Here is a 57671-nt window from a genome sequence, read left to right as displayed (position 1 = left end):
CCCACCGCCTGCTGCTCATCTTTGTGTTTCAGACTGCCGCCCGTACGGCTGAAGTAACGCAGTGCGGTCAACGACATGTTCTCTTTCACCGACATGCCCAGCACTAAGCCGTCGCGTTTGCGGTCTTCAGAAATATAGACGATGCCGTTGGCCAGCCCATCCTGTTCAGAACGCGTAACCACTTCATGCCCGTCAAGCGTGACGTAACCACTGGTGCGCGGCAGCGCGCCGTATAGCACTTTCATCAATTCAGTACGTCCGGCACCCATCAGACCCGACACGCCAAGGATCTCACCTTTACGCAGCGTGAATGACACATCATGCACTCCAGGGCCGCACAAGTTATCGACCTTCAGGCGCACATCGCCAGGCGCTTTATCCAGCCGCGGGTACTGATCTTCCAGCTTACGTCCCACCATCATTTCAATGAGTGAATCTTCGGTCAGTGAGGCCACTTCACGTTCGGCAATAAACTGCCCATCGCGGAACACCGTCACATCATCACAAATTTCGAAAATCTCTTTCATGCGGTGAGAAATATAGACAATGCCGCGTCCCTGAGATTTCAGTTCACGGATCACGCGGAACAGGGATTCGGTTTCGGTATCCGTCAACGCATCCGTCGGTTCATCCATAATGATGACCCGGGATTCAAAGCTCAGCACTTTGGCGATTTCAACCATCTGCTGATCGCCAATCGATAGCTCACCGACCAGCTTGTCGCTTTTAAAACGCAGATTAAGTTTAGCCAGCAACTGGTCTGCTTCGGCATACATCTTCTTCCAATCGATTTTGCCAAAGCGATTCACAAACTCACGGCCGAGGAAAATGTTCTCGGCGATGGTGAGTTGCGGGATCAGGTTCAGTTCCTGGTGAATGATGCCGATCCCTGCTTCCTGAGAGGATTTAGGACCGTTAAAGGTGGTTTCTTTCCCCAGCCACAATAACGAACCGGCATCACGAGTGTAGATACCAGTCAGGACTTTCATCATGGTGGATTTGCCCGCGCCGTTTTCGCCCACCAGCGCCATAACGCGGCCGGAGTAAACATTCAACGCGGCGCCGGATAGCGCTTTAACGCCCGGGAACGCTTTATCGATCCCTTTGAGTTGCAGTAGTGCGTTCATGATGGCCTCAGAACGTGACGCCAGCACAAAGAATGATATTCGCATACGGAGAACATTCTCCGCTGCGAATTACCGCCTGACTGTCTGCGGTTTGTTTTTTGAATTGTTCATGCGTGGTGTAACGAATTTCTATGGTATTTCCCTGGTGTTGTTGCAGTTGCTCAATGTGGCTGAGCAACGTTTCGTGGAGTTGCGGATTATGTTGTTTGATTTCCGTCGCGAGAATGGCCGACTCGACCTGCATTTCACGCGTGACCACGTCCAGTACCTGCATAAAAGAAGGTACGCCCTGGGTTAATGCCATATCGATACGCGTAGTACTATTTGGGATGGGTAAACCCGCATCACACACCACCAGCGTATCGGTATGCCCCAGACGGGAGATCACCGATGAAATTTCAGAGTTGAGTACCGTGCCTTTCTTCATTTTCTTTCCCCACTAGCGAAACGTTTCGCTGGTGATAAGTTTAGTCTGAAGAATGCACATAAAACCACCATGACGTTACGAAAATGTGATCGTCATCGAAACGTTTCGCAAGCCGTATCATCAGAAGAAAGGAAAATGTGAGGGGGAAAACAAAACGCCCCCTTTCATGAAGAAAGAGGGCGTCGGTAACGTTAAATCTCGACCTGCGTCCCGAGCTCAATCACCCGGTTAGGTGGGATCTCAAACTGGTCCGGTGCACGTAGCGCATTGCGCTGCAACAGCAGATACAATTTGCCGCGCAGGCGTAAATACCACGGACGTTTGCCGACAATCAGCGACTCGTGCGACATGAAGAACGAGGTTTCCATCATCCGACAGCTTAGGCCTTCCAGCCCGCAGCGATGGAACACTTCCTCTACGTTTGGTGTTTCGCGCCAGCCGTAGCTGGCCACCACGCGCCAGAAGGTCGGCGACAGCTGCTCAATTTGCACCCTACGCACATTATGAACATACGGCGCATCTTCTGTACGCAGCGTCAGCAGGATCACGCGTTCATGCAGCACCTTGTTATGTTTGAGGTTATGCATAAGCGCAAACGGGATGACATTCATGGCACGGGACATATACACCGCTGTGCCAGGCACGCGTACCGGCGGCGATTTCTCCAGAGATGCAATCATCGCCTCCAGAGAATTACCGTGTTCATGCATACGACGCAGCAGACGGAAGCGCTCGCTTTTCCAGGTGGTCATGATGGTGAACATCACCAGACCCAGCGTCAGCGGCAGCCAACCACCAGAAATCAGCTTATCAAGGTTCGCGGAGAACAGCGGAATATCAATGCACAGGAAGGCCACCAGAATCAGGAACACAAAGTATTTATTCCAGTGCCAGTTTTTACGCGCCACGGTTGTCGACAGAATAGACGTCAGCACCATCGTCCCCGTCACCGCAATACCGTACGCGGCGGCCAGGTTACTGGAGTGCTCAAAGCTGACAATCACAATCACCACGGCGATGTACAGCATCCAGTTGACGAACGGAATATAGATTTGCCCTGACTCCATCTCTGAAGTATGGATGATACGCATCGGCGACAGATATCCCAGACGTACCGCCTGCCGCGTCAATGAGAATACGCCAGAGATCACCGCCTGCGAGGCAATAACCGTGGCCAGCGCGGCAAGGATCAACAGGGGAATCAACGCCCAGTCCGGTGCCAGCAGGAAGAACGGGTTTTTGATCGCTTCCGGATGTTTTAACAGCAATGCACCCTGGCCAAAATAGTTCAGCACCAGCGAAGGTAACACTACTGAGAACCACGCCAGGCGAATGGGGAACTTACCAAAGTGGCCCATATCCGCGTACAGCGCTTCAACGCCGGTGATCGACAACACCACCGCGCCCAGCGCAATAAACGACAGCGTTTTATATTCGAGGAAGAAATGCACCGCCCACATTGGGTTTAACGCCTGCAGCACTTCCGGGTTAGCAATAATGCTACGTACGCCCAACACCGCCAACACCAGGAACCAAACCAGCATAATAGGTGCAAAAAGCTTACCCACGGTACCAGTACCGTGCTTTTGAATCATAAACAGCAGTGTCAGGACAATAATAGAGAGCGGAACAATCCAGGTATCCAGTTGCGGTGCCACGATCTCCAGACCTTCGATCGCCGACATCACCGAAATAGCCGGCGTAATCACCACCTCACCATAGAAGAAGCTGCCGCCTATCAACCCCATAATGACCAGCATTGAGGTCGTTCGCGCCGACGTATTACGCCCGGCCAGTGACATTAGCGTCAGGATCCCGCCTTCTCCGGCGTTATCCGCACGCATGACAAACGTCAGGTACTTGATGGAGACAACAAAGATCAGCAGCCAGAAAATCAGCGAAAGAAAACCAAACACGGCATCACGTTCAACGCCAAAACCGAACTGCCCAGACAAACATTCACGGAGTGTATAAAGTGGGCTGGTACCAATATCACCGTAGACAACCCCAATAGCTGCAAGGGTAATCGCAGACAATGATTGCTTATTATCAGTGCTCATAGACTCGTCTTTCGTTTATACACGTCATTCTTCAGGCCGCTTCCATTGGCTTCACTCGTTATTCCGCCCATCCCAGGAGATAACTCATTTACCGTCTTCGTGCAGCTTGATTGATTTGGTGTATATATAAGAAATGTGTGCGTAGTCCCTTGGCCCACAAAAAGGCGCACAGTATGCACGATTAATCGCAAAATCGTACCCCTAAATGAGACCAGATTAATCTGGCTCAAAGAAAAATAAGCGCACCTTCAGTCTATTACTGCACTGGTGTGAAGCATCTATACTCGCAGTTTACGCAGTACATTTGGCGAAAGGACGCCACTTCATTATGGCTCACCCACATTTATTAGCGGAAAGAATTTCCCGTCTGAGCAATGCGCTGGAAAAGGGACTCTATGAACGTAGCCACGCCATTCGTCTGTGCCTGCTGGCGGCGCTTAGCGGTGAGAGTGTGTTCTTACTCGGCCCGCCAGGGATCGCAAAAAGCTTAATTGCACGTCGGCTGAAGTTTGCGTTTAAAAATGCGCGCGCTTTCGAATATTTGATGACGCGCTTCTCCACGCCAGAAGAAGTCTTCGGCCCGCTATCTATTCAGGCCCTGAAAGATGAAGGGCGCTATGAGCGCTTAACGGCGGGTTATCTTCCCGAAGCTGAAATCGTTTTTCTGGATGAAATCTGGAAGGCGGGCCCGGCCATCCTCAACACCCTGCTAACAGCCATTAACGAACGCCACTTCCGCAACGGCGCGTTTGAGGAAAAAATCCCGATGCGTCTGCTGGTGGCGGCCTCCAACGAACTGCCTGAAGCAGACAGCAGCCTGGAAGCACTGTACGACCGTATGCTAATTCGCCTGTGGCTGGACAAGGTGCAGGACAAGGCCAACTTCCGCTCCATGTTGTTAAGCCAGCAGGATGAAAGCGACAACCCTGTTCCGGCAACGTTACAGGTGACCGATGAAGAGTATTACCAGTGGCAAAAAGATATCGGCACCATCACGCTTCCCGATCGCGTCTTTGAGTTGGTCTATACGCTGCGCCAGCAGTTGGATGCACTACCGAACGCTCCTTACGTCTCTGACCGTCGCTGGAAAAAAGCGATCCGCCTGTTGCAGGCCAGCGCCTTCTTTAGCGGACGCGATGCGGTTGCGCCTATCGATCTTATCCTGTTGAAAGACTGCCTGTGGTACGACGCACAAAGCCTGAATCTGATGCAGCAGCAGATTGAAATATTGATGACCGGACACGCCTGGCAGCAGCAATCAATGCTAACGCGCCTCGGCGCGATTGTGCAGCGCCGCCTCCAGTTACAGCAGCAACAGAGCGATAAAACCGCCTTTACCGTTATTCGCCAGGGTGGGATGTTCAGCCGTCGTCCACATTATGATTTACCTGCAGACGTTAATACGGCGGTAGTGACGTTGCTGCTACAAAAGCCTTTAAAACTGCATGATATGGACGTTATTCATATTGCGTTTGAGCGTAGCGCGCTGGAGCAGTGGCTGACCAAAGGCAGTGAGATCCGCGGCAAGCTAAACGGCATAGGCTTTGCCCAGATGCTGAATATGGAAGTCGACAGCGACCAGCACCTGGTCGTGCGCGACGTCAGCTTACAAGGCTCCCGCCTGGCACTTCCGGGTTCATCGAAAGAGAATATGCCCAGCGAGATAAAAGAGCAGCTTGAGGCGCTCGATACCGAGTGGCACCAGCAGCACCGCGGGTTTAGCGAACAGCAAAAATGTCTGTTTATCCATAGCGACTGGTTAGGCCGGATTGAAGCCAGCCTGCAAGACGTTGGCGAGCAGATCCGCCAGGCACAGCAATGCTGACGCTTGATACGCTGAATATCATGTTGGCGGTAAGCGAAGAGGGGATGATCGAAGAGATGATCCTCGCGCTGCTGGCCTCCCCACAGCTGGCGGTTTTTTTTGAAAAATTCCCCCGGCTAAAGAAGGCGATAGCCAACGATCTTCCCCGCTGGCGCGAGGCATTACGCAACCGTCTGAAAGATACCCGCGTACCGCCGGAACTGACGGAAGAAGTGATGTGCTACCAGCAAAGTCAGCTCCTTTCCACCCCGCAGTTTATCGTCCAGTTACCGCAAATATTAACGCTACTGCACCGGTTACATTCCCCCTATGCCGGGCAAGCCCAACAATTGGTTGATGGCAACAGTACATTCACTCCCGCGCTGCACACGCTGTTTTTACAACGCTGGCGTTTAAGCCTGGTGATTCAAACCACCACGCTGAATCACCAGTTGCTGGAAGAAGAACGCGAACAGTTGCTCAGTGAAGTTCAGGAACGTATGACGCTGAGCGGACAGCTGGATCCGGTGCTGGCGGAAAACGACACCGCCGCAGGCCGTTTATGGGACATGAGCGCAGGTCAAATCAAGCGCGGCGATTACCAGTTGATCGTGAAGTACGGTGATTTCCTGACGCAGCAGCCCGAACTCCAACGCTTAGCCGAACAGTTGGGACGCTCCCGGGAAGCCAAATCGGTTCCGCGGAAAGATGCGCCAATGGAAACCTTTCGCACGCTGGTACGCGAACCCGCCACCGTCCCGGAGCAGGTTGATGGCATCCAACAAAGCGACGATATTCTGCGTTTACTCCCTCCGGAGCTGGCGACCCTTGGCATCACCGAACTGGAATATGAGTTCTATCGGCGGCTAGTGGAAAAACAGCTGCTGACATACCGCCTGCATGGCGAAGCCTGGCGTGAAAAAGTCACCGAGCGCCCGGTCGTGCATCAGGATTTTGACGAGCAGCCTCGCGGGCCATTTATTGTCTGCGTGGATACGTCGGGTTCAATGGGAGGATTTAATGAGCAGTGCGCGAAAGCCTTTTGTCTGGCGCTAATGCGCGTGGCCCTTGCCGATAACCGCCGCTGCTACATCATGTTATTTTCGACTGAAGTTGTGCGCTACGAACTGTCTGGTCCACAGGGCATTGAGCAGGCGATCCGTTTCTTAAGCCAGCGTTTTCGCGGCGGTACGGATATTGCCAGCTGTTTTCGCGCCATTATTGAAAGGATGCAGGGACGGGAGTGGTTTGATGCTGACGCGGTCGTGATTTCGGATTTTATCGCTCAGCGATTGCCTGATGAAGTAGTGAGTAAAGTTGGGGAGTTACAGCGGGTGCATCAACACCGTTTTCATGCGGTTGCGATGTCAGCCCATGGCAAACCCGGCATCATGCGCATTTTCGATCATATCTGGCGCTTTGATACCGGGATGCGAAGCCGCCTGCTCAGACGCTGGCAGCGTTAATACTTACAGCAGGGAGTCGACGCTTTCACGGACCTGCGCCGGCCATACGCCGCACTGTACCTGACCAATATGCGGCAACTGCAGCAACAACATGGTCAAACGTGACTGACCAATACCGCCGCCAATGGTCTGCGGCATTTCGCCACGCAGCAGCGCCTGGTGCCATTCCAGACTCAGGCGATCTTCGTCGCCCGTCAGGGAAAGCTGGTGTTTCAACGCATCGGCATCCACACGGATCCCCATGGAAGACAGTTCAAACGCATCTTCAAGAACCGGGTTCCAGACCAGAATATCGCCGTTCAGACCGGCGTAACCCAGCTCGGAAGCCGAACTCCAGTCATCATAATCCGGCGCACGTACGTCATGACGATGACCATCGCTGAGCTTGCCGCCGATCCCCACCAGGAATACCGCACCCAGATCTTTCGCGATGGCACGTTCACGCCCTTTGGCATCAAGATCCGGATAACGCGCTAACAACTCCTGGCTGTGAACAAAATGGATCTGCTCTGGCAGGAACGGTGCCAGACCAAATTCTTTGCTTACCGCCTCTTCGGTCGCCTTAATTCCCGCCCAGATAGCCTCTACCGTGCTTTTCAGGGTGGAGAATTGACGCTCACCATCGCCCATAACGCGCTCCCAGTCCCACTGGTCCACATAGACCGAGTGAAGCGGAGAGAGACGGTCTTCATCCGGGCGCAGGGCTTTCATGTGCGTGTACAGCCCCTCACCCGCGCTGAAGTCGTGTCGTCCCAGCGTTTGACGCTTCCACTTCGCCAGTGAATGCACCACTTCGAACTGGGCGTTTGGCAAAGCTTTCACTTTCACCTGCACCGCTTTTTCACAGCCCGACAAGTTATCCTGCGTGCCATCTCCTACACGGCTCAGGATCGGTGCCTGGACTTCAATCAGCCCCAGACGCTCTTCCAGTTGGCGAGAAAAGTGAGATTTCACGAAGCTAATTTGACGTTGTTTGGCAATGTAAGCGGTTTTCATTATGTTTACTCCTGTGTCCTGTTGCCTATGATTAAGCAACAGAATGCGGTCAATATTCAATAATCAACAAACAAAAAGCCTCATTAGATTTTAATTCGTTAAAATAAACCGCTAAAATAGAGCGAATCATCAATCTACATAAGAAAAACCTATGGAAAATTATCAGATCGACAATCTGGACCGCGGCATTCTCGACGCCCTAATGGAAAATGCCCGTACAGCCTACGCTGAACTGGCTAAACAGTTTGGTGTCAGCCCGGGGACGATCCACGTGCGCGTAGAGAAGATGAAACAGGCTGGGATCATTACCGGGGCGCGCATTGACGTCAGCCCCAAACAGTTGGGCTATGACGTTGGCTGTTTTATCGGCATCATCCTGAAAAGCGCGAAAGACTATCCGTCCGCACTGGCCAGACTGGAAAGCCTTGATGAAGTAACCGAAGCGTATTACACCACCGGGCACTACAGCATCTTTATTAAGGTCATGTGCCGATCCATCGACGCCTTACAGCAGGTACTTATCAACAAGATCCAAACAATCGATGAAATTCAGTCCACTGAAACCTTGATCGTCCTGCAGAACCCGATTATGCGTACTATTCGTCCATAATCGTTTTTTTTAATCCCCTATTTTTCCACAGGTAGATCCCAGCTCGCTCACAGCGTACAATACGCACTCTTTATAGAGGTGGGCGAGCATGGCAGACATTACTCTTATCAGCGGCAGTACCCTTGGCGGTGCTGAATACGTTGCAGAACATCTGGCTGAAAAGCTGGAGGATGCAGGTTTTTCAACCGAAACCTTGCACGGCCCGCAGGTCGAGGAGCTTTCAAGCTGTGGCATTTGGCTGGTGATCAGCTCAACTCACGGTGCGGGAGACATTCCGGACAACCTGCTTCCCTTCTATAACGATCTTCAGTCTCAGAAACCCGACCTTTCGCAGGTTCGTTTTGGTGCAATTGGCATTGGCAGTCGCGAATATGACACCTTCTGTGGCGCGATCGATAAATTACAGACTGAACTGACCGCGTCTGGTGCAAAACAGATAGGCGAAACACTCAAGATCAACGTCCTCGAACACGACATTCCGGAAGATCCAGCAGAAGTTTGGCTCGGATCCTGGATTAATTTACTCAAAAACGTGTAAAGATCGTGCGATCGAGTGTGGATAACTCTGGTAGTAAGCTTGGATTAACCGGTAGTTATCCAAAGAACAACCGTTGTTCAGTTTTTGAGTTGTGTATAACCCTTCATTTTGATCCCAGCTTATACGGACCAGGATCACCGATCATTCACAGTTAATGATCCTCAGCAACGTGTTGATCTTATTCAGAGGATCGCCCTTATCCACAGAACATCGCGATCCTAATAAGAGATCACAATAAAACAGATCTCTAAATAAAAAGATCTTCTTTTTAATACCCAGGATCCAAGGTCTTTCTCGATCGACTAAAGTTGAGTAGAATCCACGGCCCGGGCTTCAATCCATTTTCACACCGCGTTATGCGAGGCAATTACCATGTTTTATCAGGATCCTTTTGACGTCATCATCATTGGCGGGGGTCATGCAGGCACCGAGGCCGCGATGGCCGCGGCGCGAATGGGTCAACAGACCCTGCTGTTGACACACAATATCGACACTCTGGGACAGATGAGCTGCAACCCGGCGATCGGCGGTATTGGGAAAGGACACCTGGTAAAAGAAGTGGATGCGCTCGGTGGGCTGATGGCCAAAGCGATCGACCATGCAGGCATTCAGTTTAGGATACTAAACGCGAGCAAAGGACCGGCGGTGCGCGCCACCCGTGCTCAGGCAGACCGCGTGCTGTATCGCCAGGCAGTTCGTACTGCTCTGGAGAATCAGCCAAACCTGATGATCTTCCAGCAGGCGGTTGAAGATCTGATTGTGGAAAACGATCGTGTTGTCGGGGCAGTGACCCAAATGGGACTGAAGTTCCGTGCCAAAGCCGTAGTCTTAACGGTCGGAACCTTCCTCGACGGTAAAATTCATATCGGTCTGGACAACTACAGCGGTGGCCGTGCAGGCGATCCGCCGTCTATTCCGCTGTCACGCCGCCTGCGCGAACTGCCGCTACGCGTCAGCCGCCTGAAAACAGGTACACCACCGCGAATTGATGCGCGTACTATCGATTTCAGCGTGCTGGGTCAGCAGAACAGCGATAACCCCATGCCGGTCTTCTCGTTCCTTGGCGACGTCTCTCAACACCCGCGCCAGATGCCGTGTTATATCACGTATACCAACGAGAAAACCCATGACGTGATCCGCAATAACCTCGATCGTAGCCCGATGTATGCTGGCGTGATCGAAGGGATCGGCCCACGCTACTGCCCGTCGATCGAAGACAAAGTGATGCGCTTTGCCGACAGGAACCAGCATCAGATTTTCCTCGAGCCGGAAGGACTGACGTCCAACGAAATTTACCCGAACGGTATCTCCACCAGCCTACCGTTTGATGTGCAGATGCAAATTGTGCGCTCAATGCAGGGGATGGAAAACGCCCGAATCGTCCGCCCTGGCTACGCGATTGAGTATGATTTCTTCGATCCGCGCGACCTAAAACCGACTCTGGAAAGCAAATTTATTCAGGGCCTGTTCTTTGCCGGACAAATCAACGGTACAACGGGTTACGAAGAAGCCGCTGCGCAAGGTTTACTTGCGGGCCTCAACGCTGCTCGCCTGTCAGCCGACAAAGAAGGCTGGGCGCCTGCGCGTTCTCAGGCCTATCTCGGCGTGCTGGTGGACGATCTCTGCACGCTGGGTACCAAAGAACCGTACCGCATGTTTACCTCACGAGCGGAATACCGTTTGATGCTGCGTGAGGACAATGCCGATCTCCGTCTGACCGAAAAAGGACGCGAGCTGGGTCTGGTGGATGATGCACGCTGGGCCCGCTTCAATGAAAAACTGGAGCGCATTGAACAAGAACGTCAGCGTCTGAAATCGACCTGGGTGAACCCATTAGCCGATACTGCTGCAGAAGTGAACGCTTACCTGGCTACCCCGTTGTCACGTGAGGCCAGCGGTGAAGATCTCCTGCGTCGCCCGGACGTGACCTACGTGCAACTGACGTCGTTGTCAGCGTTTGCACCAGGCCTTGACGATGCTCAGGCCGCTGAACAGGTTGAGATTCAAGTTAAGTACGAAGGCTATATCGCTCGCCAGCAGGACGAGATCGAAAGACACCAGCGTAATGAAAACACCCTGTTGCCTGCGACCCTGGATTATCGCCAGGTATCCGGCTTGTCGAATGAAGTCATTGCCAAGCTGAACGATCACAAACCGGTGTCTATCGGTCAGGCATCGCGCATATCTGGCGTTACGCCTGCCGCCATCTCCATTTTGCTGGTATGGCTGAAAAAACAAGGTATGCTGCGCCGCAGCGCTTAATGACACACTATTTTGGCGGGGGCGCTTTGCTTGCCCGCCCTACAAATTTGTAGGCCCGGTCAGCGTTAGTGCCATCGGGCAAATTATCATCAACAGGTAACGACCGTGCTCAACAAACTCTCTCGTCTGCTGGCCGATGCCGGTATATCTCTTACCGATCACCAGAAAAATCAGCTGATAGCGTATGTCGATATGCTGCATAAATGGAACAAAGCGTACAACCTGACGTCGGTGCGTGATCCCAACGACATGCTGGTACGTCATATTCTGGACAGCATTGTCGTTGCGCCACATCTGCAGGGAGAACGTTTTATTGACGTTGGTACGGGTCCTGGGCTGCCGGGTATTCCGCTCTCCATTGTACGTCCAGATGCGCATTTCACTCTGTTAGACAGTTTGGGGAAACGCGTACGCTTCTTGCGTCAGGTGCAGCATGAACTCAAGCTGGAAAACATCACCCCGGTACAAAGTCGGGTTGAGGATTTTCCTTCGGAACCACCTTTTGATGGCGTGATCAGCCGTGCTTTCGCCTCGCTGAACGATATGGTGACCTGGTGCCATCATTTACCGGGTCAAAACGGACGCTTTTACGCGTTGAAGGGGCAGTTGCCTGAGGATGAAATTGCCTCTTTGCCTGCTGAGTCCAGCGTCGAGTCGGTTGAAAAATTACGCGTTCCACAACTGGATGGCGAACGTCATCTGGTGGTGATTAAGCCAAACAAAATTTAATATTTGTCAAAAAAAATAGAAATAAAACGGTGCGTCAGGCGTTAAAAAATAGGGGTGATCGTGTGGTTAAATGTTGTTACATTTCACCGGTGACTTACTGTTTTGCATCATAACTATAACGTACCGTTTTTTGTTAAAAGTGAAACAAGTCAACTGTGAAAATATCAGGCTGCTAAAAATAGAACCTAACAATCATCGGTGTGTGTTAATTTTTTATTATAAATGTCAATGAGTGGTGTTTTTGTTGTTAGGCGCTATTTTTAAAAGAGTGATGATTTTTAGGCTTAAATATCAAAAAGATGAAAAGGCATCATTTGCCACGCAATTTAATTATGCGAAGGTGAATATGTTCAATATGTGATCTGTCGCACGCTTTGCAGCCAGTGTTTACGCGGTATTTGCAGTTTTGCATGATCGTTCACAGTTTGCCAAAAAGTAATAAATGTGGCCCAGAGAAAATTATTTAAACATTTATTCACTTTTTAGCTACTTATTGTTTGAAATCACGAAGGCGCACCGTATAATTTGTCCGCTTTTTGATGCTTGACTCTAAGCCATAAAGAACGTTTTATACGACACGCGGCGTACCTCGAAGGGAGCAGGAGTAAAAACGTGATGTCTATGTCGCTCTTGAGTCGAAACGTTGCACGTAAGCTTTTGCTCACACAGCTTCTGGTGGTAATGGCAAGTGGATTGCTGTTTAGCCTCAAAGACCCTTTCTGGGGCATCTCCGCATTGTGCGGTGGATTGGCAGTGTTACTGCCTAATATGTTGTTTATGATATTTGCCTGGCGTCACCAGGCACATACACCAGCAAGAGGTCGAGTGGCCTGGTCGTTCGCCTTCGGCGAAGCCTTCAAGGTGTTAGCGATGCTGGTTTTGCTGGTGGTGGCGTTGGCGGTTTTGAAGGCGGTATTTACGCCGCTGATCGTTACGTGGGTTTTGGTGCTGGTGGTTCAGATACTGGCACCGGCTGTAATTAACAACAAAGGGTAAAGGCATCATGGCTTCAGAAAATATGACGCCGCAGGATTACATAGGACACCATCTGAATAACCTTCAGTTGGACCTACGTACATTCTCGCTGGTGGATCCGCACAACCCCCCAGCCACCTTCTGGACGCTCAATATTGACTCCATGTTTTTCTCGGTGGTTCTGGGTCTGTTGTTCCTGCTTGTGTTCCGTAGCGTGGCCAAAAAGGCAACCAGCGGCGTACCGGGTAAATTTCAGACCGCGATTGAGCTGGTAATCGGCTTTGTACATGGTAGCGTGAAAGACATGTACCATGGCAAAAGCAAGCTGATTGCTCCGCTGGCCCTGACGATTTTCGTCTGGGTATTCCTGATGAACCTGATGGATTTACTGCCTATCGACCTGCTGCCGTACATCGGCGAGCATATCTTTGGCCTGCCGGCTCTGCGTGTGGTTCCGTCTGCTGACGTGAACATCACCCTGTCGATGGCACTGGGCGTATTTATCCTCATTCTGTTCTACAGCATCAAAATGAAAGGCATCGGTGGCTTCACGAAAGAGTTGACGCTGCAGCCGTTCAATCACTGGGCGTTCATTCCTGTCAACTTAATCCTTGAAGGGGTAAGCCTGCTGTCCAAACCAATCTCTCTTGGTTTACGACTGTTCGGTAACATGTATGCCGGTGAGCTGATTTTCATTCTGATTGCTGGTCTGTTGCCGTGGTGGTCACAGTGGATCCTGAATGTGCCATGGGCCATTTTCCACATACTGATTATCACGCTGCAAGCCTTCATCTTCATGGTTCTGACGATTGTCTATCTGTCGATGGCGTCTGAAGAGCATTAATTTACCAACACTACTACGTTTTAACTGAAACAAACTGGAGACTGTCATGGAAAACCTGAATATGGATCTGCTGTACATGGCTGCCGCTGTGATGATGGGTCTGGCGGCAATCGGTGCTGCGATCGGTATCGGCATCCTCGGGGGTAAATTCCTGGAAGGCGCAGCGCGTCAACCTGATCTGATTCCTCTGCTGCGTACTCAGTTCTTTATCGTTATGGGTCTGGTGGATGCTATCCCGATGATCGCTGTAGGTCTGGGTCTGTACGTGATGTTCGCTGTCGCGTAGTAAGCGTTGCTTGAATTAAGAGCAATATCAGAACGTTAACTAGATAGAGGCATTGTGCTGTGAATCTTAACGCAACAATCCTCGGCCAGGCCATCGCGTTTGTCCTGTTCGTTCTGTTCTGCATGAAGTACGTATGGCCGCCATTAATGGCAGCCATCGAAAAACGTCAGAAAGAAATTGCTGACGGTCTTGCTTCTGCGGAACGAGCACATAAGGATCTTGACCTTGCAAAGGCCAGCGCGACCGACCAGCTGAAAAAAGCGAAGGCGGAAGCTCAGGTAATTATTGAGCAGGCGAACAAACGTCGCGCTCAGATCCTGGACGAAGCCAAAACTGAAGCAGAGCAGGAACGTACTAAAATCGTGGCACAAGCGCAGGCGGAAATTGACGCCGAACGTAAACGTGCTCGCGAAGAACTGCGTAAGCAAGTCGCTATCCTGGCTGTTGCTGGCGCCGAGAAGATCATCGAACGTTCCGTGGATGAAGCTGCTAACAGCGACATCGTGGACAAACTTGTCGCTGAACTGTAAGGAGGGAGGGGCTGATGTCTGAATTTATTACGGTAGCTCGCCCCTACGCCAAAGCAGCTTTTGACTTTGCCGTTGAGCACCAGAGCGTTGACCGTTGGCAGGATATGCTGACGTTCGCCGCTGAGGTGACGAAGAACGAACAAATGGCAGAGCTTCTCTCTGGCGCGCTGGCGCCGGAAACGCTCGCTGAGTCGTTTATCGCAGTCTGCGGTGAGCAGCTGGACGAAAGCGGCCAAAACCTGATTAAGGTAATGGCTGAAAATAACCGTCTGAATGCGCTCCCGGATGTTCTTGAGCAGTTTATTCACCTGCGTGCAGCCAGTGAGGCTATCTCTGAGGTAGAAGTCACTTCTGCCAATGCACTGAGTGATGAGCAGCTTGCGAAGATCAGCGCCGCGATGGAAAAACGTCTGTCACGCAAAGTTAAGCTGAATTGCAAAATCGATAAGTCTGTAATGGCGGGCGTAATCATCCGTGCGGGTGATATGGTCATTGATGGCAGCGTACGCGGCCGTCTTGAGCGCCTTGCAGACGTCTTGCAGTCTTAAGGGGACTGGAGCATGCAACTGAATTCCACCGAAATCAGCGAACTGATCAAGCAGCGCATTGCTCAGTTCAGTGTTGTGAGCGAAGCTCATAACGAAGGTACTATTGTTTCTGTAAGTGACGGTGTTATCCGCATCCACGGCCTTGCCGATTGTATGCAGGGTGAGATGATTTCCCTGCCGGGTAACCGTTACGCTATCGCACTGAACCTGGAGCGCGACTCCGTAGGTGCAGTTGTGATGGGTCCATACGCTGACCTCGCCGAAGGCATGAAGGTTAAGTGTACGGGTCGTATCCTTGAAGTTCCGGTAGGCCGTGGCCTGCTGGGTCGTGTGGTGAACACTCTGGGTTCCCCAATCGACGGTAAAGGTCCGGTTGATAACGATGGCTTCTCGCCAATCGAAGTTATCGCACCGGGCGTAATCGAACGTCAGTCCGTCGATCAGCCGGTACAGACCGGTTATAAATCCGTTGATGCCATGATCCCAATCGGACGTGGTCAGCGTGAGCTGATCATCGGTGACCGTCAGACCGGTAAAACCGCGATGGCGATCGATGCGATCATCAACCAACGTGACTCCGGCATCAAATGTGTGTACGTGGCTATCGGCCAGAAAGCGTCCACCATTTCTAACGTGGTTCGTAAACTGGAAGAGCACGGCGCACTGTCCAACACTATCGTTGTTGTGGCTACCGCGTCTGAATCTGCTGCACTGCAATATCTGGCACCGTATGCTGGTTGCGCAATGGGCGAATACTTCCGTGACCGCGGTGAAGATGCACTGATCGTTTACGATGACCTGTCCAAACAGGCTGTTGCTTACCGTCAGGTTTCCCTGCTGCTGCGTCGTCCGCCAGGACGTGAAGCATTCCCAGGCGACGTATTTTACCTCCACTCCCGTCTGCTGGAGCGCGCATCCCGCGTTAACGCGGAATACGTTGAGAAGTTCACCAATGGTGAAGTTAAAGGTAAAACCGGCTCCCTGACCGCTCTGCCGATTATCGAAACCCAGGCGGGTGACGTTTCTGCGTTCGTTCCGACCAACGTAATCTCGATTACCGATGGTCAGATCTTCCTGGAAACCAACCTGTTTAACTCCGGTATTCGTCCGGCGGTTAACCCAGGTATCTCCGTATCGCGTGTAGGTGGTGCAGCGCAGACCAAGATCATCAAGAAACTGTCCGGTGGTATTCGTACCGCGCTGGCACAGTATCGTGAACTGGCCGCGTTTTCTCAGTTCGCTTCCGACCTGGATGAAGCTACGCGTAAGCAGCTGAGCCATGGTCAGAAAGTCACTGAGCTGCTGAAGCAGAAACAGTATGCCCCAATGTCTGTTGCACAACAGGGTGTGGTGTTGTTTGCGGCTGAACGCGGTTACCTCGAAGATGTGGAACTGGCGAAAATCGGTAGCTTTGAAGCCGCTCTGCTGGCTTACGTCGACCGTGATCACGCTCCGCTGATGCAAGAGATTAACCAGTCCGGTGGCTATAACGATGAAATCGAAGGCAAGCTGAAAGCTATCCTCGATTCCTTCAAAGCAACCCAGTCCTGGTAACGTCTGGCGGTCTGTCCTAGGGCGGACCGCAAGGCATTGAGGAGAAGCTCATGGCCGGCGCAAAAGAGATACGTAGTAAGATCGCAAGCGTCCAGAACACGCAGAAGATCACTAAAGCGATGGAGATGGTCGCCGCTTCCAAAATGCGTAAATCGCAGGATCGCATGGCGGCCAGCCGTCCTTATGCAGAGACCATGCGCAAAGTGATTGGTCACCTTGCGAATGGTAATCTGGAATATAAGCACCCTTACCTGGAAGAACGCGACGTTAAACGCGTGGGCTACCTGGTGGTGTCGACCGACCGTGGTCTGTGCGGCGGCTTGAACATTAACCTGTTCAAAAAACTGTTGGCGGATATGAAAGCATGGTCCGATAAAGGCGTTCAGTGCGACATCGCAATGATCGGCTCTAAGGGCGTGTCTTTCTTTAACTCTGTTGGCGGTAACGTGGTTGCTCAGGTAACCGGTATGGGGGATAACCCTTCCCTGTCCGAACTGATCGGTCCGGTTAAAGTGATGCTGCAGGCCTACGATGAAGGCCGTCTGGACAGACTGTACGTTGTCAGCAACAAATTTATTAACACCATGTCACAGGTTCCGACCCTGACTCAGATGTTGCCATTACCGGCATCAGAAGATGAAGAGTTGAAACAAAAAGCCTGGGATTACCTGTATGAACCAGACCCGAAACCGCTGCTGGATACCCTGCTGCGTCGTTACGTTGAATCTCAGGTTTATCAGGGCGTGGTAGAAAACCTGGCCAGCGAGCAGGCCGCACGTATGGTGGCGATGAAAGCCGCGACCGACAATGGCGGCAGCCTGATTAAAGAGCTGCAGTTGGTATACAACAAAGCTCGTCAGGCCAGCATTACTCAGGAACTCACCGAGATTGTCGGTGGTGCATCCGCGGTATAACCAGGTTAATTCGTAGAGGATTCAAGATGGCTACTGGAAAAATTGTCCAGGTAATCGGCGCCGTAGTTGACGTCGAATTCCCTCAGGATGCCGTACCGCGTGTGTACGAAGCCCTTGAGGTTCAGAATGGTAATGAAGTTCTGGTGCTGGAAGTTCAGCAGCAGCTCGGCGGCGGTATCGTACGTACCATCGCCATGGGTTCTTCCGACGGTCTGCGTCGTGGTCTGGAAGTAAAAGACCTCGAGCACCCGATCGAAGTCCCGGTAGGTAAAGCAACACTGGGTCGTATCATGAACGTATTGGGTCACCCGATCGACATGAAAGGCGACATCGGTGAAGAAGAGCGTTGGGCTATCCACCGCGCGGCACCGTCCTATGAAGAGCTGTCCAGCTCTCAGGAACTGCTGGAAACCGGCATTAAAGTTATCGACCTGATGTGTCCGTTCGCGAAGGGCGGTAAAGTCGGTCTGTTCGGTGGTGCGGGTGTAGGTAAAACCGTAAACATGATGGAGCTGATCCGTAACATCGCGATCGAACACTCCGGTTATTCTGTGTTTGCGGGTGTAGGTGAACGTACTCGTGAGGGTAACGACTTCTACCACGAAATGACCGATTCCAACGTTCTGGACAAAGTATCCCTGGTATATGGCCAGATGAACGAGCCGCCGGGAAACCGTCTGCGCGTTGCACTGACCGGCCTGACCATGGCTGAGAAATTCCGTGACGAAGGTCGTGACGTACTGCTGTTCGTTGATAACATCTACCGTTACACCCTGGCCGGTACGGAAGTATCCGCACTGCTGGGTCGTATGCCATCAGCGGTAGGCTATCAGCCGACTCTGGCGGAAGAGATGGGTGTTCTTCAGGAACGTATCACCTCGACCAAAACCGGTTCTATCACCTCCGTTCAGGCGGTATACGTACCTGCGGATGACTTGACTGACCCATCCCCAGCCACCACCTTTGCTCACTTAGATGCAACCGTGGTACTGAGCCGTCAGATCGCATCCCTGGGTATCTACCCGGCCGTTGACCCGCTGGACTCCACCAGCCGTCAGCTGGATCCGCTGGTTGTTGGTCAGGAACACTACGACACCGCGCGTGGCGTACAGTCCCTGCTGCAGCGTTACCAGGAACTGAAAGACATCATCGCCATCCTGGGTATGGATGAACTGTCTGAAGAAGACAAACTGGTGGTAGCACGTGCGCGTAAAATCCAGCGCTTCCTGTCCCAGCCGTTCTTCGTTGCGGAAGTATTTACCGGTTCTCCGGGTAAATACGTTTCCCTGAAAGACACCATCCGTGGCTTTAAAGGCATCATGGAAGGCGAATACGACCACCTGCCAGAGCAAGCGTTCTACATGGTTGGTTCTATCGACGAAGCCGTGGAAAAAGCGAAAAAACTTTAACGCCTTAATCGGAGGGTGATATGGCAATGACTTACCACCTGGACGTCGTCAGCGCAGAGCAACAAATGTTCTCTGGTCTGGTCGAAAAAATCCAGGTAACGGGCAGTGAAGGTGAACTGGGTATTTTCCCGGGACACGCACCGCTGCTCACCGCCATTAAGCCTGGTATGATCCGCATCGTTAAACAGTTCGGTCATGAAGAGTTTATCTATCTGTCCGGCGGCATTCTTGAAGTGCAGCCTGGCAACGTGACCGTACTGGCTGATACCGCGATTCGCGGGCAGGATCTCGATGAAGCGAGAGCCCTGGAAGCGAAACGTAAGGCAGAAGAGCACATTAAGAGCTCTCATGGTGACGTGGATTACGCTCAGGCATCTGCGGAACTGGCCAAAGCGATCGCCAAACTGCGCGTTATCGAGTTGACCAAAAAAGCGATGTAACACCGGCTTGAAACACAAAAACCAGTCTGATTTCAGGCTGGTTTTTTTATGCCTGTGTTTTAGATTATTTGAAACTGAAAAGGTATTTTAAAATTTATGTGATATTCATCACATAAATATTGATCGATTAAAAAATGAAGCGTAGACTCTTTTTTGTGATGAGTGTCACATAATTAACTCAGATAAAAACGGGATACCAACATGAAACTGATCAACAAAATCATCGCCCTTTTCAGCAGCATGAACGTCTCTTTCGGCACGTTCAACCTGTAATACCTGCTTTAATGTGGCGCGATGCTTTGCGTAATTTATAAGCTAGCGCCATCTGCTCTCCTGTCGTTTTCGCACTATCCCCCGCCTCGATCCACTCCTTCTATTACTCCCTGAATTCGATAAATAAAATTGAGTCCGGACACTGAATTCTTTATTCATGGGGCAAAAAAATAGCAAAAACATTAACCTAAGGCTTTAATAAGAGCAGTCTCCTGTTTTTGGGAAGACAAAAGGCGTAGATATCGACGAAAATAGTGGGCTAAACGATAGGTATTTTCCCCTATTGAACGTTTTATCTTCGGCCCATTTCACGATGAAAAAAATGTAGTATTTTCAATGTGAAACGGTATAAATTCGTTCTTAAATTACAGTCAGGACGTGTATGTTGAATAGTGCTATGAGCGTCGTGATCCTTGCCGCAGGCAAAGGTACACGTATGTATTCCGATCTTCCTAAAGTGCTGCATACCCTCGCGGGCAAATCGATGGTCCAGCATGTCATTGATGCTGCTAATGAATTAGGCGCAACTCGCGTACATCTGGTCTACGGACACGGTGGCGATCTGCTTAAACAAACGCTGAAAGATGACAACCTGAACTGGGTTCTGCAAGCAGAGCAGTTGGGTACCGGTCATGCTATGCAGCAGGCGGCGCCATTCTTTGGTGATGACGAAGACATTTTGATGCTTTATGGCGATGTTCCGCTCATCTCCACCGACACCTTACAGCGTCTGCGCGATGCAAAACCGCAGGGTGGCATCGGCCTGTTAACGGTGAAACTGGATGACCCAACCGGCTACGGGCGTATTACGCGTGAAAACGGCGTGGTTACTGGCATCGTTGAGCATAAAGATGCCACCGACGAGCAGCGTCAGATTCAGGAAATCAATACCGGTATTCTGGTGGCTAACGGTGCAGACATGAAGTGCTGGCTGGCAAAACTCACCAACAATAATGCGCAGGGTGAATACTACATCACCGATATCATTGCGATGGCCTATCATGAAGGACGTGAGATTGCCGCGGTACATCCGGCGCGTATTAGCGAAACGGAAGGCGTCAATAATCGTCTGCAGCTTTCCCGACTGGAGCGCGTTTATCAGTCCGAGCAGGCAGAAAAACTGCTGCTGGCTGGCGTGATGCTGCGCGATCCGGCGCGTTTTGATCTACGCGGTACGCTTATTCACGGGCGCGATGTTGAAATTGATACTAACGTTATCATTGAAGGTCACGTGACCCTCGGCGATCGCGTCAAGATTGGCGCAGGTTGCGTCATCAAGAACAGCGTGATTGGTGATGACTGTGAGCTTAGCCCATACAGCGTTGTGGAAGATGCACGCCTCGATGCGGCATGTACTATCGGTCCGTTTGCACGTTTACGTCCCGGTGCTGAGCTGCAGGAAGGCGCACACGTGGGTAACTTCGTCGAAATGAAAAAAGCGCGTCTGGGTAAAGGCTCCAAAGCCGGTCATCTGACGTATCTGGGCGATGCAGAAATTGGCGATAACGTGAACATCGGCGCAGGGACTATTACCTGCAACTACGATGGTGCCAATAAGTTTAAAACCATTATTGGCGACGATGTGTTTGTTGGTTCTGATACTCAGCTGGTGGCGCCTGTCTCCGTGGGTAAAGGCGCGACTATTGCCGCCGGGACCACCGTAACGCGTGATGTCGCGGATAACGAACTGGTTATCAGCCGGGTACCGCAGGTCCATAAACAGGGCTGGAAGCGTCCGGTGAAGAAGAAGTAATTAATTTTTGCTGGATGGCGACTTTGCCTTATCTGACCTACGTGCGGTGACGTTCAGTAGGCCTGATAAACGTGATTGCCATCAGGCAGACAAGAGATGAGGGGATAATATAATCCTCCGCTCAACACGCAGTACCATAAAAATAACCCCACTCTCTACAAGGCTCGGGGCGCCCGGAATACGGGTATTACCCAAAGTATTTCACGCTGTAGCAAGGCGGCAAACTTGGGAATCTACGGGAGCTTACTAAAGTAAGTGACCGTAGTGAGCAAGTGTAGCCAACGCAGCTACGGCGTGAAAGACGAAGGGGAAACAGGTTGACCGACAACGACAGGCACAATGCCTAAATTCGGAATCTAAAAATATGTGTGGAATTGTTGGCGCTATCGCGCAGCGTGATGTTGCTGAAATCCTTCTCGAAGGTTTACGTCGTCTGGAATATCGTGGTTATGACTCTGCCGGTCTGGCAGTTGTCGATGCTGAAGGCAAAATGACCCGTCTGCGTCGTCTGGGCAAAGTACAGATGCTTACCGCGGCTGCGGAAGATCATCCGTTACATGGCGGCACCGGTATTGCTCACACGCGTTGGGCAACGCACGGCGAACCTTCAGAAGCGAACGCGCATCCGCATGTTTCTGATCACATTGTGGTGGTGCATAACGGCATCATCGAAAACCATGAACCGCTGCGTGAAATGCTGAAAACACGTGGCTACACTTTTGTGTCAGAAACCGACACCGAAGTGATTGCTCACCTGGTGCACTGGGAGCTGGAGCAGGGCGGTACTCTGCGTGAGGCCGTACTGCGGACTATCCCGCAGCTACGCGGTGCATACGGTACGGTGATCATGGATACCCGTAACCCTGAAATCCTGCTGGCGGCGCGTTCTGGTAGCCCGCTGGTAATTGGTTTGGGCATGGGTGAGAACTTTATCGCTTCCGATCAGCTGGCGCTGCTGCCGGTAACCCGTCGCTTTATCTTCCTGGAAGAAGGCGATATTGCGGAAGTGACTCGTCGTTCAGTGACCATTTTCGACAAGTCTGGCGTGGAAGTTAAACGTCAGGACATTGAATCCAGTCTGCAATATGACGCGGGCGAAAAAGGTATCTATCGCCACTACATGCAGAAAGAGATCTACGAACAGCCGAATGCGATCAAAAATACGCTGACCGGGCGCATCAGCCACGGTGAGGTGGATTTAAGCGAGCTGGGTCCGCATGCCAACGAGATGCTGTCTCAGGTGGAGCATATTCAGATCATCGCCTGTGGTACGTCGTACAACTCCGGTATGGTGTCTCGCTACTGGTTTGAGTCGCTGGCGGGTATTCCGTGTGATGTAGAAATCGCCTCTGAATTCCGTTACCGCAAATCAGCGGTGCGTCGCAACAGCCTGATGATCACCCTGTCCCAGTCTGGTGAAACGGCGGATACCCTGGCGGGTCTGCGCTTATCAAAAGAGCTGGGTTATCTGGGATCGCTGGCGATTTGTAACGTACCGGGTTCTTCTCTGGTGCGTGAATCCGACCTGGCGATGATGACCAACGCCGGTACCGAAATCGGCGTGGCCTCCACGAAAGCATTTACCACCCAACTGACTGTACTGCTGATGCTGGTGGCGAAACTGTCACGTCTTAAAGGCCTGGATGCGTCTATTGAGCATGACATCGTTCACGGTCTGCAGGCGCTGCCGAACCGTATTGAGCAGATGCTGTCTCAGGACAAACGCATTGCTGCCCTGGCAGAAGATTTCTCTGACAAACACCATGCGCTGTTCCTCGGCCGTGGCGATCAGTATCCGATTGCGCTGGAAGGCGCGCTGAAGCTGAAAGAGATCTCTTATATTCACGCGGAAGCCTACGCAGCTGGCGAGCTGAAACACGGCCCGCTGGCGCTGATTGATGCGGATATGCCGGTTATCGTCGTGGCACCGAACAACGAACTGTTGGAAAAACTGAAATCCAACATTGAAGAAGTTCGTGCCCGTGGCGGCCAACTGTACGTCTTCGCCGATCAAGATGCGGGCTTTACCAGCAACGAAAACATGCACATCATTGAGATGCCGCATGTGGAAGAGGTGATTGCTCCGATCTTCTATACCGTTCCGCTGCAACTGCTGGCGTATCACGTGGCGCTGATTAAAGGCACCGATGTCGATCAGCCGCGCAACCTGGCGAAGTCGGTTACCGTAGAGTAACGCGCCACGCGATTTATCGCGGAGATAGCGCTAAAAATCCGGCGTGCTGTTACGGCACTCCGGATTTTTTTATGTCTAAAATCAGTATATTAAATGAGGCAGAAGATGACGCAGGACTATCGTAAGTCGGTGTTCAGGGCAATGGACTACATCAGCCAGCATCTGGATCTTAATCCGACTCTGGAAGAGGTCTCGCGCGAGGTCGCTGTGTCCTGCTATCACTTTCATCGCATCTTCAAAGCACAGGTTGGCGAAACGGTCGCTGAATTTACCCGTCGTCTGCGGATGGAAAAGGCCGCTATGAGCCTGATTGATGCACCGCATAGCGATATTACCGGGCTGGCATTACAGGTCGGATTTTCCAGTTCGCAAAACTTTGCCCGGGCATTTCGCCGTCATTTTTCCGTATCGCCAGGCGAATTTCGTCGCTCCCTTCGGGAGGCAATAAAAAGCAAGACAGGACACGTCTCTCAGCAAAAAAGCACCTATTCTCAGTGCGATACTACCCAGGCACACTGGCATACAGCAGGCTTTTTGGGTGCAAAAGTCATTGCGCTCCCCACGCGTAGGGTCGCATTTATGCGCCGATTTGGACCATACGGTAAAGAGACCTGCCAACAAACGCATCAGGACTTGTTGACCTCGTTGCCCGCCAGAACGCCGTTACAGGCTGCCGGAATGCTATGTGTTTACTGGGATCCGCCAGATGTGACGGCAGAACAGCATTGCCGCACGGATGTTGGTTTTGAACTCAGCGAGGGGGAGCAGGTCAGTCGACATATCGCCGTGCAGACAATAGCCGCCGGAAATTATCTGGTATGCAAGTGCGCAGCTTGGGGAGATCAGGTTGATAACACCTGGGCGCTCGCCTTTGCCTGGATGCGAACGAAAGGGCTGATGAAAAGAGATAAACCTTGCTACGAAATGTATTACAACGAAACCAATGCCGCGCAGGATTATTATGTCTATGACATTTGCATCCCTTTGAATTAACGCCAGAAAAATAGCTATCTACACATCAACGAATACGTTTATTCGCAACGCAATGGAGTTAATTTTTCATGAGAATTTCAATGCTCTTTCTGGCATGTTCACTGGCCGTCACGTCTTCCACGGTCTCTGCTCTGGAAGGTAATAAAATGATTATCTTTGGCGGGGAAATCTACAGCGCCGATCCAAATAATCCCTCTCCACAAGCCATCGCTATTGAAGGCAAAAAAATCATTGCCGTGGGAACGTTCAACGATGTGCTGAAGAAGGCCGGTTCTGATGCTATTCGCATTGATTTGCAGGGTAATTACCTGATGCCGGGGTTGATCGACAGCCACGCCCATGTTGCTGATGGCGGATTTAAAACGATCACCGTCGAATTTCCTGAAGGGATGACAAAAGCGGCAGCGATTAGAGCGTTTGTCGATAAAAATAAGCGTAACCCTCAGCGCGATCTCCATGGCGTCCAGTTTTACAGCAATGTATTCCTGGATTACTGGGACAATATTAGCCTGCTGGATAGCGTATTTAATGCGCCAGAATATCAGGATACGCCGGTGGTGCTGGCTGGATCGGATGCCCATACCGGCTGGGTTAATAACGCCATGTTACGTAAAGCCAAGTTGGATCCCCAGGCCATTGCTGACGCTGGCAACAGTATAAGAACCAATGTTGGGCTAACCCCCAATGGAAAACTCAACGGCTTTGTCTCCGAAGGCGCATGGGATCGGGTGCTCGGTGCCATTCCTCCCGTCGATAACGACAAAATTGCGCAGTCGATTATCGCTGGATCAAAGGTGATGAACCGCTATGGTATCACCGCCTGGATGGAGCCGCTGAGCAACCTGCGCCCGCTGGCACCGTCATTTGATGCTCACCCGGGACGCAACGATGAAGGGCTACTTCCGGCGTACAGTTCTCTGGCGAAGGACGGAAAACTCACCGCCCACGTAACCGGTCTGGCATTGGTCAATATTAACGCTTCTCCAGCAGCCATTGATGACGTAGTGGCTATCAGGGATAAATATGCCGGAATACCCGATATCAAGCTGGCTGGGATTAAAATCTTTCAGGACGGAGTGATTGAATATCCGTCCCAGACCGCGAAGTTGAGTCAGTCATACCTGAATCGACTTGGCTACAGTGGTAGTAACTCGCTGGATAAAGTGACGTTCTGTTCGCTGGTGGCCAAAGCGGATGCTGAAAAGTTGATTGCCCACTTTCATGCTATCGGCGATCGCGCCGTGCAGGAGTCACTGGATGCGGTTGCCTGTGCGCGCGAAAAGAATGGCAACAGCGGCATATTGCACAGCATTACCCACCTGGAAATAGTCAACCCGCAGAGCCTCCCTCAATTTCAGCAGTTGAACGTCGCAGCGTCTATGCAGTTGCTGTGGGCGGGTAAAGACGGTGCAACGACAACTCTGCTGGATGGCAAAGTGCCAGCGCCGTTACTCCAACACCTTTATCCTGCTGGCGATCTGTTCCGCCATCACGCGCTGATTGCGGGGGCCAGCGACTGGCCGGTATCTAGCCCCAACCCGCTGTTTGCCATTTACACGGCAGTTACGCGGATGGGGGAAGAGGGCGAACTGCCACCTGAGAGTGAAAAAATCAGCCGTGCCGCGATGCTACAGGCTTACACCCTGAATGCAGCAAAAGTTATTGGCCGCGATAAAGAAACGGGCTCAATTGCCGTAGGGAAAAGTGCTGACCTGGTGCTGTTCGATCGCAACCTTGAGAAAGTGAGTATTGAAAAGCTACGGGATGCCACGGTGCTTTGGACGATGTTTGCCGGAAAAAAAGTCTATAGCGGGAAGTAAACTGCTGCTGAAAGGCCACCGGGAGGTGGTCTTTTACATTACGATAGCCTGTTTTTTGAACCGTTAGAAAAGAAATACATCACGGCATTTTGATGAAAAATAGTCATCCTTGGCTACGCTTTTAAGTGTCATAAAAATAAAATTTTCGCGAAATGTTATTGTCATGAAATGCGTTAATAACTTGTTTTTGAAGTGTTTTTTAAATTCTGTATTTCACTTTTTTCCATTGTCATAAAACTGTCATATTTCGTACATTTAACTGTCACCTGTTTGTCCTATTTTGCTCACAGTAGCAACTCAAACAATGATTTACGAAAACCGTGCAGGAGACATTATGAAAGTTATGCGTACCACTGTCGCAACTGTTGTCGCCGCGACCTTATCCATGAGCGCGTTCTCTGTATTTGCCGCAGCGAGCCTGACAGGTGCAGGTGCAACTTTTCCTGCGCCAGTGTATGCCAAATGGGCTGATACTTATCAGAAAGAGACCGGTAGTAAAGTCAACTACCAGGGTATCGGCTCCTCCGGTGGTGTAAAACAAATTACGGCAAATACCGTTGATTTCGGCGCTTCTGATGCACCGTTGTCTGATGAGAAACTGGCGCAGGAAGGCCTGTTCCAGTTCCCGACCGTGATCGGCGGTGTCGTGCTGGCTGTAAATATCCCTGGCCTGAAATCCGGCGAACTGGTGCTGGACGGTAAGACCCTGGGTGATATCTACCTCGGCAAAATCAAGAAGTGGGATGATGAAGCCATCACCAAACTGAACCCAGGGCTGAAACTGCCTTCGCAGAACATCGCCGTTGTGCGTCGTGCTGATGGTTCCGGTACCTCTTTCGTGTTCACCAGCTACTTGGCAAAAGTGAACGAAGAGTGGAAATCTAAAATTGGTGCAGGCTCTACCGTTAACTGGCCAACCGGTCTGGGTGGTAAAGGTAACGACGGTATCGCCGCGTTCGTACAGCGTCTGCCAGGCTCCATTGGTTACGTTGAATATGCTTACGCTAAGCAGAACAACCTGGCCTATACCAAACTGATTTCTGCTGACGGTAAACCGGTAAGCCCGACCGAAGAAAACTTTGCAAATGCGGCAAAAGGTGCTGACTGGAGCAAAACCTTCGCCCAGGATCTGACTAACCAGAAAGGTGATGAGGCGTGGCCGATTACGTCCACCACATTCATCCTGGTTCACAAAGAGCAGAAGAAACCTGAGCAGGGCGTTGAAGTGCTGAAGTTCTTTGACTGGGCGTACAAAAATGGCGGTAAACAGGCGAATGACCTGGATTACGCCAGCCTGCCGGATAACGTGGTTGAGCAGATTCGTGCTGCATGGAAGACCAACGTGAAAGACAGCAGCGGTAAAGCACTGTACTAATAGAATATCTTTGACGAATTGGCGGATGGCGCTACGCTTATCCGCCCTACGGTTTCTACCGTAGGCCCAGAGTGTAGGCCGGATAAGCGTAGCGCCATCCGGCATGGGCAACTGAGTAAACGAGTTTAACTTAAAGAGTGATTTATGGCTGCAACCAAGCCTGCTTTTAACCCACCGGGTAAAAAGGGTGACATGATATTCAGCGTGCTGGTAAAACTGGCTGCGCTGATTGTGCTATTGATGTTGGGTGGCATTATTGTCTCTCTGATCATCTCCTCCTGGCCAAGCATTCAAAAATTTGGTTTCTCATTTTTGTGGACCAAAGAGTGGGATGCGCCAAACGACATCTACGGTGCGCTGGTACCGATTTACGGTACGCTGGTGACCTCGTTTATCGCCTTGCTGATCGCCGTTCCGGTGAGCTTCGGCATCGCTTTATTTTTGACTGAGTTAGCACCTAACTGGTTACGTCGCCCGCTGGGCATTGCAATTGAACTGCTGGCGGCGATCCCGAGTATTGTTTACGGCATGTGGGGCCTGTTTATTTTTGCCCCGCTGTTTGCAACCTACTTTCAGGAGCCGGTGGGTAACATCCTTTCCAACATACCGTTTGTGGGTGCCCTGTTTGCGGGTCCGGCCTTTGGTATCGGTATTCTGGCAGCCGGTGTGATCCTGGCCATTATGATCATCCCGTACATTGCGGCGGTCATGCGCGATGTGTTCGAACAAACACCGGTACTGATGAAAGAGTCAGCCTATGGCATCGGCTGTACTACCTGGGAAGTCATCTGGCGCATCGTCCTTCCGTTCACCAAAAATGGGGTGATTGGCGGCGTGATGTTGGGTCTTGGCCGCGCGCTGGGTGAAACCATGGCGGTGACCTTTATCATCGGTAACACCTACCAGCTCGACAGTGCATCGCTGTTTATGCCGGGTAACAGTATTACCTCTGCGTTGGCGAATGAATTTGCCGAAGCGGAATCTGGCCTGCATGTGGCTGCGTTGATGGAACTGGGGTTGATCCTGTTTGTGATCACCTTCATCGTGCTGGCAGCGTCTAAGTTCATGATCATGCGCCTTGCGAAGAACGAGGGGGCACGCTAATGGCTACGCTTGATATGCAAAACACCGCCGCGCTGGCGGAGTCTCGTCGTAAGATGCAGGCACGTCGCCGCTTGAAAAACCGCATCGCACTGACACTCTCAATGGGGACGATGGCGTTCGGTCTGTTCTGGTTGGTGTGGATACTGTTCTCAACGGTGGTTCGCGGTATCGACGGTATGTCGCTGGCGCTGTTCACTGAAATGACGCCGCCGCCGAATACGGCGGGTGGCGGTCTGGCGAATGCCCTGGCGGGCAGTGGGCTGTTGATCCTGTGGGCGACCGTGTTGGGTACGCCGCTCGGTATTATGGCGGGCATCTATCTGGCCGAGTACGGGCGTAAGTCCTGGCTGGCTGAGATTATCCGCTTTATCAACGACATCCTGCTGTCTGCGCCGTCGATTGTTGTGGGTCTGTTCGTTTACACCGTGGTCGTCGCGAAAATGGAACACTTCTCTGGCTGGGCGGGCGTGATTGCGCTGGCGCTGCTGCAGGTGCCAATCGTGATTCGTACCACCGAAAACATGCTCAAACTGGTGCCGGATAGCCTGCGTGAAGCGGCCTATGCGCTGGGTACGCCGAAGTGGAAGATGATTTCAGCGATCACCCTGAAGGCGTCTGTCTCCGGCATTATCACCGGTGTCTTGCTGGCGATTGCGCGTATTGCCGGTGAAACCGCTCCGCTGCTGTTTACATCGCTCTCCAATCAGTTCTGGAGCACCGACATGATGCAGCCGATAGCCAACCTGCCGGTGACCATCTTTAAGTTTGCGATGAGCCCATTTGTGGAATGGCAGCAACTGGCCTGGGCCGGGGTGCTGATTATTACCCTGTGCGTACTGCTGCTGAACATTCTGGCACGCGTTATTTTCGCGAAGAAGAAACACGGTTAAGACGAATTGCCGGATGGCGGCGTAAACGCCTTATCCGGCCTACGGTCGAACATATTTGTAGGCCTGATAAGCTGCGCGCCATCAGGCATGATAAGGAATAGATTGAAATGAGTATGGTTGATACTGCCCCAGGTAAGATTCAGGTTCGTGATTTGAACTTCTACTACGGCAAATTCCATGCCCTGAAGAACATCAACCTGGATATCGCTAAAAACCAGGTCACGGCGTTTATCGGGCCATCAGGCTGTGGTAAATCAACGCTTCTGCGTACCTTCAACAAAATGTTTGAACTGTATCCAGAACAGCGTGCGGAAGGTGAAATTCTGCTGGATGGCGACAATATTCTCACCAATACCCAGGATATCGCGCTGCTGCGTGCCAAAGTAGGGATGGTGTTCCAGAAGCCGACGCCGTTCCCGATGTCCATCTACGACAACATCGCGTTTGGTGTCCGTCTGTTTGAAAAACTCTCGCGTGCAGATATGGACGAGCGCGTGCAGTGGGCCTTGACCAAGGCCGCATTATGGAATGAAACCAAAGATAAACTACACCAGAGCGGGTACTCTCTCTCCGGTGGTCAGCAGCAGCGTTTGTGCATTGCGCGTGGTATTGCCATTCGGCCTGAGGTGTTGCTGCTGGATGAGCCGTGTTCGGCGCTCGACCCGATCTCTACCGGGCGTATTGAAGAGCTGATCACCGAGCTGAAAGAGGATTACACCGTCGTTATCGTTACCCACAACATGCAGCAGGCTGCGCGTTGTTCCGACCACACGGCGTTTATGTACCTGGGCGAGTTGATTGAGTTCAGCAACACGGACGATCTGTTCACCAAGCCCGCGAAGAAACAAACAGAAGATTATATCACCGGCCGTTACGGTTGATTCAGGAGCGCGTTATGGACAGTCTGAACCTTAATAAACATATTTCCGGCCAGTTCAACGCAGAACTGGAAAGCATCCGCACCCAGGTAATGACCATGGGCGGCATGGTGGAGCAGCAGCTTTCTGATGCCATTACCGCTATGCACAACCAGGACAGCGAGCTGGCGAAGCGCGTCATTGAGGGCGATAAGAACGTCAACATGATGGAAGTGGCGATTGATGAAGCCTGTGTGCGCATCATTGCCAAGCGTCAGCCGACGGCGAGCGACCTGCGCCTGGTGATGGCAATCATCAAAACTATCGCCGAGCTGGAACGTATTGGTGATGTAGCGGATAAAATTTGCCGTACCGCGCTGGAGAAATTCTCCCTGCAGCATCAGCCGTTGCTGGTAAGCCTGGAATCACTGGGTCGCCATACGGTGCAAATGCTGCATGATGTTCTGGATGCATTTGCGCGGATGGATCTGGACGAAGCGGTGCGTATTTACCGTGAAGACAGGAAAGTTGACCAGGAATATGAGGGCATCGTACGCCAACTGATGACCTATATGATGGAAGACCCGCGCACCATTCCGAGCGTGCTGACCGCACTGTTCTGCGCCCGTTCTATCGAGCGTATCGGTGACCGTTGCCAGAATATTTGCGAATACATCTTCTACTTCGTGAAGGGACAAGATTTCCGTCACGTCGGCGGCGATGAGCTGGATAAGCTGCTGGCGGGTAAAGACCCGAAGGAATAAGCGGCTTGTTGCGTTCGCCGGGATCCCCGGCGTCGCTATTGTAGGCCGGATAAGGCGTTACGCCGCATCCGGCATTCTGCGCCATCCGCTTTATGGCGCTTTGCTTATCAGGCCTACTGTTTAATCGACGATATTCCAACCCCGCGCCTTCCACAATGCCGGCAACTGTGCCAGATCGGTAAAGGTCGTCACTTTAGGATGATCGATCGGTTTGTTGTGCGAATCGGCGCAGAAGTAGAACACCTCCATCCCGGCATCAATCCCTGACTGCGCACCCGCTGCAGAATCATCCACCAGAATGCAGTTTTGCGGATTGACGTTCATGGCTTTTGCCGCATGGAACATCAGCGCCGGATCGGGCTTCCAGCGTTGGATATCATAGCCGCTGAACAGTAAATCCGGGAAATGATGCAGCATGCCTAGCTTGCCCAACGAGTGCTGCATTTTGCTGACCGGACCGTTCGACACCACGCACATCGGCACTGCCATGCTATCCAGCAGCGCGTTGGCACCCGCAATCACCTCCAGTTCCGTATCGAACAGGCGTGCGACCTCGGCGCGGTAAATCGGTTCTAGTTCGGCTTTTGCCAGTTCGACACCGTGCTCGTCGTTGATAATGTCGATGATCTCGTAGAGCTTTACCCCCTTGAAGCGTTTAAACGTCTCTTCAAGATCGAGCGTAATGCCAAACGCCTGGAACATGCTGACATACGCGCGAGAACAAATGACTTCACTGTCGACGAGGGTTCCGTCACAGTCAAAAAATACAGCTTCTATCTGGGACATGTCATTTCCGTTTTAACAAGTTTAACGTTTACGTACAGCATTATTGGGCGACGCAATCGTTGCCGTATAAGCAAAATCAATGGAAAAAAATCGCTCATAACCCACCCTATTGTCGCATTTTGGTATAGGATAGCGACGAATTTTCCCTCCTTGTTCGGAAATTGATAATGAGTCAACAACACACAACCCAGGCTTCTGGCCGGGGCATACTGGAACGCGTGTTTAAACTGCGCGAACATGGCACGACGGCACGGACCGAAGTGATCGCCGGTTTCACCACGTTCCTGACGATGGTCTACATCGTTTTCGTCAACCCGCAAATTCTGGGCGTAGCCGGAATGGACACCAGTGCCGTCTTCGTGACCACCTGTCTGATTGCGGCGCTGGGCAGTATCCTGATGGGCGTATTCGCTAACCTGCCGGTGGCGCTGGCGCCAGCGATGGGGCTGAACGCCTTCTTCGCGTTCGTCGTGGTACAGGCAATGGGCCTGCCGTGGCAGGTAGGTATGGGCGCTATCTTCTGGGGTGCGGTGGGTCTGCTGCTGCTGACTATCTTCCGCGTGCGTTACTGGATGATTGCCAACATTCCGGTCAGTCTGCGCGTGGGGATCACCAGCGGTATCGGTCTGTTTATCGGCATGATGGGGCTGAAAAATGCCGGCGTTATCGTGGCGAACAAGGATACGCTGGTTTCCATTGGTAACCTGACTTCTCACAGCGTGCTGCTGGGGGTCTTGGGCTTCTTCATTATCGCTATTCTGGCGTCCCGCAACATTCATGCGGCGGTGCTGGTTTCGATTATCGTCACCACCCTGCTGGGCTGGATGCTGGGCGATGTGCACTATAACGGTATCGTTTCTGCACCACCGAGCATCACCACCGTTGTGGGCCATGTTGACCTTGCCGGGTCGTTCAACCTGGGGCTGGCGGGGGTGATCTTCTCCTTCATGCTGGTTAACCTGTTCGACTCCTCCGGTACGCTTATTGGTGTGACGGACAAAGCGGGTCTGGCCGATGAAAAAGGCAAGTTTCCGCGCATGAAGCAGGCGCTGTTTGTGGATAGCGTCTCCTCGGTTGCCGGGTCCTTTATCGGTACTTCTTCGGTGACTGCGTATATCGAGTCGTCTTCCGGGGTTTCAGTTGGCGGGCGTACTGGTCTGACGGCTGTCGTGGTGGGGATCCTGTTCCTGCTGGTGATTTTCCTGTCGCCGCTGGCGGGAATGGTGCCGCCCTATGCGGCAGCAGGTGCGCTGATTTATGTCGGTGTGCTGATGACCTCCAGCCTGTCACGCGTGAAGTGGGATGACCTGACCGAAGCGGTCCCGGCGTTTATTACCGCCGTGATGATGCCGTTTAGCTTCTCGATTACCGAAGGTATCGCGCTGGGCTTTATTTCCTACTGTGTAATGAAAATCGGTACCGGACGCTTCCGCGACCTCAGCCCATGCGTGATCGTTGTGGCGCTGCTGTTTGTGCTGAAGATTGTGTTTATCGACGCACACTAAAATATCGGTATTCTCTACAGCCCGCCCGGCATTACTGCTGGCGGGCTTTTTCTTTTATGCTTTTACGCGCTGAATATAATCCCCGAAGGCGGCTAACTGGCCCGTCAGGTGATCCAGCGTGCTTTGATCAATCACTTCGCCGGTTTGTGTATCCACTTTATTCTGAATGACACCGCCCATAAACTCCGGTTTATTCATGACCATGGCGTCAAGGAACACCAGAATCTGGCGCAGATGGTACTGACAGCGGGCACCGCCAATCGCGCCCATTGAGCTGGTCTGGATCAGCACCGGTTTGCCTGCCAGAGGCTGATCGGGCAGACGGGACAGCCAGTCGATGGCGTTCTTCAGTCCACCTGGTACCGAATAGTTATATTCTGGTGTGACAATCACCACGCCATCCGCTTTTCTGATCTGCTCCGCCAGCGCTTCTACGCTTGCCGGAAAACCTTCTTCCTGCTGGAGATCGGCATCGTACAGTGGAATATCGCCAATCGACGGTAATGCGTTGACGTCCATCCCTGCCGGGGCAATTTTTGGCAGCGTACGGGCAACCATTCCATTAAATGAGCCTTTGCGCAGGCTCCCCAGTAACGTAACAACATTCAATGTTTCGGACATGGTTACTCCTGTTTCATCATGAAGGTTAAATCAGTTAAGCGTGTAGCTCTTCGCTGCGGATAATTGAGAGAAGCGGATCAGGCGGCCCGTTGGCGCATTGGCGCGAGTCTGGATATCGGGCAAACTTTTCCAATCCTGCTTACCATCAAACTCCCAAACCTTGAGTTTTTCAATGGCTGGCGTCACCGCGACCGACCACACCAGCACATCTTCCGCATCGCAAATGGCTTCGATCTGCGCCGTATGGGCGCATTTCAGGCGTCCGGCGCCGGGTAACAACTGGAGTTCGCGCGGATCGTCATTGCTCATATCACCGGTAAGTTTGAGTACGCTCTGGCGCAGGGTAATGAGCTGTGCGCGTGCTTCATTCGGATCGCTTTGGTTGTTGATCCACAGGTTTTCGTTGCTGGAAAAGCGCCTGGTGTCCGTCGAATGTGGATAGTTAAACCCACGGATTGCTCGCTGAAGTTCCATATCCAGGCCGCAGCTGCCTTCTGTCGTCAGCGCAACGCCGACGATATTTCCGGCGTAGGAAATGGAAAATCCGGGCAGATTTTTATCGCGAAAGACCGGTTTGCCTTTGGCATGTTGCACGATTTCGGGCAGCGAGCTGGTGCCGTAAAGCATAAACATCAGTTCAGCGAGGAGGCTTCTGGAGGCCAGAAAGCGTGTTCGGCGGTGAGTTGGGAGGCTGTTTGCTTCGATATGACATGGAGAAGGGAGGCGAACTGAAATCAGGTGTCCCTCCGTAAGAATCCCTCTGGCAAAATGTGTCGCCATTTTTCGCTCCGTGATTAATGGTCCGTGATTATTACCAGAGTAACATTTACACGGCGTCCAGGCAGGCTTTGCTGCCTAAAAATCAGGCGAAAACGGGATACATTACGCGACATTTACATTTCTGACACTATCATGGTTAATTTAGCAACAATTTGGGCGCGCAGTGTCAGGACATATCACGATAGAGCGTCTTGATCGTGTCTTTCAGCCAGACGATCTTTGGATTGTGGCTGTTACGTTTATGCCAGAGCAGGGTGAACGGTACGCGCATTTTTTCCAGCTGTGCGGTATCAAAGGGCAGCGGGCGTGCCACCAGTGGAAGCTGGTGGAGTTGATTATAACGCTGACAGTAGACTGGGGCAGTGGCTATCAACGCGTGATCCGGTTGGGCGGCCATAAACAGAGACTGCTCAAACCCCGGTAGGCTCAGGGCGATAGTGCGTTTGCGTCCCATCTCCTGCAGCACATCGTCCAGCGCCCAGGTATCGCTTTGTTCCCAACTGATGCTGATATGCGGATAGCGCAGGAAGGTCTCCAGGTTCCACTCTTCTCGTAACGCCGGATGATCTTCGCGCAGCCAGACGCAGGGGAGATCGGAAAACAGCACCTCATGGTCGATAGATAACGGCAGCAGGCTCAGCAACTCGCGTGAGCGCGGGTGGCTTTCGCGCCCGGTAAACCCGATATCCACCTCACCGCGAATAATGGCGTCCAGCGAATCGTAATCCCAGTTGCGCACTTTGATGGACGCTTGCGGATAGCGTTGATAAATCTGCTGCGAGAGTGCGTTGAACATGATCATCACCAGCGGCGTCTCGGCCACCAGATCAAACTTCAACCCGCGCGGTGCTTCGTGATGCGGCTTATCGAGCAACTGATTGCCCATCTGCATCCACTCCGCCAGGTTCTGTTCCATACTGACCATCAACGGCGTCGGCGTCAGCCCCAGCGGGGTGTTTACAAACAGCGGATCGTCAAACCAGGATCTCAGCTTCGCCAACGATTTACTGACCGCCGACGGCGTGACGTTCATCCGTTTGGCGGTTTTGGTGACGCTGCGCTCCTGCATCAGGAGCTGCAGGCAGAGCAGTAAATTAAGATCGAGACTGCTGAGGGATTTCTTCATGAGTAGGCGCGGACCGGTTAGGAGCAACAGTGATAATCAGCATGATGCTCACTATGCTACAGCCAATCAGAATCCCGATCAGCATATTCAACGCGTCAAGCCCGAGGACAGCCGCCAGCCAAATCCACAGCGATGAGCCACAAACCTGGGCGATGCCTAGCGTTGAGCTGGCGACGCCCGCTCGCAGCGAGAACGGTCCCAGCGCCTGGCTCATGGCAACGCCGAAACCAACCGAGAAACCGGCGCAGATTAACGTCAGGCCAAACAGTGTAACGGTGTGCGTGCTGGCAAGGGTTAACACCACGCCTGCGCTCAGGAACAGCACCTGCGAGGCCAGCATCAGAGTGCGGGGCTTAAACAGGCTCAGGGCGAACGGCGTGGAGAAAGAGACCGCCATACTGACCCCTGCGGTCATCGCCATGGTCGTGGCGTATTCACCACGGTCAAAACCCATTACCTCCATCAACAGTACTGGTGAGGTGTTGACGAAGGTGAGGATCACCGACACGCTAAGCGTGGTAATCGCCAGTCGGCTTAAGAAAAAGCGGTTTACCAGCGATTCGGTGCGCTGCTCAACGCCCGCCGACGTCGACAGCCTCGCTGGGCGCGATTCTCGCAGGATAAACACCGACAGCAGGCAAACTGCCACGCCCATACCAATCATCGTGTAGAACAGGCTCTGCCACGGGTATTTGAGCATAATCAGATGCCCCATTACCGGGGCCAGAACTGGCACGATACAGGTGATACCGTTCAACAGAGACAGCACCTTCGCCCGGCGGCGATCGTCGAGCGTATCGCGCAAAATCGCAAAGGCCACTACATAACAGCAGCCTGCGCCAATTCCCTGAATAAAACGGCCCACCAGGAACGGCGTACCGCTCTCGGCGAATGAACACAGGGCGGAAGCAAAAATAAAGATCAGGGCGCCGACAATCGCGACCGGTTTACGACCCGATTGGTCGGCAATCTTACCGGCGAACAGCATCGCCGCAGCCATTCCGGCCAGATACACCGAAAATGCGATATGCAGCTGTGCTTCGCTGGCGTTAAGGTCGGCGGCAATACGCGGTAACCCCACCAGATACATATCAATACCGGCAGGATAAAGCAGAACCAGAGCAAAACTGCAGATTAAAAAGCGTGTCATAGCGACCTCATGAGGAATGTGGCGCTAAGAATACGGGGAGAGCGTCAGTAGCACGAGTTGCCATTCGGACAACAGTGATTTCCTGTGAGGAAATCACTTGTTGCCGGATGGCGACTTTGCCTTATCGGGCCTACGGGTCCTGTAGGCCCGGCAAGCATCGCGCCACCGGGCAACATAACGTTACTTACCGATACAGAAGCTGGAGAAAATCCGTCCCAGCAGATCGTCGGAGGTAAACTCCCCAGTAATCTCACTGAGATTCTGCTGCGCGAGGCGTAGCTCTTCTGCCAGCAATTCTCCGGCCCTGGCGCCCAACAGCTGAGCTTTGCCTTGCTCGAGATGCTCTGCCGCTTCTGCCAGTGCCTGCAGGTGACGACGGCGCGCCAGGAAACCACCTTCCATATTGGTTTCGAAACCCATGCTCTGCTTGAGGTGGTTGCGTAGCACGTCCACGCCTTCACCTGTACGCGCGGAGAGGCGAACCAGTGAGTGGTCATTTACTTCGCTAAGGCCCAGCGTTTCTCCAGTGATATCCGCTTTGTTGCGTACTACGGTGATGGGTAACTTCGTCGGCAAACGTGCGATAAAATCAGGCCAGATATCGGCCGGGTCGACGGCATCGGTGGTGGTGCCATCCACCATAAACAGCACGCGGTCGGCCTGTTCGATTTCTTGCCAGGCGCGTTCGATACCAATGCGTTCGACTTCGTCACTGGCGTCACGCAGACCGGCGGTGTCGATGATATGCAGCGGCATACCGTCGATATGAATATGTTCGCGCAGCACGTCGCGGGTGGTGCCAGCAATGTCGGTGACAATCGCCGCCTCACGGCCCGCTAAGGCGTTCAGCAGGCTTGATTTCCCGGCGTTAGGACGTCCGGCGATCACCACCTTCATTCCTTCACGCAGCAGGCTACCCTGACGCGCTTCGGCCCGTACGGCATCGAGATCGGCGATGACGTTATTAAGCAGGCCTTCAATTTTACCGTCAGAGAGGAAGTCGATTTCCTCATCTGGAAAATCAATCGCCGCTTCCACGTAGATGCGCAGGTGAGTGAGTGCTTCCACAAGGTGATTTACGCGGGCGGAGAACGCACCCTGCAAGGAGTTCAGCGCGGAACGTGCGGCTTGTTCTGAACTGGCATCGATCAGGTCGGCAATGGCTTCTGCCTGGGCTAAATCGAGTTTATCGTTCAGGAACGCGCGCTCCGAGAACTCACCGGGTCTGGCAATACGCAGGCCGGGAATAGTCAGAATACGTTTTAATAGCAGGTCGAGAATGACCGGGCCGCCGTGGCCCTGCAATTCTAAAACGTCTTCACCTGTAAAGGAGTTTGGACCGGGGAACCACAGGGCAATCCCCTGATCCAGCGTGCTACCATCGGCATCTTTAAACGGCAGGTAGTCGGCATAACGTGGTTTTGGCAGTTTGCCCAGTACGGATTCTGCAACCTCGCGGGCTTTCAGGCCGGAGATGCGCAGAATACCCACACCACCACGTCCCGGTGGGGTGGCCTGAGCGACGATGGTGTCGTTATGGCTCATGATATGTCTCTTAAATACCAATAATAAAAAAGGCGGTCAATCGACCGCCCTTTAATTTATGTTCCGTTTGCCGGATGGCGGCTTCGCCTTATCCGGCCTACAACCGAATCAGGAATTCTTTTTCTCGCGGCTATGCAGGCCACGCTTCTCCAGACCACGGTAAATCAGCTGCTGCTGAATAATAGTTACCAGGTTGCTGACGATATAGTACAGCACCAGACCTGACGGGAACCACAGGAAGAACACGGTGAAGATGACCGGCATAAAGGTCATGATCTTCTGCTGCATCGGGTCGGTCACGGTGGTCGGCGACATCTTCTGAATGAAGAACATCGTTACGCCCATCAGGATCGGCAGGATGTAGTACGGGTCCTGTGCAGACAGGTCATGGATCCACAGTGCGAACGGCGCATGGCGCAGTTCAATGGAGCCCATCAGCATGTAGTACAGTGCCAGGAAGATTGGCATCTGGATGATCAGCGGGAAGCAGCCGCCCAGAGGGTTAACCTTCTCAGCTTTGTACAGGGCCATCATTTCCTGGCTCTGACGCTGTTTGTCATCGCCCAGACGCTCACGCATTGCCTGAATCTTCGGCTGCAGCATACGCATCTTCGCCATGGAGGTGTACTGCGCTTTAGTCAGCGGGTACATGATGCCACGAACGATAAAGGTGATAACGATGATAGAGAAGCCCCAGTTACCCAGGAAGCTATGGATCCACTTCAGCAGTTTGAACAGCGGCTGAGAGATGAACCACAACCAACCGTAGTCGACGGTCAGATCCAGGTGCGGTGCAACGGCCGCCATTTTATCCTGAATTTCCGGGCCAACCCACAGGGTGCTGGTCATCGCGCTTGTCTGGCCCGGTTGAACCAGTACCGGCTGAGATTTATAGCCGATAGCGGCAATGCCGTTACCCAGATTTGCGGTATAGAAGTTATTGGTGCCGTCGTTACGCGGAACCCATGCCGTGGCGAAATACTGCTGCAGCATTGCGACCCAGCCGTCTTTAGCGTTGACGTTCAGGTTTTCGTTTTCAGCAATGGTGTCGAACTTGTATTTCTCATACTTCTCATCAGGCGTGGAGTAAGCCGCGCCACGGAAGGTATGCAGCGCAAAGTTGCTGCTACCAGTGTCGAGATGAGAGGGCAGATTGATGGATTGCTTCAGCTGACCAAAGGTGGAGATTTCCAGCGGCTTCTCGCTGGCGTTCTGCACGCTGTAGTTAACGCTTACCGCATACTCACCGCGCTTGAGAACAAACGTTTTGGTAAACGTGTTGCCAGCGGCGTCTGTATAGGTCATCGGGATCTGCAGTTCATTTTGACCGTCAGCCAGTACAAAAGCGTCTTTGTCGACGTTGTACAGCGGACGCGGGCCGTTAGCCGGGTTATCCGGGCCGTCACGACCTGTCAGGCCACTCTGTGCCTGATAGATGAACTGTGGTGTGGTATCCAGTAACTGGAACGGTTCGGTAGAACCGAGTTCTTTCGGGTAAGCTGGCAGTGAAGCCTGTTCCACATCACCACCACGGGTGTTGATGGTCAGATCAAGCACGTCAGTCTTAACCGTAATCAGTTTCCCCTGGCCACTGGCCGGTACGCCCTGGTCGGCGGCGCTACCCGCTGCGGTGGTCGTTGTCTGCGTGGTCTGTTGAGCCTGAGGTTGCGGATTTTTATCCTGCTCCCAGGCTTGCCAGATCATGAAAGACACGAACAGCAAAGCGATGACTAAAAGATTGCGTTGCGAATCCATCGTTAGTGTTCTCTGGTATCAAATGGTCCGGGTGGGACGGGATCGTCACCACCAGGGTGTAAAGGGTGGCATTTTAATACGCGTTTCACCGTCAACCAACTGCCTTTTATCACTCCAAACCTGCGCAATGCCTCAATTCCGTAGCTCGAACAGGTTGGAGTGAAACGGCAATGCGGCCCAAGCAGCGGACTGATCAGGCGTTGATAGACCCGAATGAGGGCTATCAGGACCCGCGAGCCAGGCGACAATGGCGACGCCATAATTTTTCCAACGCTTCCGAGAGAGCACGGTTATCGAGGTCGGCAACCCCTTTTTTAGCCACCACTACGAAATCCATCGCTGGAAGTTCGTGCTGACGTAAACGGAAGCTTTCACGCGTCAGGCGTTTAATCCTGTTGCGTTCATGCGCACGTTTAACATTTTTCTTGGCGACCGTTAGACCGATGCGGGGATGCCCCAGCGAATTTTGGCGGCCGAGAATGGTGATTTGCGGCGTGCCAGCCCGTTGTGGCTGCTGGAAGACGAATGTGAAATGAGTGGGAGTTAACAAACGTAACTCCCTGGGAAATGCGAGCTTAACCACTCAGGGGCTAGCTTTTATTACTTAGAAACGGTCAGACGAGAACGGCCTTTAGCACGACGACGTGCCAAAACCTGACGACCATTTTTATTAGCCATACGAGCACGGAAGCCGTGAGAACGGTTGCGCTTCAGTACAGACGGTTGAAAAGTGCGTTTCATGGCGATTTCTACCTAAACTTGAATAAATTCACTGACTTTTGCGTATACCCGAACGAACTTCGAACGACTTACGCCACAGTGTGGGTGATTAAAGAGGCCGGATTGTAATAATTGTACACTCCGGAGTCAATTCTCTTTCCTTAATTCCCGCTTTTTTCCGCATGGTTTCGCGTAAAAAACAGGCAGCGTTGACGCCGTGAGGCGACCTTTACTCGCTGGGGGTAAGAATTATACGGGCTGGTGGATAAAGCGCAAGGATCGCACGGGATCTTTATTAGATCGTTTTCGCAGTAAAGCATCTTTACTCATTAATTTTTTCAATATGCGCGCGAAAACCTGCAGCACTTCTCCAGGATCGTTTACACTTAGCCGATTCTGGATCATCCTGTGGATAAATCGGGAAGAATCTGTGAGAAACAGAAGATCTCTCGCTCAGTTTAGGCTATGATCCGCGGTCCTGATCGTTTCAATGGATCCTGATCAGGCATATAACCGCAGACAGCGGTTCGCACGTCACCCTCACGCAGGGTCTTTTCGACGTGCGCCAACAATCATGAATGTTTCAGCCTTTGTCATTTATCGACTTTTGTTCGAGTGGAGTCCGCCGTGTCACTTTCGCTTTGGCAGCAGTGTCTTGCCCGATTGCAGGATGAGTTACCAGCCACAGAATTCAGTATGTGGATACGCCCGTTGCAGGCGGAACTGAGCGATAACACGCTGGCTTTGTATGCGCCAAACCGTTTTGTGCTCGATTGGGTAAGGGACAAATACCTTAATAATATTAATGGATTGCTGAATAACTTCTGCGGAGCAGATGCCCCACAGCTACGCTTTGAAGTCGGTACCAAACCCGTCACGCAAACGCTGAAGACGCCGGTTAATCACGTTGTCGCACCTGCGTATGTAGCGCAACAAGTTCAGCCGCAACGAGCTGCACCTGCAGCACGTTCGGGTTGGGATAACGTCCCGGCCCCGGCAGAACCAACCTATCGCTCTAACGTCAACGTCAAACACACGTTTGATAACTTCGTTGAAGGTAAATCTAACCAACTGGCGCGCGCGGCGGCTCGTCAGGTGGCGGACAATCCTGGCGGCGCCTACAATCCTCTATTCCTTTATGGCGGCACCGGTCTGGGTAAAACCCACCTGTTGCATGCTGTGGGTAACGGGATTATGGCGCGCAAGCCGAATGCAAAAGTGGTGTATATGCACTCCGAGCGTTTTGTACAGGACATGGTTAAAGCCCTACAAAACAATGCGATCGAAGAGTTTAAACGCTACTACCGTTCGGTTGATGCGTTGCTGATTGATGATATTCAATTCTTTGCTAATAAAGAACGATCCCAGGAAGAGTTTTTCCACACCTTCAATGCCCTGCTGGAAGGTAATCAGCAGATCATCCTGACGTCGGATCGCTATCCGAAGGAGATCAATGGCGTTGAAGATCGTCTGAAATCCCGCTTTGGCTGGGGACTGACCGTCGCGATCGAACCACCTGAACTGGAAACGCGCGTTGCGATCCTGATGAAAAAAGCTGACGAAAACGATATTCGTCTGCCAGGCGAGGTGGCGTTCTTTATTGCCAAGCGTTTACGCTCTAACGTGCGTGAACTGGAAGGCGCACTGAACCGCGTGATTGCTAACGCCAACTTTACTGGCCGGGCGATTACAATCGATTTTGTGCGTGAGGCGCTGCGCGACCTGCTGGCATTACAGGAAAAACTGGTCACCATCGACAATATTCAAAAGACGGTGGCTGAGTATTACAAAATCAAAATTGCGGATCTGCTTTCTAAGCGTCGATCTCGCTCGGTAGCGCGTCCGCGTCAGATGGCGATGGCGCTGGCAAAAGAGCTTACCAACCACAGTTTGCCGGAAATTGGCGACGCCTTTGGTGGGCGTGACCATACTACCGTGCTTCATGCCTGTCGCAAGATTGAACAGTTGCGTGAAGAAAGCCATGATATTAAAGAAGATTTCTCCAATTTAATCAGAACATTATCTTCGTGACGCTATGAAATTTACCGTTGAACGTGAACATTTATTAAAACCGCTTCAGCAGGTCAGCGGCCCGCTGGGTGGTCGTCCTACGCTGCCGATCCTCGGAAACCTGTTACTACAGGTTGCGGATGGAACGCTTTCTCTGACCGGTACCGATCTCGAGATGGAGATGGTGGCACGCGTTGCGCTGATCCAGCCGCATGAACCCGGTGCGACCACCGTCCCGGCGCGTAAATTCTTCGACATTTGTCGTGGTTTGCCGGAAGGTGCGGAAATTGCTGTCCAGTTGGAAGGTGACCGCATGCTGGTGCGTTCTGGCCGCAGCCGTTTCTCGCTGTCCACGCTGCCTGCCGCCGACTTCCCGAATCTGGATGACTGGCAGAGTGAAGTTGAATTCACGCTGCCGCAGGCGACGATGAAGCGTCTGATTGAAGCCACGCAGTTTTCGATGGCTCATCAGGATGTGCGCTATTACTTAAACGGCATGCTGTTTGAAACCGAAGGTGAAGAACTGCGTACCGTGGCGACCGACGGTCACCGCCTGGCGGTGTGCTCTATGCCGGTGGGTCAATCGCTGCCCAGTCATTCGGTGATCGTGCCGCGTAAAGGCGTGATTGAACTGATGCGTATGCTCGACGGCGGCGACAACCCGCTGCGCGTGCAGATTGGCAGCAACAACATCCGTGCGCATGTTGGCGATTTCATCTTTACCTCCAAGCTGGTAGATGGACGTTTCCCGGATTACCGTCGCGTACTGCCGAAGAATCCAGACAAACATCTGGAGGCGGGCTGCGATATCCTTAAGCAGGCGTTTGCCCGTGCGGCCATACTCTCCAATGAGAAATTCCGCGGTGTGCGTCTGTACGTCAGCGAAAACCAGCTCAAAATTACGGCCAACAACCCAGAGCAGGAAGAAGCGGAAGAGATCCTCGATGTCACCTATCCTGGGACTGAAATGGAAATCGGCTTCAATGTTAGCTATGTGCTGGACGTATTGAACGCGCTGAAGTGCGAAAACGTCCGTATTATGCTGACCGATTCCGTATCGAGCGTACAGATTGAAGATGCAGCGTCACAATCCGCAGCCTACGTCGTCATGCCTATGAGATTGTAGAATCTGCAAAGGGGCTGGTTTACTTGCCATTTCGCCTTCCAGCAGTGCTCGAAATGCTCACGTACTTCGTGTACGCTCCGCTTTCTGCGCGCTGGCGGTAGACGAACTGGCTGCGACACCCACGCCCCTTGAATGATGACGAGTTGATATGTCGCTATCCCGACTCCTGATTAAAGATTTCCGCAATATTGAAAATGCGGATCTCACTTTATCTCCCGGCTTTAACTTCCTGGTCGGCGCTAACGGCAGCGGTAAAACCAGCGTGCTGGAAGCTATTTATACGCTCGGTCACGGTCGGGCGTTTCGCAGTGTGCAGATTGGCCGCGTCATTCGCCACGAGCAGGAGTCGTTTGTACTCCACGGGCGTTTGCAGGGCGTCGAGCGTGAAACCTCGATTGGCCTGACCAAAGACAAGCTGGGTGACAGCAAAGTGCGCATTGACGGCACTGACGGTCATAAGGTTGCCGAACTGGCGCACCTGATGCCGATGCAGCTGATAACGCCTGAGGGGTTTACTTTACTCAATGGCGGCCCCAAATACAGAAGAGCATTCCTTGACTGGGGATGCTTTCACAATGAAGCCGGATTCTTTACCGCCTGGAGCAACCTTAAGCGATTGCTAAAGCAGCGCAATGCGGCGCTGCGCCAGGTGAGTCGTTATGAGCAACTGCGCCCGTGGGATCGAGAGTTGATCCCGCTGGCGGAACAAATCAGCACCTGGCGCGCGGAGTACAGCGCCGGTATCGCGCAGGATATGGCGGATACCTGCCAGCAGTTTCTTCCCGAGTTTTCACTCTCTTTCTCTTTCCAGCGTGGCTGGGAGAAAGAGACCGACTACGCTGAGGTGCTGGAACGCAGTTTTGAACGCGATCGCATGTTGACCTACACCGCGCACGGCCCGCACAAAGCGGATTTCCGCATACGTGCCGACGGTGCACCGGTGGAAGATACGTTGTCGCGTGGGCAGTTAAAACTGCTGATGTGCGCCTTACGTCTGGCGCAAGGGGAGTTCCTGACTCGCGAAAGCGGACGGCGCTGCCTGTACCTGATAGATGATTTTGCCTCTGAACTGGATGATGCGCGTCGCGGACTGCTAGCCAGCCGCTTAAAAGCCACGCAATCTCAAGTCTTTGTCAGCGCAATTAGCGCTGAACACGTTATGGACATGTCGGACAAAAATTCGAAGATGTTCACCGTGGAAAAGGGTAAAATAACGGATTAACCCAAGATAAAATGAGCGAGAAACGTTGATGTCGAATTCTTATGACTCCTCCAGTATCAAAGTCCTGAAAGGACTGGATGCGGTGCGTAAGCGCCCGGGTATGTATATCGGCGACACGGATGACGGCACCGGTCTACACCACATGGTATTCGAGGTGGTAGATAACGCTATCGACGAAGCGCTCGCGGGTCACTGTAAAGATATCGTGGTGACAATCCACGCTGACAACTCCGTGTCCGTTACCGATGATGGTCGTGGTATCCCAACCGGTATCCACCCGGAAGAGGGCGTTTCGGCGGCCGAAGTGATCATGACCGTCCTGCACGCAGGCGGTAAATTCGATGATAACTCCTATAAAGTCTCCGGCGGTCTGCACGGCGTAGGTGTTTCCGTGGTTAACGCCCTGTCGCAGAAACTGGAACTGGTGATTCGCCGCGAAGGTAAAGTGCATCAGCAAACTTACGTGCACGGCGTACCGCAGGCACCACTGGCCGTGACTGGCGAGACTGAAGCGACCGGTACCCAGGTGCGTTTCTGGCCAAGCCATGAAACCTTTACCAATGTCGTTGAGTTTGAATATGAGATTCTGGCGAAACGCCTGCGCGAGCTGTCATTCCTGAACTCCGGCGTATCCATCCGCCTGCGCGACAAGCGCGACGGCAAAGAAGATCATTTCCACTACGAAGGTGGCATCAAGGCGTTTGTTGAATACCTCAACAAAAACAAAACGCCGATCCACCCGAATATCTTCTACTTCTCCACCGAAAAAGACGGTATTGGCGTCGAAGTTGCGCTGCAGTGGAACGATGGTTTCCAGGAAAACATCTACTGCTTCACCAACAACATTCCGCAGCGTGATGGCGGTACTCACCTTGCAGGCTTCCGTGCGGCGATGACCCGTACCCTGAACGCCTACATGGACAAAGAAGGCTACAGCAAAAAAGCGAAAGTCAGCGCCACCGGTGACGATGCCCGTGAAGGCCTGATTGCTGTCGTTTCCGTGAAAGTACCGGATCCGAAATTCTCCTCCCAGACCAAAGACAAGCTGGTCTCCTCCGAGGTGAAAACCGCAGTAGAACAGCAGATGAACGAACTGCTGAGCGAATACCTGCTGGAAAACCCGTCAGACGCGAAAATCGTCGTCGGTAAAATTATTGATGCGGCACGTGCCCGTGAAGCAGCACGTCGTGCACGTGAAATGACCCGTCGTAAGGGTGCGCTGGACTTAGCTGGCCTGCCGGGCAAACTGGCGGACTGTCAGGAACGCGACCCGGCCCACTCTGAACTGTACCTGGTGGAAGGGGACTCAGCGGGCGGCTCTGCGAAGCAGGGGCGTAACCGTAAGAACCAGGCGATTCTGCCGCTGAAGGGTAAAATCCTTAACGTTGAGAAGGCGCGCTTCGACAAGATGCTCTCTTCTCAGGAAGTGGCAACGCTGATTACCGCGCTCGGCTGCGGCATCGGTCGCGACGAATACAACCCGGATAAACTGCGTTATCACAGCATCATCATCATGACCGATGCGGACGTCGACGGCTCGCACATTCGTACGTTGCTGTTGACCTTCTTCTATCGTCAGATGCCGGAAATCGTTGAACGCGGCCACGTCTACATTGCACAGCCACCGCTGTACAAAGTGAAGAAAGGCAAGCAGGAACAGTACATCAAAGACGATGAAGCGATGGATCAGTACCAGATCTCTATTGCTCTTGATGGCGCCACGCTGCACACCAATGCCCACGCTCCGGCGCTGGCGGGTGAAGCGCTGGAAAAACTGGTATCTGAATACAATGCCACGCAGAAAATGATTGGTCGTATGGAGCGCCGCTTCCCGCGCTCGTTGCTGAAAGAACTGGTTTATCAACCGACGCTGGCCGAAGCCGATTTGGCTGATGAAGAGAAAGTCACGGCCTGGGTTTCCCAGCTGGTGAACGTGCTGAATGAAAACGAAATGCACGGTAGCACCTGGAATAGCTTTGTACGTAAAGACGCCGAGCTGAACCTGTTTGAACCGGTTATCCGCGTGCGTACCCACGGGGTCGATACCGACTATCCTCTGGAGCATGAGTTTGTGACCGGAGGTGAATACCGTCGTCTCTGCACGCTGGGTGAGAAACTGCGTGGCCTGATTGAAGACGATGCGTTTATTGAACGTGGTGAGCGTCGTCAGCCGGTTACCAGCTTCGAGCAGGCGCTGGACTGGCTGGTGAAAGAGTCCCGCCGTGGTCTGTCTATTCAGCGTTATAAAGGCCTGGGCGAAATGAACCCGGATCAGCTGTGGGAAACCACCATGGATCCGGAAAGCCGTCGTATGCTGCGTGTAACGGTGAAAGACGCGATTGCTGCCGACCAGTTGTTCACTACGCTGATGGGCGACGCCGTTGAACCGCGTCGTGCGTTTATCGAAGAGAACGCCCTGAAAGCGGCAAATATCGATATCTAATGTGTAACTCAGGCCTGCTCCTGTAGGCCTGATAAGCGCAGCGTCATCAGGCAGTTCGTCAGTTTTTGCCGGATGGCGGCTTAGGCCTTATCCGGCCTACCATCGATTGTCAAAAGGGGGATCCCGGTTCCCCTTCCTATCCCCCTTTTCGTAGCTGTTTTTTGAGCGGAATCGCGTTAGCATGAGGACGGACTCATTTAATCCGGGGAACTCATGGCTATCAAACTTATTGCTATCGACATGGATGGCACACTTCTGCTGCCCGATCACACCATTTCACCTGCGGTCAAAAATACAATTGCTGCGGCGCGCGCGCGCGGGATAAACGTGGTGCTGACCACTGGCCGTCCGTATGCCGGCGTCCACAGCTACTTGAAAGAACTTCATATGGAACAACCCGGCGACTACTGCATTACCTACAACGGGGCGCTGGTGCAGAAAGCAGGGGATGGCAGCACCGTTGCCCAAACGGCGTTGAGCTATGACGATTATCGTTACCTGGAACAACTCTCCCGGGAAGTCGGTTCACACTTCCACGCCCTCGATCGCAACACGCTGTATACCGCTAACCGAGATATCAGCTACTACACGGTGCATGAATCGTTTATCGCGACCATTCCGCTGGTGTTCTGTGAAGCCGAGAAGATGGACCCGGCGACTCAGTTCCTGAAAGTGATGATGATTGATGAACCAGAAATCCTCGATAAAGCCATCTCACGCATTCCGGCAGAGGTGAAAGAGAAATATACAGTGCTGAAAAGTGCGCCGTACTTCCTCGAAATCCTGGATAAACGCGTCAATAAAGGCACCGGTGTGAAATCGCTGGCCGATGCGCTGGGCATTAAAGCCGAAGAGGTTATGGCGATTGGCGATCAGGAAAACGACATCGCGATGATCGAATATGCCGGTATGGGCGTAGCCATGGATAACGCAATTCCCTCGGTAAAAGAAATCGCCAACTTCGTCACCAAATCTAATCTTGAAGACGGCGTTGCGTATGCCATTGAGAAATTTGCGCTGAATTAGGTCCGCTATGGGCAAATGCCTTGCCGCATTTGCCCAACGTCTTTTTCATCCGTTGTCGTTTTTGATTCAGGGTATTCGGCCTGCGGAATATGCGCCACGCCGCTGCGCATTATCCATTTACGGGAAAATGCGGACGTTAGCGCCCGGCTCTTGAGGATTTTTCCATACAGCTTGATACGCAGCTTGCGGGTTGCTTTGCGATAGGCTTTATTTTTGTCTACCACGTCCTGCAACAGTACGGATTTAAGGATTTCCGCGCTGTCCAGCGCATAGCTAATACCTTCCAGTGAACTGGCGCTAATAAATCCGGCGGCTTCACCAATCAGAAAGGCGTTCTCCTCGCCGCAGACGAAATCCTTCCAGCGTGACGGGAACAGGACTGTACATTTTTCGCTTTTCACCGGTTTGCCAAACTGGAAATGGAACGCTTCCATCCTGGTTTTCAGCATGTCAAAACGTGCCTGACCGTCCTTCATTGGGTAAGCCCCCCCGAAGATAAAAAAGCCGTCTTTGCTGATACTCCAGGAATAACAGTCCGTAGCATCGTTATCAAAAATACACGAGTAGAACGGGACAGGGTGTTGTTCCGTAAACCACTGTTGGATAGCAACATATTTACGGATCTGGTGTTGTGGATAGAGATGACGGCGCACCAGCGAATTCGCCCCGTCGGCACCGATCAGATAGCGAGCCGTAATCTGCTGTTCCCAGCCGTCTGCACGGAATATCACATGCCATTTATCGCCCTCGCGCCAGACTTTACGACACAGGCTGTCATGGTAAACCTGCACATCGTCAGGGATGAGTGATTTCATCCATAAATCAAAAGCATGGCGATCGATATTGATATAACTACGCTGGTAGTTTCGGGTCAGAGAGGCGGCCACATCGACCGTTTTAACGCTGAATATCTGCGGATTGGCAATAACATCAACGGGGAGCGTGATCCCGTCGCGGATAAATGAACGTTGGGCGTCAGGAGCCAGTAGGCCTCCGCAGGGTTTGGTGAACCCTTCAGTCCCGCACTGGCGCTTTTTATCCAGAGCAATCACGCGCATTTTTCCGCTCAACTGCCGCGCCAGCGCCGCACCTGCCGGGCCTAAACCGATAATCGCCACGTCAAAATGTTCCATCTTTCTGCCCATAGTAAGTGAGATGAGCATACGCTAAAGCCTGAAAGTGAAGTCCTTGTGAAGTATGATTGCTGAAATTGTCTCGTATCAGGGCATCCCATGAAGCAAGTCACCTTTACGCCGCGTCATCACCAACTGACCAATATCAATACCTGGACCCCGGACAGCCAGTGGCTGGTTTTTGATGTGCGACCCTCCGGCGCATCGTTTACCGGCGAGACCATTGAACGCGTCAATATTCACACTGGCGAGGTGGAGGTGATTTATCGCGCGACGCAGCAGGCACACGTCGGCGTGGTGACCGTTCATCCGAAGTCTGAAAAATACGTGTTCATTCACGGGCCTGAAAATCCTGATGAAACATGGCATTACGACTTTCATCACCGTCGCGGAGTCATTGCCTGGCAGGGTGATGTGACGAATCTGGACGCGATGGATATTACTGTCCCGTATACCCCTGGCGCACTGCGCGGCGGCAGCCATGTACATGTTTTTAGCCCGAACGGCGAGTTTGTCAGCTTCACCTATAACGACCATGTGTTGCGTGAGCGTTCCCCGGCGCTGGATTTACGTAACGTTGGCGTGGCTTCGCCGTACGGTCCGGTGACGGTATCCGTTCAGCATCCGCGTGAGTACAGCGGAAGTCACTGGTGCGTACTGGTAAGCCAGACTACGCCTGCGCCACAGCCGGGTAGCGATCAGATTAACCGTGCCTATGAAGAGGGCTGGGTGGGGAACCACGCGCTGGCGTTTATCGGTGATACGTTGTCAGTCAATGGTGAGAAAGTACCTGAACTGTTTATTGTCGATTTACCGCAGGATGAAAGTGGCTGGAAGCAATCGGGCGATGCACCGCTTGAAGGCAGCGAATCAACAATGCCAGCCCCGCCGGCTGGCGTGGTTCAGCGCCGCCTGACGTTTACTCACGACCGCGCTTTCCCAGGGCTGGTGAATCAGCCGCGTCACTGGGTGCGCAGTCATCCCCTGGCATCAGAGATTGCGTTTTTGATGCGTGATGATCATGGCGTGGTGCAGCTCTGGTTGATTTCACCTCAGGGCGGTGCACCGCGCCAGTTAACTCACTGTTCGAGTGATATTCAGTCCGCCTTTAACTGGCATCCGTCGGGGCAATGGTTGGGATTCGTGCTGGAAAATAGAATTGCCTGCTGTGATGCACAGACGGGAGAGATTGATTTTTTAACGAAAAGTCACGAAGCCCCACCGTCTGCTGATGCGATCGTTTTCTCGCCTGATGGGCAGCAGGTTGCGTGGATGGAGAACGTCGAGGGTTTCCGCCAGCTATGGGTGACAGAAACCGGGCGTTAACTTAAGGGGCTGGCATTGTTGCCGGGGGGATCACGTCGTTAATGGCTTGCGTGCTCTCCTCGCTTCTTTCTACGCGCGATCTTACCGAGCTATCGGTACGGAAGAAATCCCACGGGAGCAGTAGCGTATCCAGCACGGCGGTAAATGGCATATCAAGAATCGCCAGTGACTTGGTTCCCCAGTTGGTATCGCTCTCGCTAATCATCGTGGCGCTGGCACGCGTACCAGGATACGTTCCCTCTTTGCCACCGGTGTGCGACATGACGCTGGAGCACCCGCTCACAACAACCATTCCGCTGCACATCATCAGTGTTAACAACATTTTTCTAATCATCATTTTTTCATCTGTTAAACATCGGTGTTTGCATGGTGAGTTATAGCGATCCGTTGCGAAAAATAACATCACCATTCTGTCGCACTGTGGTGGCTATCGCACTCTAACGATAACAACTGTTCCCCCAGTGTATGCAATAGACAACAAACTGCAAAAAAAGTCGGATGAATACGCTTGAAAAGTTTGTATCAAGACCCATTTTTAGGATGTAGGCAAATGAAGGGCACGCCTGATGGGTGTTCTGGCTACCTGACCTGTCCATGATGGAAGGTCTAACATTCTCGCTGATTTCAGGAGCTATTGATTATGCGTAACTTTGACTTATCCCCGTTATACCGTTCTGCAATTGGTTTTGATCGTCTGTTTAACCTGCTGGAAAGCAATCAGAGCCAGAGTAATGGCGGCTACCCTCCGTATAACGTCGAGCTGGTAGACGAAAACCATTACCGTATTGCGATTGCCGTTGCGGGCTTTGCTGAAAGCGAGCTGGAAATTACCGCCCAGGACAATTTGCTGGTGGTGAAAGGCGCTCATGCAGACGAGCAAAAAGAACGTACTTACCTGTATCAGGGTATTGCCGAGCGCAACTTTGAACGCAAGTTCCAGTTGGCGGAGAACATTCATGTTCGTGGCGCAAACCTGGTGAATGGTCTGCTGTATATCGAGCTTGAGCGCGTGATTCCGGAAGCGAACAAACCGCGCCGTATCGAAATCAACTAATTCAGTGGGCCGCGTCAGGCGGTCCTGCTAAGCAATCAGCTTGCCGTCAGGGAGCTGAAAGGTATTTACTCGCTTCTTAGAAGGAGAAATGAATATGCGTAACTACGATTTATCCCCGCTGCTGCGTCAATGGATCGGTTTTGACAAACTGGCCAATGCACTGCAAAACACCGGCGAAAGCCAGAGCTTCCCACCCTATAACATCGAAAAGAGCGACGATAACCACTATCGCATTACGCTTGCGTTAGCCGGTTTCCGTCAGGAAGATCTGGATATTCAGCTGGAAGGTACGCGTCTGACCGTGAAAGGTACGCCTGAGCAGCCGGAAAAAGAGACCAAGTGGCTGCATCAGGGGCTGGTGACACAATCCTTCAGCCTGAGCTTTACCCTGGCTGAAAATATGGAAGTCTCCGGCGCGAGCTTCACCAATGGTTTGCTGCACATCGATTTAATTCGCAACGAACCTGAAACGGTCCCACCGCAGCGGATCACCATCAGCGAACGTCCCGCATTAAATAGCTAATTAGCTCCTTGCCTTTGCCCCGCCAGAAATGACGGGGCTTTTTTGTGCTTTACCACCCATACATTGCGACTGTACTCTGCCAGAATCCATCTACTTAATGATGTTATTCACAGGGAACAGAAGAATGAGTGATATAGCATTGACGGTCAGCGTTCTGGCATTGGTGGCGGTTGTCGGGTTATGGATCGGCAACATTAAAGTCCGGGGTGTGGGTTTTGGCATCGGAGGCGTGCTGTTTGGCGGTATTATCGTCGGACATTTTGTCGATCAGGCAGGGATGACCCTGAGCGGCGACATGCTGCATTTTATTCAGGAATTCGGTCTGATACTCTTCGTGTACACCATCGGTATCCAGGTGGGTCCGGGATTCTTTGCTTCGCTGCGTGTTTCGGGCCTGCGCCTGAATTTGTTCGCCGTGCTGATTGTCATTATGGGGGGCCTGGTTACCGCTCTCCTGCATAAAATTTTTGCTATACCTCTTCCCGTGGTGCTGGGCATATTCTCCGGTGCCGTCACTAATACTCCGGCGCTGGGTGCTGGACAGCAAATCCTGCGCGATCTGGGTACGCCCATGGATGTCGTGGACCAGATGGGGATGAGCTACGCCATGGCTTATCCTTTTGGTATTTGCGGTATCTTGCTCACGATGTGGTTAATGCGCCTTATCTTCCGCGTTAACGTCGAGGCAGAAGCACAGCAGCACGAATCAACGCGGACCAACGGTCAGGCGCTGATTCAGACCATGAACATCCGCGTTGAAAACCCGAACCTGAATAATATGGCGATTCAGGACGTCCCCATTCTGAACAGCGATAAAATTATCTGCTCGCGTCTGAAGCGGGATGAGACACTGATGGTGCCGTCGCCGGGAACCATTATCCAGATGGGCGACCTGCTCCACCTGGTCGGGCAGCCCGATGACCTGCACAACGCGCTGGTAGTGATCGGTCAGGAAGTTGATACCTCGCTGTCGACGCGAGGCACGGATTTGCGCGTCGAGCGTGTAGTGGTGACCAACGAACAGGTGCTGGGTAAACGGATCCGCGATCTGCATTTCAAAGAACGCTATGACGTTGTTATCTCGCGTCTGAACCGCGCAGGTGTTGAGCTGGTCGCCAGCAGCGACGCCAGCCTGCAGTTTGGTGATATCCTCAATTTGGTGGGGCGGCCCTCGTCCATCGATGCCGTCGCTAATGTTGTCGGCAACGCGCAGCAAAAACTGCAGCAGGTACAGATGCTGCCAGTGTTTATCGGTATCGGACTTGGGGTTTTACTGGGTTCTATTCCGCTGTTTATTCCTGGCTTCCCGGTGGCGTTAAAGCTGGGCCTGGCTGGTGGGCCGCTGATTATGGCGCTGATACTTGGGCGTATTGGCAGCATCGGCAAGCTGTACTGGTTTATGCCGCCGAGCGCTAACCTGGCGTTGCGCGAACTGGGGATTGTGCTCTTTCTCGCGGTGGTTGGCCTGAAATCGGGTGGTGATTTTGTCGATACATTAACCCAGGGCGATGGCTTAATCTGGGTGGGTTCCGGTATTTTCATTACCGCCGTTCCGCTGATCACCGTTGGTTTGCTGGCGCGGCTGTTCACCAAAATGAACTACCTCACGCTGTGCGGAATGCTGGCCGGTTCGATGACTGACCCACCGGCATTGGCTTTTGCCAACAACCTGCACGCTACCAGCGGTGCGGCGGCGCTTTCCTATGCCACGGTCTACCCACTGGTGATGTTCCTGCGCATTATCACCCCCCAACTGCTGGCGGTGATCTTCTGGGGGATGGGTTAACACTGACTTATCCGGCCTGCCTGGTCTGTAGGCCGGATAAGACGCAATTCTCCATCCGGCACCATAAGGTGCGTCTCTCTTTTCTTTTGTCTCATCACATTACGTCCTCGTTCGTTTGAGAATCAGGTTCATACTCCTTAGCTGTTCCGGTATAACGACCAGACAACAACATTGAAGGAGCCATAATGAAAATTTCCCGCCTTGGAGAGGCGCCGGATTACCGCTTCTCGCTGGCAAATGAGCGTACGTTTTTGGCGTGGATCCGCACTGCGCTGGGGTTTCTGGCCGCTGGTGTGGGTCTTGATCAACTGGCACCGGATTTCGCCACGCCGGTCATTCGCGAACTGCTGGCGCTGCTGCTGTGCCTGTTTGCCGGCGGTCTGGCGATTTATGGCTACCTGCGCTGGTTGCGGAATGAAAAGGCCATGCGCCTGAAAGAGGACCTGCCATACACGCATAGCCTGTTGATAATCAGTCTGATTTTGATGATTGTTGCGGTCATTGTGATGGGCCTGGTGCTGTATGCCGGATAGCCGTAAATCGCGACGTATTGCCGATCCGGGGCTGCAACCTGAACGTACCTCGCTGGCCTGGTTTCGCACCCTGCTGGGTTACGGCGCGTTAATAGCACTGGCGCTGAAACATAACTGGCATCAGGCCGGCTTTCTGTTTTGGGTGTCAATTGGGGTACTGGCAATTGTGGCGATAATTCTTTGGCGCTATACCCGGAGCCGTAACCTGATGGACGTCACGCATAGTGATTTTTCTGAATCTCGCGCGGTGCGTGACAAATTTATGATCTCCCTCGCGGTGTTATCTCTCGCAATACTGTTTGCTGTAACACACGTTCGCCAACTTATCGTATATCTCGGGAATTTTGTATGACGGAGTGTGAGCACATGGATGTTAGTGAGGGAATGATTAAGGTGGTGGTAGATCGGCTGAAATGTAATCAACCTATTGATTTATATCGCAATATACAAAAATCAGGCGTTCGTTCGGTGCAGTTTGTTCCCTTGGTTGAACGCGATGAAAAAGGGTGTCTGACCGCGGGTTCCGTTACAGCGGAAGACTGGGGACATTTTTTAAATACGGTATTTGATATCTGGGTTCGTGAGGATATAACACGAATATCTATTCCACTTTTTGATGAAACGTTGAATCGGTGGTGTGGCCGAACGGGACAAACTAATCGACAGACGATTTCACAGATGAGCGCGCGCTGTCAGTCATGTTCCCTGTTGCAATTCTATCGTGGCGATTGCCCTGCATTTTGTGATGATAGCGGCAAGGGTGGACTGTGTGCAGGCTATCAAGCTTTCTTTGACCACACGGCTCCGCATATGCGCGTTATGCGCGACCTGCTGAAGCAGCATCGCTCACCGATGGAACTGATGGCGATGCTGCGTTAAGGTCAACGGCGTTTAGCGCCCTTTCGCCAGGTACTGTGCCATTTCGGCTTCCGGTACCATGCCACCGCCGGTGGCCCACACCAGGTGCGTGGCGTTATTAAGTTGCTCAGCACTGAAACCGTGCATTTGTTGATAGTCAGTTGACGCGCAAACGCGCTGCGGACCGGCCATCCCCGCCAGTGCCGACGGCTCAAGGCGAATCCCTTCCTCCTGCGCCAGCCAGCCCAGCATGTCGTACATGGTCTGGTCATCAAGGGTGTACAAGCCGTCGAGTAGACGCTCCATCGCACGCCCCACAAAACCAGAAGCCCGACCCACCGCCAGGCCATCGGCTGCGGTCAGATTATCAATGCCAATCTCCTGTACAGAGATGTCATCGTGCAGCCCGGTGTAAACCCCGAGCAGCATGCACGGTGAATGGGTCGGCTCCGCAAAGAAGCAGTGTACGTTATCGCCGAACGCCAACTTCAGGCCAAATGCCACGCCGCCAGGGCCGCCGCCGACGCCGCATGGCAGATAAACAAACAACGGATGGTCGGCATCTACCACGCGGCCCTGCTGCGTGAACTGCGCCTTCAAACGCTGCCCGGCAACCGCATAGCCTAAGAACAGCGTGCGGGAATTTTCGTCGTCGATAAAGAAGCAGTTCGGGTCAGACTCCGCCGCCTTGCGGCCCTGTTCAACCGCCACGCCGTAATCTTCTTCATACTCCACTACCGTCACGCCGTGGCTGCGCAGTTTGGCTTTTTTCCAGGCGCGGGCGTCAGCAGACATATGCACCGTCACCTTAAAGCCAATGCAGGCGCTCATGATACCGATCGACATCCCGAGGTTACCGGTCGAGCCTACCGCGATGCTGTACTGGCTGAAGAACTGCTTGAACTCAGGTGAAAGCAGCACGCTGTAATCATCATCGGTGGTCAGCAGACCGGCTTCCAGCGCCAGTTTTTCGGCGTGAGTCAGTACTTCATAAATACCGCCACGGGCTTTAATCGAGCCGGAAATCGGCAGGTGGCTGTCCTTCTTCAACAGAATTTCGCCACTGATATTCTGGCCAAACTCTTTTTCCAGCCGTTTCTT

Annotated in this window: 54 protein-coding genes and 1 other annotated feature (1 of these 55 only partly in view); of the genes, 37 read left to right on the top strand and 17 right to left on the bottom strand. The window is 52.6% G+C overall.

Annotated features, from left to right (window positions below; all coding sequences use genetic code 11):
- The 3 genes from rbsA to kup form a co-directional block, all read right to left on the bottom strand.
- A protein-coding gene (gene rbsA, locus FDX01_RS01750) for a ribose ABC transporter ATP-binding protein RbsA (RefSeq protein ID WP_117342619.1) crosses the window boundary here: on the bottom strand, positions 1–1127 show its 5' portion. Its footprint begins 379 nt before the window's first position; 1127 of the gene's 1506 nt are visible here — the first part of the coding sequence; its start codon is at positions 1125–1127; the stop codon falls past the left edge of the window.
- A 7-nt stretch (positions 1128–1134) separates the two neighbouring features.
- Positions 1135–1554 carry a D-ribose pyranase gene (gene rbsD, locus FDX01_RS01745; RefSeq protein WP_061075803.1) on the bottom strand — a complete coding sequence of 140 codons (420 nt, stop codon included), beginning with the start codon at positions 1552–1554 and terminating at the stop codon, positions 1135–1137.
- 191 nt (positions 1555–1745) lie between these two features.
- Positions 1746–3614 carry a low affinity potassium transporter Kup gene (kup, locus tag FDX01_RS01740; RefSeq protein WP_115259869.1) on the bottom strand — a complete coding sequence of 623 codons (1869 nt, stop codon included), beginning with the start codon at positions 3612–3614 and terminating at the stop codon, positions 1746–1748.
- Positions 3615–3942: 328 nt separating this feature from the next.
- On the opposite strand from kup, the gene ravA reads away from it, so the two are divergent.
- Entirely contained in the window at positions 3943–5439 is a 1497-nt protein-coding gene (gene ravA, locus FDX01_RS01735) for an ATPase RavA (RefSeq protein ID WP_135912811.1), read from the top strand.
- The gene (gene viaA / locus FDX01_RS01730) at positions 5433–6884 is read left to right on the top strand and encodes an ATPase RavA stimulator ViaA (RefSeq protein ID WP_117342610.1); all 1452 of its coding nucleotides are present in this window, start codon (positions 5433–5435) and stop codon (positions 6882–6884) included. The genes ravA and viaA overlap by 7 nt, the downstream gene beginning before the upstream one ends.
- 3 nt (positions 6885–6887) lie before the next feature.
- On the opposite strand, the gene asnA is transcribed toward viaA, so the two are convergent.
- Positions 6888–7880, bottom strand: coding sequence for an aspartate--ammonia ligase (gene asnA / locus FDX01_RS01725; protein ID WP_137399130.1), 993 nt, complete (start codon positions 7878–7880; stop codon positions 6888–6890).
- A 151-nt stretch (positions 7881–8031) separates the two neighbouring features.
- On the opposite strand from asnA, the gene asnC reads away from it, so the two are divergent.
- From asnC to phoU, 22 genes are all read left to right on the top strand, one after another.
- Positions 8032–8490 carry a transcriptional regulator AsnC gene (asnC, locus tag FDX01_RS01720; RefSeq protein WP_045449013.1) on the top strand — a complete coding sequence of 153 codons (459 nt, stop codon included), beginning with the start codon at positions 8032–8034 and terminating at the stop codon, positions 8488–8490.
- Between the two features lie 88 nt (positions 8491–8578).
- Positions 8579–9028, top strand: a complete 450-nt coding sequence (gene mioC / locus FDX01_RS01715) for an FMN-binding protein MioC (RefSeq protein ID WP_115259872.1) — start codon at positions 8579–8581, stop codon at positions 9026–9028.
- Positions 9029–9400: 372 nt separating this feature from the next.
- Complete coding sequence (gene mnmG / locus FDX01_RS01710; RefSeq protein WP_137399129.1) at positions 9401–11290, top strand: tRNA uridine-5-carboxymethylaminomethyl(34) synthesis enzyme MnmG; 1890 nt, start codon at positions 9401–9403, stop codon at positions 11288–11290.
- A gap of 105 nt (positions 11291–11395) precedes the next feature.
- Positions 11396–12019, top strand: coding sequence for a 16S rRNA (guanine(527)-N(7))-methyltransferase RsmG (gene rsmG / locus FDX01_RS01705; protein ID WP_137399128.1), 624 nt, complete (start codon positions 11396–11398; stop codon positions 12017–12019).
- 615 nt (positions 12020–12634) lie between these two features.
- Positions 12635–13015 (top strand): F0F1 ATP synthase subunit I, encoded by a 381-nt coding sequence (gene atpI / locus FDX01_RS01700; RefSeq protein ID WP_096758977.1) that lies wholly within the window; start codon positions 12635–12637, stop codon positions 13013–13015.
- A 7-nt stretch (positions 13016–13022) separates the two neighbouring features.
- Positions 13023–13838 carry a F0F1 ATP synthase subunit A gene (gene atpB / locus FDX01_RS01695; protein ID WP_096758978.1) on the top strand — a complete coding sequence of 272 codons (816 nt, stop codon included), beginning with the start codon at positions 13023–13025 and terminating at the stop codon, positions 13836–13838.
- Positions 13839–13884: 46 nt separating this feature from the next.
- Positions 13885–14124 carry a F0F1 ATP synthase subunit C gene (atpE, locus tag FDX01_RS01690; protein ID WP_000429386.1) on the top strand — a complete coding sequence of 80 codons (240 nt, stop codon included), beginning with the start codon at positions 13885–13887 and terminating at the stop codon, positions 14122–14124.
- A 59-nt stretch (positions 14125–14183) separates the two neighbouring features.
- Positions 14184–14654, top strand: coding sequence for a F0F1 ATP synthase subunit B (gene atpF, locus FDX01_RS01685; protein WP_003827022.1), 471 nt, complete (start codon positions 14184–14186; stop codon positions 14652–14654).
- A gap of 14 nt (positions 14655–14668) precedes the next feature.
- Entirely contained in the window at positions 14669–15202 is a 534-nt protein-coding gene (gene atpH, locus FDX01_RS01680) for a F0F1 ATP synthase subunit delta (RefSeq protein WP_096758979.1), read from the top strand.
- Positions 15203–15214: 12 nt separating this feature from the next.
- Entirely contained in the window at positions 15215–16756 is a 1542-nt protein-coding gene (gene atpA / locus FDX01_RS01675) for a F0F1 ATP synthase subunit alpha (RefSeq protein ID WP_003827026.1), read from the top strand.
- 50 nt (positions 16757–16806) lie between these two features.
- Positions 16807–17670: a F0F1 ATP synthase subunit gamma gene (gene atpG / locus FDX01_RS01670; RefSeq protein ID WP_096758980.1), complete on the top strand. Its 864-nt coding sequence runs from the start codon at positions 16807–16809 to the stop codon at positions 17668–17670.
- A gap of 26 nt (positions 17671–17696) precedes the next feature.
- Positions 17697–19079, top strand: a complete 1383-nt coding sequence (gene atpD / locus FDX01_RS01665; RefSeq protein WP_096758981.1) for a F0F1 ATP synthase subunit beta — start codon at positions 17697–17699, stop codon at positions 19077–19079.
- A 20-nt stretch (positions 19080–19099) separates the two neighbouring features.
- Positions 19100–19519 carry a F0F1 ATP synthase subunit epsilon gene (locus tag FDX01_RS01660; protein WP_005121460.1) on the top strand — a complete coding sequence of 140 codons (420 nt, stop codon included), beginning with the start codon at positions 19100–19102 and terminating at the stop codon, positions 19517–19519.
- Positions 19520–20174: 655 nt separating this feature from the next.
- Positions 20175–21545 (top strand): bifunctional UDP-N-acetylglucosamine diphosphorylase/glucosamine-1-phosphate N-acetyltransferase GlmU, encoded by a 1371-nt coding sequence (glmU, locus tag FDX01_RS01655; protein WP_137399127.1) that lies wholly within the window; start codon positions 20175–20177, stop codon positions 21543–21545.
- A gap of 364 nt (positions 21546–21909) precedes the next feature.
- Positions 21910–23739 (top strand): glutamine--fructose-6-phosphate transaminase (isomerizing), encoded by a 1830-nt coding sequence (glmS, locus tag FDX01_RS01650; RefSeq protein ID WP_135912819.1) that lies wholly within the window; start codon positions 21910–21912, stop codon positions 23737–23739.
- 105 nt (positions 23740–23844) lie between these two features.
- Positions 23845–24732, top strand: coding sequence for an AraC family transcriptional regulator (locus FDX01_RS01645; protein WP_137399126.1), 888 nt, complete (start codon positions 23845–23847; stop codon positions 24730–24732).
- Positions 24733–24800: 68 nt separating this feature from the next.
- Positions 24801–26552, top strand: a complete 1752-nt coding sequence (locus FDX01_RS01640) for an amidohydrolase (RefSeq protein ID WP_137399125.1) — start codon at positions 24801–24803, stop codon at positions 26550–26552.
- 334 nt (positions 26553–26886) lie between these two features.
- Positions 26887–27927 carry a phosphate ABC transporter substrate-binding protein PstS gene (pstS, locus tag FDX01_RS01635; protein WP_096758984.1) on the top strand — a complete coding sequence of 347 codons (1041 nt, stop codon included), beginning with the start codon at positions 26887–26889 and terminating at the stop codon, positions 27925–27927.
- A gap of 144 nt (positions 27928–28071) precedes the next feature.
- Positions 28072–29031, top strand: coding sequence for a phosphate ABC transporter permease PstC (pstC, locus tag FDX01_RS01630; RefSeq protein ID WP_096758985.1), 960 nt, complete (start codon positions 28072–28074; stop codon positions 29029–29031).
- Positions 29031–29921 (top strand): phosphate ABC transporter permease PstA, encoded by an 891-nt coding sequence (gene pstA / locus FDX01_RS01625; RefSeq protein ID WP_096758986.1) that lies wholly within the window; start codon positions 29031–29033, stop codon positions 29919–29921. The genes pstC and pstA overlap by 1 nt, the downstream gene beginning before the upstream one ends.
- A 107-nt stretch (positions 29922–30028) precedes the next feature.
- Positions 30029–30802, top strand: a complete 774-nt coding sequence (gene pstB / locus FDX01_RS01620) for a phosphate ABC transporter ATP-binding protein PstB (RefSeq protein ID WP_003023821.1) — start codon at positions 30029–30031, stop codon at positions 30800–30802.
- Between the two features lie 14 nt (positions 30803–30816).
- Entirely contained in the window at positions 30817–31542 is a 726-nt protein-coding gene (phoU, locus tag FDX01_RS01615; RefSeq protein WP_115259878.1) for a phosphate signaling complex protein PhoU, read from the top strand.
- Between the two features lie 120 nt (positions 31543–31662).
- On the opposite strand, the gene yieH is transcribed toward phoU, so the two are convergent.
- Complete coding sequence (gene yieH / locus FDX01_RS01610; protein ID WP_096758988.1) at positions 31663–32328, bottom strand: 6-phosphogluconate phosphatase; 666 nt, start codon at positions 32326–32328, stop codon at positions 31663–31665.
- 167 nt (positions 32329–32495) lie between these two features.
- On the opposite strand from yieH, the gene adeP reads away from it, so the two are divergent.
- Positions 32496–33833 carry an adenine permease AdeP gene (gene adeP, locus FDX01_RS01605; RefSeq protein ID WP_138140552.1) on the top strand — a complete coding sequence of 446 codons (1338 nt, stop codon included), beginning with the start codon at positions 32496–32498 and terminating at the stop codon, positions 33831–33833.
- 54 nt (positions 33834–33887) lie between these two features.
- Here adeP and FDX01_RS01600 read toward each other — a convergent pair whose 3' ends face one another.
- The 9 genes from FDX01_RS01600 to rpmH form a co-directional block, all read right to left on the bottom strand.
- On the bottom strand, positions 33888–34454 hold the full coding sequence (locus tag FDX01_RS01600) for an NADPH-dependent FMN reductase (RefSeq protein WP_096758989.1): 567 nt from the start codon (positions 34452–34454) through the stop codon (positions 33888–33890).
- A 30-nt stretch (positions 34455–34484) separates the two neighbouring features.
- Positions 34485–35234: a 4'-phosphopantetheinyl transferase superfamily protein gene (locus tag FDX01_RS01595; RefSeq protein ID WP_115259880.1), complete on the bottom strand. Its 750-nt coding sequence runs from the start codon at positions 35232–35234 to the stop codon at positions 34485–34487.
- 166 nt (positions 35235–35400) lie between these two features.
- Positions 35401–36360, bottom strand: coding sequence for an HTH-type transcriptional regulator YidZ (yidZ, locus tag FDX01_RS01590; protein ID WP_117342605.1), 960 nt, complete (start codon positions 36358–36360; stop codon positions 35401–35403).
- A complete protein-coding gene (locus FDX01_RS01585) occupies positions 36329–37510 on the bottom strand; it encodes an MFS transporter (RefSeq protein ID WP_137399124.1) in 1182 nt (393 codons plus the stop codon). The genes yidZ and FDX01_RS01585 overlap by 32 nt, the downstream gene beginning before the upstream one ends.
- Before the next feature lie 180 nt (positions 37511–37690).
- Complete coding sequence (gene mnmE, locus FDX01_RS01580; RefSeq protein WP_137399123.1) at positions 37691–39055, bottom strand: tRNA uridine-5-carboxymethylaminomethyl(34) synthesis GTPase MnmE; 1365 nt, start codon at positions 39053–39055, stop codon at positions 37691–37693.
- A gap of 108 nt (positions 39056–39163) precedes the next feature.
- Complete coding sequence (yidC, locus tag FDX01_RS01575) at positions 39164–40810, bottom strand: membrane protein insertase YidC (RefSeq protein WP_115259883.1); 1647 nt, start codon at positions 40808–40810, stop codon at positions 39164–39166.
- Between the two features lie 2 nt (positions 40811–40812).
- Entirely contained in the window at positions 40813–41070 is a 258-nt protein-coding gene (gene yidD, locus FDX01_RS01570) for a membrane protein insertion efficiency factor YidD (RefSeq protein ID WP_003023846.1), read from the bottom strand.
- A complete protein-coding gene (gene rnpA, locus FDX01_RS01565; protein ID WP_096758995.1) occupies positions 41034–41393 on the bottom strand; it encodes a ribonuclease P protein component in 360 nt (119 codons plus the stop codon). Before rnpA ends, yidD begins: the two co-directional genes overlap by 37 nt.
- A gap of 17 nt (positions 41394–41410) precedes the next feature.
- Positions 41411–41551: a 50S ribosomal protein L34 gene (gene rpmH, locus FDX01_RS01560; RefSeq protein ID WP_003023858.1), complete on the bottom strand. Its 141-nt coding sequence runs from the start codon at positions 41549–41551 to the stop codon at positions 41411–41413.
- Positions 41552–42157: 606 nt separating this feature from the next.
- On the opposite strand from rpmH, the gene dnaA reads away from it, so the two are divergent.
- The 5 genes from dnaA (at position 42158) to yidA (ending at position 49357) form a co-directional block, all read left to right on the top strand.
- Complete coding sequence (gene dnaA, locus FDX01_RS01555) at positions 42158–43561, top strand: chromosomal replication initiator protein DnaA (protein ID WP_096758996.1); 1404 nt, start codon at positions 42158–42160, stop codon at positions 43559–43561.
- Between the two features lie 4 nt (positions 43562–43565).
- Complete coding sequence (gene dnaN / locus FDX01_RS01550) at positions 43566–44666, top strand: DNA polymerase III subunit beta (protein WP_096758997.1); 1101 nt, start codon at positions 43566–43568, stop codon at positions 44664–44666.
- Positions 44667–44814: 148 nt separating this feature from the next.
- Positions 44815–45888, top strand: coding sequence for a DNA replication/repair protein RecF (gene recF / locus FDX01_RS01545; RefSeq protein WP_137399122.1), 1074 nt, complete (start codon positions 44815–44817; stop codon positions 45886–45888).
- A gap of 28 nt (positions 45889–45916) precedes the next feature.
- A complete protein-coding gene (gene gyrB / locus FDX01_RS01540; protein WP_115257112.1) occupies positions 45917–48331 on the top strand; it encodes a DNA topoisomerase (ATP-hydrolyzing) subunit B in 2415 nt (804 codons plus the stop codon).
- A gap of 213 nt (positions 48332–48544) precedes the next feature.
- Complete coding sequence (gene yidA / locus FDX01_RS01535) at positions 48545–49357, top strand: sugar-phosphatase (RefSeq protein ID WP_137399121.1); 813 nt, start codon at positions 48545–48547, stop codon at positions 49355–49357.
- Positions 49358–49362: 5 nt separating this feature from the next.
- Here the strand turns inward: yidA and cbrA are convergent, their stop codons facing one another.
- Positions 49363–50490: a colicin M resistance lipid reductase CbrA gene (gene cbrA, locus FDX01_RS01530; protein WP_115257114.1), complete on the bottom strand. Its 1128-nt coding sequence runs from the start codon at positions 50488–50490 to the stop codon at positions 49363–49365.
- Positions 50491–50589: 99 nt separating this feature from the next.
- Here cbrA and FDX01_RS01525 point away from each other — a divergent pair, with 99 nt between their 5' ends.
- The gene (locus FDX01_RS01525) at positions 50590–51816 is read left to right on the top strand and encodes a DUF3748 domain-containing protein (RefSeq protein WP_137399120.1); all 1227 of its coding nucleotides are present in this window, start codon (positions 50590–50592) and stop codon (positions 51814–51816) included.
- A 1-nt stretch (position 51817) separates the two neighbouring features.
- Here the strand turns inward: FDX01_RS01525 and FDX01_RS01520 are convergent, their stop codons facing one another.
- On the bottom strand, positions 51818–52150 hold the full coding sequence (locus tag FDX01_RS01520; protein ID WP_096759493.1) for a YceK/YidQ family lipoprotein: 333 nt from the start codon (positions 52148–52150) through the stop codon (positions 51818–51820).
- Positions 52151–52390: 240 nt separating this feature from the next.
- Positions 52391–52463: a sequence feature (ROSE (Repression Of Heat Shock gene Expression) occurs in the 5'-region of heat shock genes and acts as an RNA thermometer to modulate expression.), on the top strand.
- Between FDX01_RS01520 and ibpA the strand changes: the two genes are divergently transcribed.
- From ibpA to FDX01_RS01490, 6 genes are all read left to right on the top strand, one after another.
- Positions 52457–52870 (top strand): small heat shock chaperone IbpA, encoded by a 414-nt coding sequence (gene ibpA, locus FDX01_RS01515; RefSeq protein ID WP_045448945.1) that lies wholly within the window; start codon positions 52457–52459, stop codon positions 52868–52870. (Overlaps the previous feature by 7 nt.)
- 94 nt (positions 52871–52964) lie before the next feature.
- Positions 52965–53393, top strand: a complete 429-nt coding sequence (gene ibpB / locus FDX01_RS01510; protein ID WP_096759003.1) for a small heat shock chaperone IbpB — start codon at positions 52965–52967, stop codon at positions 53391–53393.
- A 124-nt stretch (positions 53394–53517) separates the two neighbouring features.
- Positions 53518–55179: a putative transporter gene (locus FDX01_RS01505; protein WP_137399119.1), complete on the top strand. Its 1662-nt coding sequence runs from the start codon at positions 53518–53520 to the stop codon at positions 55177–55179.
- 185 nt (positions 55180–55364) lie between these two features.
- Positions 55365–55712 (top strand): DUF202 domain-containing protein, encoded by a 348-nt coding sequence (locus tag FDX01_RS01500; protein ID WP_096759005.1) that lies wholly within the window; start codon positions 55365–55367, stop codon positions 55710–55712.
- Positions 55702–56064 (top strand): DUF202 domain-containing protein, encoded by a 363-nt coding sequence (locus FDX01_RS01495; RefSeq protein ID WP_115257118.1) that lies wholly within the window; start codon positions 55702–55704, stop codon positions 56062–56064. The genes FDX01_RS01500 and FDX01_RS01495 overlap by 11 nt, the downstream gene beginning before the upstream one ends.
- Positions 56061–56591 (top strand): radical SAM protein, encoded by a 531-nt coding sequence (locus FDX01_RS01490; RefSeq protein ID WP_096759007.1) that lies wholly within the window; start codon positions 56061–56063, stop codon positions 56589–56591. Before FDX01_RS01495 ends, FDX01_RS01490 begins: the two co-directional genes overlap by 4 nt.
- 12 nt (positions 56592–56603) lie before the next feature.
- On the opposite strand, the gene dsdA is transcribed toward FDX01_RS01490, so the two are convergent.
- Positions 56604–57671 (bottom strand): D-serine ammonia-lyase (dsdA, locus tag FDX01_RS01485; RefSeq protein ID WP_249360836.1); only part of this gene is annotated, 1068 nt, incomplete at its 5' end.

It is taken from the genome of Citrobacter sp. wls613 (assembly GCF_005281195.1).
GTDB lineage: Bacteria > Pseudomonadota > Gammaproteobacteria > Enterobacterales > Enterobacteriaceae > Citrobacter > Citrobacter gillenii.
The sequence above is the reverse complement of the archived record's forward strand: the minus strand, read 5'-3'. Positions and strand labels throughout refer to the sequence as shown.

Bases quoted from the DNA above. Each gene is read 5' to 3' on its own strand.
- rbsD (WP_061075803.1), bottom strand. From the start codon at position 1,554: ATGAAGAAAGGCACGGTACTCAACTCTGAAATTTCATCGGTGATCTCC.
- kup (WP_115259869.1), bottom strand. From the start codon at position 3,614: ATGAGCACTGATAATAAGCAATCATTGTCTGCGATTACCCTTGCAGCT.
- ravA (WP_135912811.1), top strand. From the start codon at position 3,943: ATGGCTCACCCACATTTATTAGCGGAAAGAATTTCCCGTCTGAGCAAT.
- viaA (WP_117342610.1), top strand. From the start codon at position 5,433: ATGCTGACGCTTGATACGCTGAATATCATGTTGGCGGTAAGCGAAGAG.
- asnA (WP_137399130.1), bottom strand. From the start codon at position 7,880: ATGAAAACCGCTTACATTGCCAAACAACGTCAAATTAGCTTCGTGAAA.
- asnC (WP_045449013.1), top strand. From the start codon at position 8,032: ATGGAAAATTATCAGATCGACAATCTGGACCGCGGCATTCTCGACGCC.
- mioC (WP_115259872.1), top strand. From the start codon at position 8,579: ATGGCAGACATTACTCTTATCAGCGGCAGTACCCTTGGCGGTGCTGAA.
- mnmG (WP_137399129.1), top strand. From the start codon at position 9,401: ATGTTTTATCAGGATCCTTTTGACGTCATCATCATTGGCGGGGGTCAT.
- atpI (WP_096758977.1), top strand. From the start codon at position 12,635: ATGTCTATGTCGCTCTTGAGTCGAAACGTTGCACGTAAGCTTTTGCTC.
- atpB (WP_096758978.1), top strand. From the start codon at position 13,023: ATGGCTTCAGAAAATATGACGCCGCAGGATTACATAGGACACCATCTG.
- atpE (WP_000429386.1), top strand. From the start codon at position 13,885: ATGGAAAACCTGAATATGGATCTGCTGTACATGGCTGCCGCTGTGATG.
- atpH (WP_096758979.1), top strand. From the start codon at position 14,669: ATGTCTGAATTTATTACGGTAGCTCGCCCCTACGCCAAAGCAGCTTTT.
- atpA (WP_003827026.1), top strand. From the start codon at position 15,215: ATGCAACTGAATTCCACCGAAATCAGCGAACTGATCAAGCAGCGCATT.
- atpG (WP_096758980.1), top strand. From the start codon at position 16,807: ATGGCCGGCGCAAAAGAGATACGTAGTAAGATCGCAAGCGTCCAGAAC.
- atpD (WP_096758981.1), top strand. From the start codon at position 17,697: ATGGCTACTGGAAAAATTGTCCAGGTAATCGGCGCCGTAGTTGACGTC.
- FDX01_RS01660 (WP_005121460.1), top strand. From the start codon at position 19,100: ATGGCAATGACTTACCACCTGGACGTCGTCAGCGCAGAGCAACAAATG.
- glmU (WP_137399127.1), top strand. From the start codon at position 20,175: ATGTTGAATAGTGCTATGAGCGTCGTGATCCTTGCCGCAGGCAAAGGT.
- glmS (WP_135912819.1), top strand. From the start codon at position 21,910: ATGTGTGGAATTGTTGGCGCTATCGCGCAGCGTGATGTTGCTGAAATC.
- FDX01_RS01645 (WP_137399126.1), top strand. From the start codon at position 23,845: ATGACGCAGGACTATCGTAAGTCGGTGTTCAGGGCAATGGACTACATC.
- FDX01_RS01640 (WP_137399125.1), top strand. From the start codon at position 24,801: ATGAGAATTTCAATGCTCTTTCTGGCATGTTCACTGGCCGTCACGTCT.
- pstS (WP_096758984.1), top strand. From the start codon at position 26,887: ATGAAAGTTATGCGTACCACTGTCGCAACTGTTGTCGCCGCGACCTTA.
- pstC (WP_096758985.1), top strand. From the start codon at position 28,072: ATGGCTGCAACCAAGCCTGCTTTTAACCCACCGGGTAAAAAGGGTGAC.
- pstA (WP_096758986.1), top strand. From the start codon at position 29,031: ATGGCTACGCTTGATATGCAAAACACCGCCGCGCTGGCGGAGTCTCGT.
- pstB (WP_003023821.1), top strand. From the start codon at position 30,029: ATGAGTATGGTTGATACTGCCCCAGGTAAGATTCAGGTTCGTGATTTG.
- phoU (WP_115259878.1), top strand. From the start codon at position 30,817: ATGGACAGTCTGAACCTTAATAAACATATTTCCGGCCAGTTCAACGCA.
- yieH (WP_096758988.1), bottom strand. From the start codon at position 32,328: ATGTCCCAGATAGAAGCTGTATTTTTTGACTGTGACGGAACCCTCGTC.
- adeP (WP_138140552.1), top strand. From the start codon at position 32,496: ATGAGTCAACAACACACAACCCAGGCTTCTGGCCGGGGCATACTGGAA.
- FDX01_RS01600 (WP_096758989.1), bottom strand. From the start codon at position 34,454: ATGTCCGAAACATTGAATGTTGTTACGTTACTGGGGAGCCTGCGCAAA.
- FDX01_RS01595 (WP_115259880.1), bottom strand. From the start codon at position 35,234: ATGGCGACACATTTTGCCAGAGGGATTCTTACGGAGGGACACCTGATT.
- yidZ (WP_117342605.1), bottom strand. From the start codon at position 36,360: ATGAAGAAATCCCTCAGCAGTCTCGATCTTAATTTACTGCTCTGCCTG.
- FDX01_RS01585 (WP_137399124.1), bottom strand. From the start codon at position 37,510: ATGACACGCTTTTTAATCTGCAGTTTTGCTCTGGTTCTGCTTTATCCT.
- mnmE (WP_137399123.1), bottom strand. From the start codon at position 39,055: ATGAGCCATAACGACACCATCGTCGCTCAGGCCACCCCACCGGGACGT.
- yidC (WP_115259883.1), bottom strand. From the start codon at position 40,810: ATGGATTCGCAACGCAATCTTTTAGTCATCGCTTTGCTGTTCGTGTCT.
- yidD (WP_003023846.1), bottom strand. From the start codon at position 41,070: ATGGCGTCGCCATTGTCGCCTGGCTCGCGGGTCCTGATAGCCCTCATT.
- rpmH (WP_003023858.1), bottom strand. From the start codon at position 41,551: ATGAAACGCACTTTTCAACCGTCTGTACTGAAGCGCAACCGTTCTCAC.
- dnaN (WP_096758997.1), top strand. From the start codon at position 43,566: ATGAAATTTACCGTTGAACGTGAACATTTATTAAAACCGCTTCAGCAG.
- recF (WP_137399122.1), top strand. From the start codon at position 44,815: ATGTCGCTATCCCGACTCCTGATTAAAGATTTCCGCAATATTGAAAAT.
- gyrB (WP_115257112.1), top strand. From the start codon at position 45,917: ATGTCGAATTCTTATGACTCCTCCAGTATCAAAGTCCTGAAAGGACTG.
- yidA (WP_137399121.1), top strand. From the start codon at position 48,545: ATGGCTATCAAACTTATTGCTATCGACATGGATGGCACACTTCTGCTG.
- cbrA (WP_115257114.1), bottom strand. From the start codon at position 50,490: ATGGAACATTTTGACGTGGCGATTATCGGTTTAGGCCCGGCAGGTGCG.
- FDX01_RS01525 (WP_137399120.1), top strand. From the start codon at position 50,590: ATGAAGCAAGTCACCTTTACGCCGCGTCATCACCAACTGACCAATATC.
- FDX01_RS01520 (WP_096759493.1), bottom strand. From the start codon at position 52,150: ATGATTAGAAAAATGTTGTTAACACTGATGATGTGCAGCGGAATGGTT.
- ibpA (WP_045448945.1), top strand. From the start codon at position 52,457: ATGCGTAACTTTGACTTATCCCCGTTATACCGTTCTGCAATTGGTTTT.
- ibpB (WP_096759003.1), top strand. From the start codon at position 52,965: ATGCGTAACTACGATTTATCCCCGCTGCTGCGTCAATGGATCGGTTTT.
- FDX01_RS01505 (WP_137399119.1), top strand. From the start codon at position 53,518: ATGAGTGATATAGCATTGACGGTCAGCGTTCTGGCATTGGTGGCGGTT.
- FDX01_RS01500 (WP_096759005.1), top strand. From the start codon at position 55,365: ATGAAAATTTCCCGCCTTGGAGAGGCGCCGGATTACCGCTTCTCGCTG.
- FDX01_RS01495 (WP_115257118.1), top strand. From the start codon at position 55,702: ATGCCGGATAGCCGTAAATCGCGACGTATTGCCGATCCGGGGCTGCAA.
- FDX01_RS01490 (WP_096759007.1), top strand. From the start codon at position 56,061: ATGACGGAGTGTGAGCACATGGATGTTAGTGAGGGAATGATTAAGGTG.